Genomic DNA, 54,605 nt, shown 5'->3' with positions numbered 1-54,605 from the left:
CCACTGCAGGTCCCACACGGCGTCGGCCTGGCAGCCCTTGGCCGAGCAGATGTCGCGGTCCATCTCGGGCTGCACGGGGATCCTTCCGGGAGGGCGGCGGGCTGCCGGGAAAAGCAAGGTGCCGGACAGCCACGGGGGGAAGCTGTCCGGCACCTCAGAGTGCGAAATCGCAGACGGGGGATGCTGCGCTCGCGTCAGCGATCATGGCACGGCGATGTGGCAAAACCAAACTTCTGCTGGGCAGGTGTCAAGCAAAAATCAGTGCTCGTCGTCGTCGCGCGCCGTCAGTTCATGGGTGCCGGGGGAGTCCCGCAGCGTGAATCCGTCGTCGCGCTGGTCGCCGGCGTTGGCCATCACCACCGCGAACAGCGGCAGGAACACCGCGGCGGCCACCAGGACCCACCGCAGCGGGCCGGGTCCGACCGCCACGGCGGCGATGAAGCAGACGAGGCGGATCGACATCGACACGCCGTAGCGCACCTGCCGTGAGTGCATGTCCTCGGCGGCGCTGCTGCGTGCCGTGGTGATGCGGACGGCGTCCTGCTTGGCCATGCTCTCGACTCTACGCCTGCCCTCCGCATCGCTAGGGTCGTGGCACCACGACCAGGAGGCACCCCCATGACCAACCGCACCTACCGCGTCACCGAGATCGTCGGCACCTCGCCCGACGGCATCGACGCAGCCATCCGCAACGGCATCGAGCGCGCTGGCAAGACGCTGCGCCACATCGACTGGTTCGAGGTCACCCAGGTCCGCGGCCAGGCCAAGGACGGCCAGGTCGAGCACTTCCAGGTCGGCATGAAGGTCGGCTTCCGCCTCGAGGACGAGTGAGCCTGTTTCGGCGTACCCCGCGGTAATCACTAGCGTCGGGCTCGTGAGCGACAACCCGAGCACCCCCAAGTCCGTACTCGTCACCGGCGGCAACCGCGGCATCGGCCGTGCGATCGCCGAGGCGTTCATCGCCCAGGGCGACAAGGTGGCGGTCACGACCCGCAACGGCGGTGCTCCCGAGGGTGCGCTCGACGTGCGCTGCGACATCACCGATGCCGACGCCGTCGAGGCCGCGTTCAAGCAGGTCGAGGAGGCCCACGGCCCGGTCGAGGTGCTCGTGGCCAACGCCGGCATCACCAAGGACACGCTGCTCCTCCGGATGAGCGAGGACGACTGGTCCTCGGTCATCGACACCAACCTCACCGGCACCTTCCGGCTCGCCAAGCGCGCCGCGAAGGGCATGCTCCGCCTGCGCCGTGGCCGGATCATCCTGATCTCGTCGGTCGTCGGCCTCCTCGGCTCGGCCGGGCAGGTCAACTACGCCGCCTCCAAGGCCGGCCTCGTCGGCATGGCCCGTTCGCTCGCCCGCGAGCTCGGCAGCCGCTCGATCACCACCAACGTCGTCTCGCCCGGCTTCGTCGAGACCGACATGACCGACGTCCTCACCGACGACCAGAAGGACGCGATCAAGGGGCAGGTGCCCCTGGGCCGCTACGCCTCCCCGGCCGAGGTCGCCTCCGCGGTCACGTGGCTCGCCTCGGACGGCGCCGCCTACGTCACCGGGGCCGTGATCCCGGTCGACGGCGGCCTCGGCATGGGCCACTGACCCACCACCACCTGACTTCTCCGACAGCACCAGCGAAGGGACACACCCATGGGAATCCTCGACGGCAAGCGCATCCTCGTCGCCGGCGTCACGATGGACAGCTCGATCGGCTTCGCGACCGCCCGGGTCGCACAGGAGCAGGGCGCGACGGTGCTCATCTCCAACTTCGGCCGTGCGCTCGGCATCACCAAGCGGATCGCCAAGCGGCTCCCGCAGGAGCCTCCGGTGCTGGAGCTCGACGTCACCGACGAGGAGCACCTCGCCGGCCTCGCCGACCAGGTGCGTGAGCACGTCGACGGCCTCGACGGCGTGGTCCACTCCATCGCCTACGGCAACCCCGAGACGCTGCTCGGCGGGAAGTTCATGGACGGCCCGTGGGAGGACGTGGCGCAGGCGGTGCAGGTGTCGGCGTACTCCCTCAAGTCGCTCGCCGTCGCCACGAGGCCCCTGCTCTCGCGTGGCAGCTCGATCGTCGGGCTGACCTTCGACGCGACCACCGCGTGGCCGGCGTACGACTGGATGGGCGTGGCCAAGGCGGCCCTGGAGAACACCTCGCGCTACGTCGCGCGCGACCTCGGTCCCGAGGGCATCCGCTGCAACCTGGTCTCCGCCGGCCCGCTCAAGACGCTGGCCGCGAAGGCGATCCCGGGCTTCGAGGAGCTCGAGTCGTCGTGGAAGGACCGTGCGCCGCTGGGCTGGGACGAGTCCGACCACACGCCGACCGCGCAGGCCGTCTGCGCGCTGCTGAGCGACTTCTTCCCGGCCACGACCGGCGAGATCGTCCACGTCGACGGCGGCTTCCACGCGATGGGGCTCTGACCCGCCGGGCCCACTTCGGTAGTTTCGCCCGGTGACCTCACTCGTCGAGCTCCGGATCCTCGAAGGACCCAACCTCTACTTCCCGCGCGCCGCGGTGAAGCTGACCCTCGACGTCTCGACGATCACCGAGGCCGACGACGAGGCCGTGCTGCGCTTCGCGCGGCGGATCTCGCTGCGCTCGACCCGGCCGGGCGCGGCCGGCTCCGGGTTCCGCCAGCGGTTCGCGCTGCGTGCGGTCGAGCGACTGGTCCGGGCGATCGCGACCGAGGCCGGCACCAGGCGGCTCGCCGTGCGGGTGCGGCCCACGTCCGACCCCGACGTGCTCGTGGTCGCCTTCCCGTGGCGCAACCGCGGTCGGGCCAGGGCGCTGGGCGAGGCGGTCGCGCACGCGCTCGACGCGCTCCCCGCACCCGACGTCGAGTCGGCGGTGAGCCGGGCGGCCGCGGAGGTCGCGGCCGCACCGAGGGGGGAGCGGCCCACCACGATCGTCCCCACCATCCCGGTCGTCGCGGTGACCGGCACCAACGGCAAGACCACGACCAGTCGGATGATCGCCCATGTCGCGCGCACGAGCGGCCTGGTGGTCGGCTGGTCCAACACCGACGGCATCTACCGCGACGGCGTGCTGGTGGAGGCCGGCGACTACTCCGGTCCGTCCGGCGCCGCGCGGGCGATGGCCCTCGACGGCGTCGAGCTCGCCGTCACCGAGACCGCGCGTGGCGGCATCCTGCTGAAGGGCATCGGCATCACCCGCAACGACGTGTCCGTCGTGACCAACGTGACGGCCGACCACCTCGGCCTGCAGGGGATCGACACCGTCGACCAGCTCGCGGAGGTGAAGTCGGTCGTCCCGCGCATCACGAAGAAGGACGGCTGGGCGGTGCTCAACGGCGACGACCCGCGCGTGCTCGCGATGCGGTCGGTCATCTCCGCGCAGCCGTGGATCTTCAGCCGCGACCCCGACTCGCCCGCGGTGCGCGAGGTGCTCAGCCACGGCGGCGGTCGCGCCACGACGGTCATCGACGGCTGGATCACCGTCCTGCGCCCCGGCGCCGACCCCGACCCGCTGGTCGAGCTGGTCGACGTACCCATGACGCTGGCCGGCCTGTCGCGCTTCAACATCGAGAACGCGCTCGCGGCCGCCTCCGCGGCCCTCGCCATCGGGCTGGACCGCGCCGACGTCGTCGAGGGCCTCCGGTCGTTCCGGCCGGACGCCGAGCACAACCCGGGCCGGATGAACTTCTTCTCGATGCCGCACGACGTCTCCGTCGTGATGGACCTCGCCCACAACGAGGCCGGGCTCGAGGCGCTGCTCGAGATCATGGGAGGCGTACGACGTCCCGGTGCCCGGCTGCTGCTCGGCCTCGGTGCCGTGGGCGACCGGACCGACGAGCTCATCGACGCGCTGGGCGAGATCGGGGCGAAGGGCAGCGACGTCGTCGCGATCGGGCACAAGGCGCACTACCTGCGCGGCCGCACGACGACGGAGATCGACGACCTGCTCCGGGCCGGTGCGGCGCGCGTGGGCGTGACGGACATCGACACCTACGAGACCGAGGTCGAGTGCCTCGCGGCACTGGTGGCGCGCGCCGAGGCCGGCGACGTGGTCGGCCTGATGTGCCACGCCGAGCGGCAGCAGGCCTACGACTGGATCGCCGCGCACGGTGGCACGGCCGACAGCCCCGAGGTGCTCTCGGCGAAGGTCCGGGCGGCTGCCACGTGAGCGCTGCACGTGACGACGAGGCCCGCAGCGCCGCAGCCGGCTGGGCCGGGTTCTACGACTGGCTCGCGCCCGACTACGACGACTGGGCGGACCGCGTCGGGTGGAGCGCCAACGACGCAGCGCGCGCGCTCCTCGCGCCGCTCGGGCTCGCCCCGGACCGCGTCCTGGACCTCGGCGCGGGCACGGGCCTGACGGCCCGGATGCTGGCGTCGCTCTACCCGGGCGCCGAGCTGACGCTCGTCGACGTGTCGCCGGCCATGGTCGAGCAGGCGAGGCAGGCATTCCCGTCGGCCGAGCTCGTCGTCGCGGACGCCGCCGGCTTCCTGCGCGACACCCCGGGGCAGTGGGACCTGGTCGTCGTCGTCGGCGTCCTCGAGCTGGTCCCCGACATGTTCGAGGTGCTCGAGCGCGCCGCCACCCACCTCGTCCCGAGCGGCCACCTGCTGGCGAGCCACGAGCCGATCGTGCCCGGGCCGACGGTCCAGGCCACCGGGGTCAGCGTCGTCCGCGGTGGCTACCGCGTGCAGCGCTTCGAGCGCGCCGAGGTCGCGCGGCGGGCGGCGACCTACGGCCTGCGCCAGGTCGCGACGAGCGACGTCGTCGCCTTCCACCGCGAGGGTGACGGCAGCGAGGCGCTCGACGAGCTCGTCGTGTGGACGCGAGACGCCTGAGCGCGCTCAGCGGGTGACGAGCGGTTCCAGCAGCCGGTGGGGCACGCGCAGGGCACGGGAGACCGGGTCGTCGCGCAGGAACGGGTCGGCCCCCGGGCCGGGCCGTGTCTCGACGTCGGCCGGGCGCGGAGCCGCGTCGCAGGTGGTGCAGCGACCGTCGGCGCCGAGGACCCCGCACTCGGCGTCGTCCACGACGTGGTGGAACGTCCGTCGCGGGCGACCCGGGCTGGTCTGCCCGTCTCCCCACTGGGCGAGCCCGTGCAGGACCGGCCAGAGGTCGAGCGCGTCGGGCGTCAGCTCGTAGGACGCATGGCCCTCGCCGACCCGGGCGAGGAGGCCGGCGGCGACGAGGGCGTCGAGCCGCGCTGCGAGGACGGCGCGTGACACGTCGAGGTGGGCCTGGAGGTCGGAGAAGCGACGAACCCCGAGGAAGCAGTCGCGCAGGATCAGCAGGGTCCAGCGCTCGCCCACCAGCTCCAGCGAGCGGGCGATGCCGCAGTCCTGCCGCGGATAGTCGGTGCCGAGTGCCATGGAGCGATGCTATCGTGCTTTGGTCTGGTCAACGAACCAAAAGGAGTGACCGTGTCGCCTCGCCGCACCCTCGCGACCGCCTCCCTCGGCACGGTCGCCGTCCTCGTGGCCTTCACCGCACCGCTGGCCAACTTCAACGAGACCGTCGCCGGGCTCGGTGCCGGACACCGCGGTGGCACGTGGGTGCTGAGCTCGATGAGCATCGGGCTCGGTGCGTTCCTGCTCACCGCCGGCCGGCTGGCCGACGACTACGGACGCCGGCGCTGGTTCGTGCTGGGCTCCCTGCTCCTCGGGCTCGCGTCGCTGGCAGGTGCCGCCTCCACGGACGTGACCGCCTTCGTCGCGTCCCGCGTCGCTGCCGGTGCCGGCGGCGCAGCCGTGGTCGCGGCCGGGCTCGGGATGATCGCCCACGCGCATCCCGACCCCCTCGCCCGTGGCCGTGCCACCGGGGTGTGGGGTGCGAGTGTCGGCGCCGGCATCGCGATCGGCCCGCTGCTCGGCAACTACCTGAGCTCGCTCCACTCCTGGCGCGACGTCTACGTCGTCCTGGGCGTCGCCGGCCTCGCCCTCGCGGTCGCCGGTCGGGGATGCCCGGAGTCGCGCTCGGACCACCGGGCCAGGCTCGACCTCGCGGGTGTCGTGCTGATGGCGCTCGGCACCGCGTCGCTGCTCGCCGGGCTGACCGAGGGGCGCGCCGGGTGGGCGCGTCCGGTCACCGTGGTGCTGCTGGCAGCCGGCGCGGCGATGCTCGTGGCGTTCGTCGTCGTCGAGGGCCGCTCGACCCATCCGATGCTCGACCTCGGCCTGCTGCGCCGCCCGGCCTTCCGCGCGGTGAACATCGCCGGCCTGGCCACGGGTGCCGGGATCATCGCGCTGATGTCGTACGTCTCCGGGTTCGTGGGCTCCGCCCTCGGCATCTCGGCGACGACCGCGGCCTGGCTGATGCTGGCGTGGTCGCTGCCGAGCGTCGTCACGGCGTTCGCGGCCCGCCGGCTCCCGGAGGCGTGGAGCGGTCGTGCGCGGATGTCGGGTGCCCTCGCGGTCATCACCGTGGGGCAGCTGCTCGTGCTGGGCGTCGGCACCGGGAGCGGCCCGGCGAGGTTCGTGCCCGGCCTGCTGCTGGCCGGCGTGGCGACGGGCGTCCTCAACGCCGCGATGGGTCGCGAGAGCGTCGCGAGCGTGCCTCCCGGCCAGGCGGGCCTCGGCAGCGGGGCCAACAACACCGCCCGCTACCTCGGCTCGGCGCTCGGCGTCACCGTGGTCTCGGTCGTCGCTGCTCCCGCCGGCGCCGTCACCGCGCAGGGCCTGGTCGACGGCTGGCACCGCGCCGTCCTCGTCACGGCGCTGGTCTCGCTCGTCGGGGCCGTCGGCGTCGCGCTGCTCGGCGAGCGGGCACCGCGACCCCAGCCTGCGAGCGTGCTGTCCGAGCGGTGAGTGGGACAGGTTCCACGCCGCGTCCCCGCTCGCGGGCCCTTCAGGTCGATCGTCCCCTCGTACGTCCCCGGCCTCGGCCCCTTCGCGAGCACGAGGTGCCGCTGTGCCGCGGTAGCGTACGCCGTGGTCGGTGCGGACAGCGTCGCTGACGAGAGGGCGAGGCCGGTCATGACGGTGCGAAGCGAGCCTCGACACCACTCCGGTTCTTGACGATCCCTGAACCCCTCCCGCCAGCGCGGATGTCGGACTCAAGGGATAGAATACGAACATAGTTTCGAGCCGCCGAGCTCGGGTCCTTCCTCGCCGATGACGGCTGTACACACCTCAGAGACACAGACCCTCCACCTGTAGTCGACGCGCCACGAGGGCGCGGAGAGGTCTGTTTTCCGTGAGTGCCATCCCCGCCGAGGACGACGCCGGCCAGTGGCGTGCGCCTGGGGTCGACGCTCCGGCGTCAGCACCAGTGACGTCCTTGGCGGTCGCTTCGCTGCTGCGGCGCCTCGATGGTGTGCTGGACGACCTCCACGGGCTGTCACTGGCCGGACTGTCGGACGCCGACGTCACCGAGCTGCTGGACGCCACCACGACCGCATCCAGCCGTCTCGCTGCGATGCAGTGCGCCACAGCAGCCCAGGCCGACGACCGCCGCCTCGGTGAGCCGACTGGCGCACGGCACACCCATCACTGGTGGGCGCGGCGCAGCCGACTGACCCGGGCCGAGGCCGGCCGGCTGGTGCGCCTCGGGCGCGCCCTCGCGACCGAGACCCACGCACCCACCGCGGCTGCGTTCGCTGCCGGCGACCTCCGGGTCGACCAGGCACGCAAGATCGTGGATTCCGTGGACGCCCTCCCGGCAGCACGGGTCGACGACGAGATCCGCGCCAAGGCCGAGACCATGCTGCTCGGCCTCGCGCGCCAGCACGACGCCCGCGACCTGACCCAGCTCGGGAAGCGGATCCTCGACACGGTGGCCCCTGAAGTGGGGGAGTCCCACGAAGCGGCCGCCCTCGCCGCCGAGGAAGCCCGTGCTGCCGCGACCGCTGACCTCACCGTCTACGACGACGACCACGGCTCCTCCCACGGCACTTTCACCATGCCGACCACGGCGTGGAAGATGCTCCAGCGCCACCTCCTCGCCCTCGCCAACCCCGCCCGCCACACCGACCAGCAGCTCCGCGACGAGACCGGGGCCCTGAAGCCGCTCCGGCGCCGCCTGGGCGAGGCGTTCGTCGAGTACGTCGAGCGATACCCCGCCGACGCCACCCCACAGACCGCCGGGGTGAGTGCCACCGTCGTGGTCACGATGACCCTCGAGCAGCTCCTCGGCGAGCAGGCAACCGCGCTGCTCGACGACGGCACCCGCATCTCCGCCGGCCAAGCGCGCAGGCTCGCCTGCGAGGCCGGGATCATCCCTGCCGTTCTCGGGGCCGGATCAGTGCCCCTCGATCTCGGGCGCAGTACGCGGCTGTTCACCAAGTCCCAGCGCATCGCCCTCGGCCTGCGCGACGGCGGTTGCACCGCCCGCGGCTGCGAGACCACCGCCTCCGGGTGCCACGCACACCACGACGACCCTTGGGCCAAGGGCGGCCGCACCGAACTCGCCTCCGGCCGACTCCTCTGCCCCCACCACCATCGGCTCGTTCACGACTCTCGCTACTTCGTGACGACGCACGCCGACAACACCCTCACCTTCACCATGCGGACGTGAGGAGAGCGTGCTTCGACTTCAGCCGAACGTCTGGGACTAGACGTCAGTCACGCTTAAGAAATGCGCGGCACCCCGCCGCGTGTCGGGATTGCGTCGCTCACTCGGCGAGACTCGATGTTCTGCTTCAGACTGGTGATCCCGGATCGTCGCGTACATAGCTGTTTCGACGCAAGATCGTGAGCTCATGCCCGGCATGCCAGGTCACCGCACGGAACTGGAGGACTCGGTGAACCAACACTTCGCGAAGGCAATCGGCGGACTTCTCATCATGCTCGTCGCCACCGGCTGCGGAGGCGCGGGCAGCACAAGTCCTGAACCGAGCGAAGACGCGACCTCCAGTGGGACACCGTCACCGGCTCCGACCGAGACGCCAGAACCGGTCGCATCACTTCGCGATGTCTGTCCCGAGATCGAGGCGCCGCTACTCGCGGACGACGAACCACTGATCCCCACTTACGACACGCTAGAGGCGATGAGTAGTGCCGCGTTGGACGGGCTGATCAATGGGGACACCGAGACCAAGAACGCGGTAGAGCCCTTCATCGACAGCTTGGCACCGGTGAAGGATCACGTCCGGACGGGAGGCGTGACTGGCACGATGTCAGACAGCGAGGCTGCTCGAACGCTCATCGACGCTCTCGATCAGCTGGCGGTTCGCTGCAAAGCTGCGGGCTCATCTGCACTTCAATGAATCGGCGATCCCAGCCAGCGTCATAAGAGTGACTCCGAGTGGCTCGCCTGCCGTAGCGTCCCCGGCCGATCGGCTCCACAGCTCTCGGCGAAGGTTTGGCGACTGCCGGACATCGCTCGAGCGTTGGCCTGGCAAGCCCATTCCGCCGCTTGGCCTGTTCACCGTCACGCCGACGGCAGGGCGCTTGCTAGCTCGCGGTGCACTCGTTCTATGGCGTGAACGTCGAGGTCGCCGGGTGACGTGAGGGTGGATTGCAGGCGTTTGGGCCACAAGACTTGGACGTCGCGTGTGGTGAATGCGCCGCCGATCAGCGGCCAGTCGGCGTCGACGAAGCACAGGACGCCGTGCACGGGGATCTGATCACCGACGACTGTGCGGACGACGTCGACCTGCTTGAGGACTCCGTCGACCAGCTTGGTGCAGTCTCGTCGGCCGACGATGAGCCGTTCCACACGTGGGCGCAGGAGCCCGCCCTCGACCCGAAGGCGTGGGCGTCCGCTGTACCGCTTCGCGTCGATCACGTAGACGCCCGTGGTTGTGACTGCGAGGTGGTCGATGTTCGCTCGACTCTCGGGGATGCGCCGGTCGTGAAGGACCCGGCACGCCTCGGACTGCAGCGAGTTCAGGCGGCCACCGAGGCGCTCTTCTACGACGGCTCCGGTGTCCCACGCCGTCGTGGATGGTGGGTCGTCGCTGAGGGCCAGGATGAGACCGCCGAGTTTCGGATGCTTGTCACGGATGCGTTTCTCTCGCCCCGCCTTGCGGCGTTCGAACTCGCGCCGCGCGGAACTCCCCGCCTCACCGATATCAACGTCGAGGTCTGGCTCAGGCAGATCGTGGTCGTGGGTCACGCAGCGGATGGTCTTGGTCTCGCGCTCGTAGACGGCTTCAGTCTTCGCAGGCAGCGCGGCGTCGCAGATCCTGCACGTGCCGGCATACCGCAGGCGCATCTGCTTCTCGGCTGGCGCCGTCGTGTCGTCCACGCCTGGACCGTAGCCGTCGGTCGCGTAGCTGGTCCCGGCATTGCCGAAGGTGGCAGCGATCCCCTCCAAGCCCCTTTGCGGTCTTAGCGTCGGGCAAGTGCCTCGCCCTTCGATGGCGGACCAGGCGACGCTTGGCCGACTCCGCCAGGTGACACCGATGAACACGCTGCTTCCGTTCCAACCCGACGCCATGACACCTGCGCAGCTTGCTGCAGTGTCGTACCTCGATCGCTACTCCGGGCACACCCACACGCTGTACTCATCCCAGCTGCGGCGCTGGTTCGCCTGGTGCGAAACGAACAGGCTTGACCCGCTCATCAGGATCCAGCGGGCCCACATCGATCTCTACATCCGACACCTCGGGCAAGCCGGGCTGATGGCGTCCTCCGTCGTTACCTCGATGCATGCCGTCCGCGGGTACTTCAGGTACGCCCACATCGATGGACTCATCGTGGCCGACCCAGCCGTCGACGCACGCCTGCCGAAGTTGTACCGCGACGAGTCCCGCATTCAAGGCTTGGATCGTCTCGAGCTCATCCGCTTCCTCCAAGTCGCGCAGACGCTCACCGTCCACCACGGGGCGCTCGCGTTTCTCCTCGGCATCAACGCCCTCCGCGCGTCCGAAGCGGCCGCGGTCCGGATCGAGGACTACGTCGAAACGCTCCGCGGACATCGAGTGATCCACCTCGTCGGGAAGGGCGACAAGCCCGCCACCATGCCCATCACCTTTCCGGTGCTGCGTGTTCTCGAGGCATGCCGAGTCGACCGGACCGAGGGCCGGCTCATCCTGCGGCCTGTCTCCGGCAATCCCATCGATCGCCGAGATGTTTACCGTATGGTCGCCCGCATCGCGAAGGCAGCAGCTATCCCACGCCACACCAGCCCGCACTCGCTCCGTCATGCCGCGATCGGCAATGCTTTCGACGCAGGCGTTCCGCTACGTGACGCGCAGATCCTCGCGAGACACTCCGACCCACGCACCACCGAGCACTACGACCGCGCCCGCGGGAATCTTGACCGCCACGGCGTCCACTTCCTCACGGCCTACGTTGCCGGGGTCTAAGCGGGGGAACGCCAACAGCAAAGAACGGGCGTTCGCGCATGCCACGGCGGCCTGCCCCGTTTGAGGAGACTTGCTCGAAGGTCCGCAATGAGCGCAGGCCTCGTGCAGAATGACCCGGTGCTCCTTCGTCGCGGTCTTCCGCTCGCCCTGCTGTCAGCTCTTTTGATCTCGCCGCCTGCGTGGGCAGCGCCGCAAGCCATCACCATCTCGGACCCAGCGGACGCCTCGTCGGTCATCAGTGGTGGTCCGGAGCCAGACGTTGCTTCAGTGACCGTGACCCAGAATGGATCCACCATTTCGGCTTCGATGAGCTTCCATGGACCTGCGCTCGCGTCCAGCAGTCCGCGCATTTATGACACATTCTTTCCCCTGAGTTTAGGGAGAACGCAGCGTACAAATCCGTCTGATCCGAACTCTGCAAGTTGGTGCAGCGCCGGCGCCAACATGAACGTACGCTTCAGCACAGGGTCGCCGTACGGTGAATTCACGGTTTCCGGCGCGGCCGGTTCGTTGCCATTCACGACTCCTGCCTCGTTTAATGCCGATCGGACTCAACTGACGTGGGGCATGACGCACTCGTCATTCTCCTCGGATCAAGACTGCATGAAGGCTGGACCGTTCTACGCCAACATCTATTCCAGCGTTTCGCACCCCGACAGCTACTACAACTCCTCCTGCCGTTGCTGGCTTTTGTCTGTCAAGCTCGACAGGCTGAACGGCGCAGACGACTCAGACTCTGAAAGCACCTACTGGTTCCCCGGCAAAGTGCCCCCGCCGCGGGTCTCAGGACTCCTCTGGAGCAGTTCGCTCACTGAGGGCAAACCGGTGGACTACCACGCATACGCGTTAGGCACCAAGGGCTCATCGCGAGTATCGACGGTGAAGTGGTTCCAGGGCGCATCGCTTGTGCAGTCCACTAGCGCTCCTGTTGTAGTCGGCGCAGCTGACACCGTGTTTACCTTCATCCCGCCTGCGCCCGGATCGTATCGGGCTGAGCTCAGCCACGACGGCGGAGTGCTCAAGACGACATCTTTCGAGGTCAAGGCAGACCCGAACAAGCCCGTCCCCGTTCCACCTGCTCCCGTCGTGACACCCATCTCAATTGGCAAGAAGCCTCCGGTCATCAAGGGGAAGGCTGTTGTTGGCAAGCGTCTGAAAGTGAACCTCGGGACGCTCGCGCATTCCCAGGTACGGGTGAGGTATCAGTGGTATGTGAACGGTAGGAAGATCAAGAAAGCTACCCGCGCCGCCTACACCGTTCTCAGACAAGACGCGGGCAAGAAGCTGAAGGTCCGTCTTGTCGCATCGAAGTCTGGCGCCCAGCCCCTCACTTACATCACCAAGGCAGTCAATGTGAAGCGAGCGTCATAGCGTTTCACCAGTGCTCGAAAGCCAAAGGGCCACCGACCCATCGTCGGTGGTCCTTTGCATGGCTGGACGGTGGTTGGGAGTGTCTCTAGAGAAGCGTGGACCGGATCGGATCAGGCGGGCAGGAATCGGTGACGTCTGGCCTGGCCCATTCCGCCGCGATTGCCCTGACTCCCTCAACCCGAGCCGGGGTTGCGGCACGGCCCTCGTCGGAGGGTCAGGCTCGTGTCCACACGGGCAGCGGAGCCCATCAGATTCCCGGCGGCGGCATGAAGTCCGGGTCGGCGACGGGGCGTCTCGGCGGACGTGCCGGCGCCCGCGTGGGCCTGGGCCGACGAGTTCTCCAACGTGGCCATCCCCTCGGCGTGCTCGTCGACGCAGACCACGGCCAGGTCGCCACGGTTGGCGCGGCTCATGGCGCGCGGACGGGTGGCCGCACCCGCCGGCGCCGTCACGGCGCAAGGACTGGTCGACGGTTGGCACCGGGCTGTGCTCGTCAAGGCCGTCGTGTCCCTCGTCGGAGCCGTCGTCGTCGCGCTCCTCGGTGAGCGCAGGGAGCGGTCCGAGCAGCGGTTCGCGACCCTTGACCACCCCGTGCGCGGCGCCTGACGGCCCGCGTCAGACGTCGCCGGGGTCGACCTGCTCCCCGGGTGCCCCGATGTCGAGGTCACCCTCGACGATCATCGCCGAGAGGCCGCGCGCCGACCGGGTCTCGTGGTGCTCTCCCGGCTCCCAGACGGCCGCCTGGCCGGGCGCCAGCAGCTGCGGGGTGCCGTCGGACCCGCTGACCTCCGCATCGCCGGCGAGCACGACGAGGAGCTGGCGACCCACGGCCGGGTGGCGTCCGATGACGCCTCCCGGCGCCAGGCTGACGGCCACCAGGTGGGTGTCGGCGCCGAGGCCGAAGGCGCCCACGGAGAAGCCGCGGCTGCCGTGGGCCTCGATCGGGCGGTGGGGCAGGTCCGCGAGGTCGATGACCCGCACTCAGGCCCCCGGGGTGGGGATGAAGTCCGGGTCGGCGGCGGGTGCGTCGGACGACGCGCCGGCGCCGGCGTAGGCCTGGTCGGACCAGTTCTCCAGCTCCGTCATCACCTCGGCGTGCTTGTCGACGCAGACCACGACGAGGTCGCCGCGGTTGGCGCGGCTCATCGCGTGGCGCACGGCCTCGATCTCCTCCAGCACGAGCTCGGCCTGCTTGCAGCGGGCGCCGTCGGCCATCGCGGCCTGCACGCCCTCCATCACCAGTGCGGCGGTGGCACCCCGCTCACGGCCGCGCAGCGCCACGTCCTCGCGCACGATGCAGACGTCGAAGTGCTGGGCCGCGATCTGGCCGAGCTCGACCATGTCCTGGTCGCGTCGGTCGCCGGCCGTGGCGATGATCCCGATCCGTGACGGCCGGGCGAGGTCGTGCGACGACTCGAGCGACTCGCCGACGCGGTCCACGAAGTCGCCGAGCATCTTCATGCCGGGTGCGTTGTGGCAGTAGTCGACGATGACGTTGACGCCGTTGACCTCGACCTCGTTGAGGCGGCCGGGGGAGAGGTAGTAGTTCGTCGAGAACGTCCGCAGCCCCTGCCGGATGTCGTGCAGCGGAGCCCCGGCCGCGAAGGCGGCGGCAGCGGCGGCGAGGGAGTTCTGGACGTTCATGCGCGCCCGGCCGTTGAAGGTCGCCGGCAGGAGGTGGGTCCACGCCAGCTGCATCTCGCGCCGGCCGTGCTGGACGACCATCATCTCGCCGCGGTCGCTGGGGTTGAGCACGATCGCCTTGCCTCCGCGACGGCAGTGGGCGTCGATCATCTCGCGCACCTCGCTGCCCGGCTCCTCCATCGAGAACCACACGACCTGGCCCGAGCACTTGCGGCGCATCTCCCGCACCAGCGGGTCGTCGGCGTTGAGCACGGCATGGCCGTCGCGCGGCACCGCCTCGACGATCACGGCCTTCACGTCGGCAAGCTGCTCGACGGTGTCGATGCCGCGCATGCCGAGGTGGTCGGGCTGGACGTTGAGGACCACGGCGACGTCGTTGCGCTCGTAGCCGAGGCCCTCTCGCAGGATGCCGCCGCGGGCGACCTCGAAGACGGCGAAGTCGACGCGCGGGTTCTGCAGGACCATCCGCGCCGAGCGCGGACCGGAGGCATCGGCCCGGATCACGAGGCGCTCGTCGATGACGACGCCGTCGGTCGAGGTCATGCCGACCTTGCGGCCCATGCCCTTGAAGATGTGGCTGATCATCCGGCTCGTGGTCGTCTTGCCGTTGGTGCCGGTCACGGCCACGATCGGGATCCGCGAGGTGGCGCCCGGTGGGAAGAGCATGTCGACCACCGGCTTGGCGATGAACTGCGGCTCGCCGATCGTCGGGTGCGTGTGCATCCGGAACCCCGGAGCCGCGTTGACCTCGCAGATCGCACCCCCGGTCTCGCGCACCGGCTGGGTGATGTCGGGGCAGATGAAGTCGATGCCGGCGATGTCGAGGCCGACCATCCGGGCGGCCTCCTCCGCGATCTCGACGTTCTCCGGGTGCGCCTCGAAGGTGCGGTCGATCGAGATGCCGCCGGTCGACATGTTGCCGGTCAGCGCGAGCTTCACCATCTCGCCCTCGGCCGGGATCGAGTCGAGGGTGTGCCCCTGGTCGGCGAGCACCTCGACGGCGGCGTCGTCGACCTTGATCCGGGTCAGCACCTTCTCGTGGCCGACACCTCGGCGCGGGTCGGCGTTGGTCAGGTCGACGAGCTCCTGCACCGTCGACGTGCCGTCGCCGGTCACCGACGCGGGCACCCGCTCGGCGATCGCGACCATCCGGCCGTCGATGATCAGGCAGCGGTAGTCCTTGCCGGTGACGAAGGACTCGACGATGACGTTGCCACGGCGCGACTGCTCGGCCGCGATCGGGAACGCGGCGCGTACGTCGGCCTCGTCCTGCAGGTCGAGGCACACCCCGCGGCCGTGGTTGCCGTCGAGCGGCTTGAGCACCACCGGGAAGCCGATGCGGCGGGCCGCGGCCACCGCGCCGTCCTCGCTGCGCACGTTGTCCTGCTTGGGGACCGGCAGCCCTGCGGCGCCGAGGAGCTTGGTCGTGAGGTCCTTGTCGGAGGCGATGTCGACGGCGATCGACGACGTCTCGGAGGTCATCGTGGCGCGGATCCGCTTGGCGTGGACGCCCTGGCCCAGCTGGACGAGGGAGTACTGGTTGAGCCGGATCCACGGGATGTCGCGCGACACCGCCTCGTCGACGATCGCCTGCGTCGACGGACCGAAGGCCGTGCGCTCGGCGCGGCGGATGAAGTCGTCGCGCTCGGTCTCCCAGTCGAACTCCGGGTCGCCCTCGACGAGGTGGTTGACCAGCCTGACCGCGAGCCGGCCCGCGGAGAGGCCGACGTTCTCGTCGATGTAGCCGTAGATGATGTTGTAGCGGCCGACCTCGCCCTTGACCTGGCGCGTCTTGCCGCGGCGGATGTCGTGGCCGACGAGCTGCTGCAGCGCGAGCGCGACGTGCTCGGCGACGTGGCCGAGCCAGGTGCCCTCGTGGAGCCGCTCGAGGAAGCCGCCCCGGCGACCGCGGGAGCAGGAGTGCTCGCGCAGGCCGGGCAGCATCGCGACGAGGTCGTCGGTGAAGCCGGGGATCGTGTTGGTCGGGAACTGCTCGAGCGAGCCGAGGTCGACCACGAGGTGGATCGACTTGTCGTAGGACCAGACGTTGGCTCCGCGGTAGACGCGCGTCTCGACGATCTCGAGGTCCGGGGTGGGTCGCTCGCTCATGGGTGGATCTCCCTGCGTCTCGGGGTGGACTTACGAAGAGGTGGGGGGTGTACGCCGCTTCTTGAGGCGTCGTGCGATCGCTGCCGGGGTGGCGTCGGCCGCAGCGATGTCGCGGGCCAGCTGGCGCAGGTCGCGACCGGCCTCGGCCAGCTCGTCGGCCTCCTCGGGGTCGACCGCCGGCCGCTGCGGCACGAGCGCGCGGGCCGTGAGGTTGAAGACGCTGCCCTCGGGCAGCGTGTGGAAGACGACGCCGCTGGCCAGGAGGGGCGAGGACCGCTTGGCCTCGTAGGCGTTCGACACCATGCGTGACCCGTCGAAGATCGTCACGGCGCCCTTGCCCATCACCCGCATCACCAGGTCGCCGTCGACGTCCTCGACCAGGCCGCACGTGTCCTCGTCGACGCCGATGCCCAGCAGCTGCGGGCTCTGCGCCACGATCATCAGCAGCCGGCCGTAGCGGTTGCGCTGGTCGAAGTGCTGGTCGATGACCGTCGTGCCGACGAGCCCGAGCCCGGCCGCCACCTGCGTCATCCGCTGCTTCGGGGTCGCGCCGCCGACGCCGAAGGCGACCATGTGCGACGACTGGATGCTCGCCCCGGCGGACGTGCCGGCGACCACCGCGCCGCGCTCGTGCGCCCGCAGGATCGCGTCGCCCACCGGCGTGCCGCACACGATGGAGGAGAGCTTGAGCTGGTTGCCGCCGGTCATGAAGACGCCGGTCGCGTCGTCGAGCGCCTTGACGAGCGCCGGGTCGTGCGCCTGCTCGCGCGACTCGGGCCGCACCGCCTCGACCGCGGCCGCGCCGAACTTGGTGAACAGCGCCTCGTAGACCTCGACCACCTCGCGCCCGAGCGACGAGGCCGTCGGGATGACGGCGATGCGAGCCTCGCGGCCGCCGCTGAGGGCGACGAAGTGCTTGAGGATCGTCGGCTTGCGCACCTTGTCCTCGGCGCCACCGATGATCATGAGTGGTCCCCTGGGCATGACAGGCAGGCTAGGGCATGGCTGCCAATCCCATGGCCTGCTGCGCGCCGCCCGGCACGCACACTGGCTGCGTTGTCGTCAGTCGCCATGGCTCCGCCATGGCTCCCTCCTCCGCCTTGCCATCGCACGCGCCGAACGACGCTCGCGACGGCCGAGGATTGGCAGACATGCCCGCGGCTGGAAGGGTGGAGCCATGCAGGAGTCAGGCAGCCCCGACCCGACCGGGGGTCGGACGGACACCGTGCGGCGGTTGGTGATCATGCGTCACGCCAAGGCCGAGTCGGTCGCGCCCTCGGACCACGAGCGCGCGCTGGCCCCGCTGGGGCGTGCCGACGCCGCGGCCGCCGGCCGGTGGCTGGCCGACCAGGGCCTGGTGCCCGACGCGGCCCTCGTGTCCGACGCCCAGCGCACCCGCGACACCTGGGCGGAGCTGTCGGTCGCTGCCGGCTGGGACTGCGAGCCCGACTTCTCCGCCGCCCTCTACGCCGCCGGCGCCGACTCCGCCTTCGACCTCATCGACGAGACCGACCCCGCGGTCGGGACCCTCGTCGTCGTCGGGCACAACCCGACCATGGCCTACGTCGCCGAGCTGCTCGACGACGGCGAGGGTGACGACGAGGCATCGACCGCGATGATCACGCGCGGCTTCCCGACGGCCGCGCTCGCCGTGTTCGAGGTCGACGTGGCGTGGGCCGACCTCGGCCCGGGCACCGGGCGGCTGCACGCGTTCCACGTCGTCGACGGGTGACCGCTCCCGACACCGTGACGCGGCTCCGCGCCGCGGGGTGCGTGTGGGCCGAGGACGAGGCGGCCCTCCTCGAGTCCGCTGCGGGCACCCCCGAGGCGCTGGAGCGGATGGTCGCGCGCCGTGTCGCCGGGGAGCCCCTGGAGACGGTGCTCGGGTGGGTGGAGTTCCTCGGTCGGCGGCTCGTCGTCGCTCCCGGCGTCTTCGTCCCGCGGCGCCGCACCGAGCTGCTCGCCCGCACGGCGGTCGCGCACGCGGCGCGTCTCCGCGCGCCCGTCGTCGTGGAGATGTGCTGCGGCGTGGCGCCGGTCGCCGCCTGCGTCGACGGTGCGGGGGAGCTGCACGCGGCCGACCTGAGCCGCACGGCGCTCGACTGCGCGCGCGCCAACGCCCCGACCGCGACCCTGCACGAGGGTGACCTCTACGACGCGCTGCCGGAGGCGCTGCGGGGCCGGGTCGACGTACTGGTCGCGAACGCCCCCTACGTCCCCACCGGCCGGATCAGGGACATGCCGCCCGAGGCGCGCGACCACGAGCCACTCGTCGCCCTCGACGGCGGCCCCGACGGCGTCGACCTCCACCGACGCCTCGCCGCCGGGTCCCCCGAGTGGCTCGCGCCCGGGGGAGTGCTGCTCGTGGAGACCAGCCCGTCCCAGGCGCCCGCGACGACGGCCGCGATGGCGGCCGCGGGCCTCACCACCGAGGTCGCCGCGGAGCCGGAGGTCGGTGGTTGCGTGGCGATCGGCGCCCGGGTGGGCGTCAGCCCAGCAGGGGAGCCGGCGTGACGATGCCGACCTCGGCGTCAGCGTCCTCGATCTCCTCGCGGGAGATGCCGAGCAGGTAGAGCACCGAGTCGAGGTAGGGCACGTTGACCGAGGTGAGCGCCGCGTCGCGCACCATCGGCTTGGCGTTGTAGGCGATCCCGAGCCCGGCCGCCTCGATCATGTCGAGGTCGTTGGCGCCGTCGCCGATGGCGATCGTCGCGTCGAGGGGTACGCCGACCTCCGCGGCGAACTCGCGCAGCGCGGCTGCCTTGCCGGCCCGGTCGACGACGTCGCCGACGATCCGGCCGGTGAGGTGCCCGTCGACGATCTCGAGCTCGTTGGCGCGCGCGAAGTGGATGCCGAGGTCGGCCGCGAGCCGGTCGGTGATCTGGCTGAACCCGCCGGAGACGATGGCGAACCGGTAGCCGAGGCGCCGCAGCGTGCGGACCATCGTGCGTGCGCCGGGCGCCAGGACGATGGAGTCGTAGACCTCGTCGAGCGCCGAGGAGGGGACACCCTCGAGGAGCGCGACCCGCTCGCGCAGCGACTGCTCGAAGTCGAGCTCGCCGCGCATCGCGGCCTCGGTCACCCGCGCGACCTCAGCCTCCTGCCCGGCGTGGGCGGCGATCATCTCGATCACCTCGCCCTGGATGAGGGTGGAGTCGACGTCCATCACGATCAGCCGGACGCCGCGCCGGTGCAGCGACTCGCGCTGGACCGCCAGGTCGACGCCGAGGCGGACGGCCTCGGCCGCGAGCACCGGGCGCAGTGACTCGGCGGGCGCGCCGGAGACGTGCAGCTCGATGGCGGTGACCGGGTAGCGAGCCATCCGCTCGATGCGGTCGATGTTGGCGCCGGCGTCGGCGATCCGACCCGCCACGGCGGCCATCGCCGACGCCTTCAGCGGGCTGCCGATGATGGTGATGTGCGAGCGCTCGCCGGGGCGGCTGCGGTTGTCGCCGGCGCCGCGGTCGACCTCGACCGACATCTCGAGCTCGGCCGCCGCCCGCTCGATGGTGTCGCGCAGCTTCTTCCAGTCGCGCGGCGCGGTGACCAGGATGCCGAGCACCAGCCGGCGACGGAGCACGATCTGCTCGATGTCGAGGACCTCGACGCCGGCGGCGGAGAGTGCGGAGAAGATCGTGGAGGTGACGCCCGGTCGGTCCTTGCCCGTGAGGGTGACCAGGAGAGTCTTCGGCTCGTCGTCCATGGTGGTGGACAGGCTAGTCGGTGCTGGTCCCCTGCCCCGCCGATGCCCTAGGTTTCTCACGCCTGCAGGTCCGATCCGGGCCTGCCCACTCACAGGGGGTTTCCATGGACTTCCAGACAGCCATCCGGACCTGTCTGTCCAAGTACGTCGACTTCAGCGGCCGCGCGCGTCGTTCGGAGTACTGGTTCTTCGCGCTCTTCACGTTCCTCCTCGGCATCGTGACGGGGTTCGTCGACCGCATCCTCGGCACCGACTTCGGCAACGGCAACGGCCTGATCAGCACGATCGTCAGCCTGGCCCTCCTGCTGCCGGGCCTCGCGGTCGGTGCACGCCGCCTGCACGACACGGGGCGCAGCGGATGGTGGCTGCTGCTCGTGCTGATCCCGATCCTGGGCTGGATCGCCCTGCTGGTCTTCTTCGTCCTCGACTCGCAGCCCGGCGACAACGCGTACGGCCCGAACCCGAAGACCGGAGCCGCGGGCGGCTACCCGCCGCCCCCGCCGCCGAACTACGGCACCGGCCAGTACAACGGCTGACGCGCCAGCTCCACCCACCGCACCGCCCGGGCCCTGCACCGCAGGACCCGGGCGGTGCTGCGTCTCCGGCGCGCGGTCCACGGTGCGCTGTCGGACCCGCGTCGTAGCGTCGCCGAGCATGAGTCCCGTCCACCACACCATCGACTACGTCGAGATCAGCACCGACGACCTGGCTGCGGCCAAGGCTTTCTACGAGCTGGCCTTCGGCTGGCAGTTCAACGACTACGGCCCCGACTACGCCGGCATCCGCGCCGCGTCTGGCGACGGCGAGGTCGGGGGCCTCGCCGCGTCCGGCACGCCCACCCCGGGCGGACCGCTCGTCCTGCTCTACTCCGACGACCTGGACGCGAGCGTCGCGGCCGTGGAGGGTGCCGGCGGCACGGTCACCTCGGGCCCCTACGAGTTCCCCGGTGGTCGCCGGTTCGAGTTCAGCGACCCGGGCGGCACCGTGCTCGGGGTCTGGGCGAGCAGCTAGCCGGGCCAGACCTCGGGTGAGCACGCCGCGACGATCGCGCGGCGCGCGGCCCGGCCGAGCGGCTGCAGGAGTCCACGACGTTGCTCGACCTCGTACGCCGACAGCGCCCCGCCGTCGTCGACGAGGGCGAGGTCGACGATCGCCCAGGCCTGCAGGCCGCGTGCGGCCAGCTCCACGCACCGCGGCGGGGTGCCGAGCGGCGCCTCGACGCGCGGTCGGTGGTGCAGGTTCATCAGTGCGTCGGCAGCCTCGGGTCGCCAGCGTGCGACGTCGAGCTCGGCCAGCTCCCCGGCCGTCGTCAGCAGGGTCTCGCGCAGGCCGCGGTCGGCCTCGCCGACGTCGGGCAGCTGGCGGCGCGCCGCCTCGTGCGGGTGCCACTGGACGGTCTCGCCCTGCTCTGCCGGCACCAGACCGAGGTCCCCGACCACGACCGCCTGACCGGCGTCGAGGGCCGCGCGGTTGAACGCGGGCGGGCCACCCAGGCCGAGCAGGTCGCCCTCGACGGGGAGCGCGAGCCCGGCCCACGACGCCCGCGTCCCGCGGGCGCGCACGAGCAGGTCCATCGCCGAGCCGCCGGCCAGCAGGTGGGTGTCGTCGGCCAGCGCGTCAAGGACGTGGTCGGTCTGCTCGTGCCCCCGGAGCCAGGCGGTGAGCCACCACGCCAGCGTCGCGGAGTGCGGCAGTGCGAGGGCGGGTGCGGGGGAGGAGGGGCTCGAGGCGGACATCGCCCGCGAGGGTACTCGTCGGTCCGCGACCGCCGTGTCCGGACCGGAGCGGCGCGTGCCGCTGGATAGGGTGGCGGCCATGGTCGCCGTCATCGAGTTCGCAGGGGTCACGGTGCGCCGGGGCAGGTCGCTGCTGCTCGACGACGTCAGCTGGCAGGTCGAGGAGGACGAGCGCTGGGTCGTCCTCGGACCCAACGGCGCCGGCAAGACGACCCTCCTGCAGGTCGCGGGCGCCCAGATCCACCCGACCTCCGGGGTCGCCGGGATCCTCGACGTGGTGCTCGGCACGACCGACGTCTTCGAGCTCCGCCCGCGCATCGGCCTGACGAGCGCGGCGCTCGCCGACCGGATCCCGAAGTCCGAGCTCGTGCGCGACGTCGTCGTCTCCGCGTCCTACGGCGTCGTGGGTCGGTGGCGCGAGGAGTACGCCGAGCTCGACCACGACCGCGCCTCCTCGCTGCTGCAGGAGGTGGGCGCCGGTCACCTCCTCGAGCGCACCTTCGGCACGTTGAGCGAGGGCGAGCGCAAGCGCGTCCAGATCGCCCGCGCGCTGATGACCGACCCCGAGCTGCTGCTCCTCGACGAGCCCGCCGCCGGGCTCGACCTCGGCGGGCGCGAGGACCTCGTGGCGACGCTCTCCGAGCTCGCGATGGACCCCGACTCCCCGGCGACCGTGCTGGTCTCGCACCACGTGGAGGAGATCCCGCCCGGTTTCACCCACGCCCTGCTGCTCCGCGAGGGCCGCGTGGTCGACGCCGGTCCCGTCGAGGACGTGGTGACGGCGGAGACGCTCTCGGAGACGTTCGCGATGCCGCTGCTGCTCAGCAGGGCGGACGACCGGTTCGCGGCGCGTCGTCGTCCTGCCCGCTGATCCGAGGGGCCCTTGGATAGGGTCTGGTCATGGACTGGATCCGTGACCACCTCTGGGAGACGTGGCTGGCGCTGTCGATCGCGCTGGGTGTCGCCGAGATGTTCAGCCTGGACCTGATCCTGGCCATGCTGGCGGCCGGTGCGGTGATCGGCATGGTCGCCGCGATCCTGGGCCTGCCCGTCGTCCTCCAGATCGTGCTCGCGCTCGGCGCCTCGGTCGCCATGCTGGCCTTCGTGCGGCCGACGTTCGTCAAGCGCCTCCACAACGGACCCGAGCTCTCGCTCGGCCACGGCAAGCTCGTCGGCACGCGGGCCATGGTCACCGAGGAGATCACCGGCCTCGCAGCCGGCCGGATCAAGGCCGGCGGCGAGATCTGGAGCGCGCTGCCCTACGACGACACGCTGCGGATCGCACCCGGCGACACCGTCGAGATCCTCCAGATCAAGGGCGCGACCGCCTACGTCCACCCGGTGGCCACGCTCGAGCCCTGAGCGGCCGCGACCAGGACCTCACAGCCAGCACCACCCACTGCACCACACAAGAATCGGGGGAGAAGCCATGGGCACAGCACTGCTGGTCCTGTTCCTGCTCGTCGTCCTGTTCGTCGTCGTCATGCTCGCCAAGACGGTCCGGATCGTGCCCCAGGCGCGGGCGGCCATCGTCGAGCGGTTCGGCAAGTACAAGGGCACGCTGCCCGCAGGACTCAACATCGTCGTGCCGTTCATCGACAAGGTGCGCTATCTCATCGACCTGCGCGAGCAGGTCGTGAGCTTCCCGCCGCAGCCGGTGATCACGGAGGACAACCTCGTCGTCTCGATCGACACCGTCATCTACTTCCAGGTGACCGACCCGGTGACCGCGACCTACGAGATCGCCAACTACATCCAGGCCGTCGAGCAGCTCACCATGACCACGCTGCGCAACATCGTCGGTGGCATGGACCTCGAGCAGACGCTCACCAGCCGCGACGAGATCAACAGCGGCCTCCGCGGCGTCCTCGACGAGGCCACCGGCAAGTGGGGCATCCGGGTCAACCGTGTCGAGATCAAGGGCATCGACCCGCCGCCGTCCATCAAGGACGCGATGGAGAAGCAGATGCGAGCCGACCGCGACAAGCGTGCGCTCATCCTCACCGCGGAGGGCCAGCGCCAGTCCGCGATCCTCACCGCCGAGGGCAACAAGCAGTCCTCGATCCTCAACGCCGAGGGTGACCGCGAGTCGCTCATCCTCCGGGCGCAGGCCGACCGCGAGGCCGCGATCCTGCGTGCCCAGGGTGAGGGCCAGGCCATCCAGACCGTCTTCCAGGCGATCCACGACGGCCAGCCCGACCAGTCGCTGCTGGCCTACCAGTACCTCCAGATGATGCCGAAGATCGCCGAGGGCAGCGCCAACAAGGTGTGGGTCATCCCCTCGGAGATCACCAAGGCGATGGAGGGACTCGGGTCCTCGATCCACGAGATCGCCGGGATCCCGAAGGACGCCTCGCCGCGCAAGCGCGTCGACATGGGCCCGACCGAGCCGCAGCTCCCGCGTGGGTCCGAGGACCCCGAGATGACGGCCACCAACGCCGCCGTCCAGCAGGCGATCGCCGAGGCCCAGAGCGCGGCCAACCCGGGCAAGGCCGCACGAGCGGCCGCAGCCGGCGACCCGCTGAGCGACCCGCTGGACACGCCCGCGGACCTGTCCGGTCCCGCTGACCCGGAGGCACCCGCCGGCCAGTGAGTCCTCTCGAGATGCTGCTGATCACCCTCGCCGGGGTGGCGGCAGGCACCATCAACACCGTGGTGGGGTCGGGGACGTTGATCACGTTCCCGACCCTCCTCGCGTTCGGCGTACCTCCCGTGACGGCCAACGTCAGCAACAACGTCGGCCTCGTGCCGGGCAACGTCTCCGGCGCCATCGGCTACCGTCGCGAGCTCGTCGGCCAGCGCTCGCGCGTCATCCGGCTGGGCGTCGCCTCACTGCTCGGCGGCACGGTCGGGGCCCTGCTCCTCCTCGTGCTGCCGTCGTCGGCCTTCGACGCGATCGTCCCCGCGCTCATCGCGCTCGGCGTCGTGCTGGTGATCTTCGGCCCGCGGATCCAGCGATCGGTCGCGGCCCGCGCCGAGTCGCGCGGCGGCATCCCCGACCACGGCGTGTGGTGGGTGTGGCCGGCGGTCGCGGCCGCCGGCGTCTACGGCGGCTACTTCGGTGCCGCCCAGGGCGTGCTGCTGATGGCGGTCCTCGGCATCGGGGTCGCCGACACGATGCAGCGCCACACCGCGACGAAGAACGTCCTCGCGCTCATCGTGAACCTCGTCGCAGCGCTGGTGTTCATCGCCGTCGCCGACATCGACTGGGCCATCGCCGGGCTCATCGCGCTCGGCTCCGTCGTCGGCGGGCAGATCGGCGCCACCGTGGGCCGTCGCCTGTCGCCCACCCTGATGCGCGGCGTGATCGCCGTCGTCGGCATCACCGCGCTGGTCGTGCTCCTCGTCTGAGGGGGCACACCACGCGGGGGGTCAGCCGGCCGGGGTGACCCAGGCGTCGAGCCACCGGCCGAGGAGGTCGTACGCCGTCGCGCGCACCGCGGGCCGCGACAGCACGATGTCGTGCATCGCGCCCTCCACGGCGATCGAGGTGACGTGCCGGCCGACCGAGGACGCCCAACGCCGGATCTGCTCGACGTCGAGCACGATGTCGTGGGTGAAGGCCTCCTCGCCGTCGACGTCGCCGAAGAACGATCGGGCCGAGGAGAGCACGAGGACGGGGCAGGGGATCGACAGCCCGGCGTGGAGCCGCTGGTGGCCCTGCCGGATCGCGCGCAGCCACCCGACGTAGACCGGTCGCGACTCGAGCGGCTTCCAGTCCAGGTCGTAGTCCCACTCGCCGCCGTGGAGGCGGTGGAGCGAGCGGCCGTAGACCCCGCTGATCTTGCGGGGGATCTCCTGGAGCGGCCGGCTCGACCCGATCCGCTCGAGGGCGACGCGGGTGGCCGGGCTGCGGAGCCACGCCGCGCCCTGCATGTCGAACCAGGGGGAGTTGAGCACGACGGCGTCGATCTCGGGGTGGCGCCGCTCGTCGGCCCACAGCGACATGGTGAGCCCGCCAGTGGAGTGCCCCGACACGATCACCTCGCGGTGCCCGTCGCGCTCGGTGACCCGCCACCAGGAGAGGTCGATCTCGCCGAAGTACTCGTGGAGGTCGGCGACGTAGTTGGGCGTCTGGTGCGGGCGCAGCGACCTGCCGTACTTGCGGAGGTCGAGCGCGTAGAACGTGTAGCCGCGGTCGGCCCACCACTGGGCGTACTCGGTGTGGAAGAAGTAGTCCGCGAAGCCGTGCACGTGCAGCACGGCACGGCCGGTGGGGGCGGCGGCCTCGAGCTTGACCAGCGTGGCGACCACCGGGCCCTCGCTGTCGGGCGGGAGCGAGAACGTCTCCACCCGGTAGGCAGGTCCGAGGATGTCGGCCTGGAGCGGGACCAGGGGCATGTCGCGACCCTATCGACCCGGTCTCAGTTTCCCCGTTCGACCTCGGGCACGTGGACGGGGGACCTACCCTTCAGCGGTGTTGAAGGCGCTGGGATCCGTGCTGCGCGGCTGCCTGACCTACGTCCGGCAGCACGCGGACAACTGGCGCACGGGCTCACGCGGCAGCCAACTGTTCCTGCTGCTCGTCATGGTCGCGATGGTGGCGATCACGATCATGCTCAGCGCGTCGGTCGAGGTCGTCGTGCCCGTGTCGATGTGGTTCCTCTTCCTGATGGTCGGCACGCTCCTGCTGCGGTTCGGTCCGCTGCTCGTGCTCGTCGCCGTGCTGGTGGGCGTGGCCTGGCGCACCTCCCTCGACACCGGCTACGCCCCCGCCGACCGCAGCACGGCGCTCGTGATCTTCGGTTTTGCCATCGTGCTCGCGCTCTACCAGTCCAGCCGCCAGCGCTCCGGGCTGCCGATGGCGCTCAGCGAGGCCGTGCTGACCCAGCTGCGCGACCGGCTGCAGCGCCAGGGGCAGGTCCCCGAGCTGCCCGTCGGCTGGCGCTCGGAGTCGGCGACGCTCACGGCCAACGGGCCGAGCTACGCCGGTGACTTCCTCGTCGCCGACCTGCGGGAGGACCGCTGGCTGGAGATGGCCCTGGTCGACGTGGTCGGGAAGGGCACCTCGGTCGGGCCGCAGGCGCTCCAGTTCGCGGGGGCCCTCGGCGGGCTGATCGGCGCCCTGCCGCCCTCGCAGATGATGGAGGCGGCGAACCGGTTCCTGCTGCGACAGGAGTCCGACGAGTCCCTGGCGACGGCGGTGCACATCAAGCTCGACCTCGTGACCGGCGACTACACGATCACCAGCGCCGGGCACCCGCCAGCCCTGCACTGGGTCCTGGGCCGGCGCGGCTGGGCGATCGACAACGCCCGGGGCATGGCGCTCGGCGTCATCGAGGACGCCTTCTTCGAGCCCAGCAGGGGTCGCCTCCGGCCGGGCGAGGCCCTGATGTTCTACACCGACGGCGTCATCGAGGGCGCCGACAAGGACCTCGACCTGGGCATCGAGTGGCTGCGCGATGCCGCGCTCAAGGCCGTCGACGCCCGAGGCTTCGCCGGACTGCCCCGCCGGGTGCTCAAGCAGGTGCCCCGCGGCAACGACGATCGCGCGATGCTCGTGATCGAGCGGCAGCCGCTCACCTCGCCGGAGCGCGACTCCGAGCGGGCGCAGGCCCTCGGCGGCTGACCCCCGCTCGTCGTCGCGCTCAGGCCCCGCGGGAGTAGAGGTCGCGGATCACGTCCTCGATGTCCGGCTCCTGGATCGACAGGTCCGCGACGTCGTACGCCGCCGCCACGGCCGCCACGACCGGCGCCGCGCTGGCGTCGGCCGGGAACGACAGCCACTGGCGCGGTCCCTCGACCTTCCGCACGCGCGCGCCCGGTACGTCGATGGGCGCGGCCTCGTCGACGAGATCGACGACCAGGGTGCGGCTGGAGCCGCCCTGGGCGTGCAGCCCGGCGAGCGAGCCGTCGTAGACCGACGTGCCGTGGTCGATCACGATCACCCGGTCGCAGAGCGCCTCGATGTCCTGGAGGTCGTGCGTGGTGAGCAGGAGGGTGGTCCCGCGCTCGGCGTTGAGCGCGCGCAGGAACTCGCGGAGCCGGCCCTTGCTGACGACGTCGAGCCCGATCGTGGGCTCGTCGAGGTAGAGCACCTCCGGGTCGTGGAGCAGCGCCGCGATGATGTCGCCCCGCATCCGCTGGCCCAGGCTCAGCTGCCGCACCGGCGTGTCGAGCTGGTCGCCGAGGTCGAGCAGCTCCACGAAGCGGTCGAGGTTGTCGCGGTAGTGCGCCGGCTCGACGCGGTACATCTTCTGGAGCAGGTCGAAGGAGTCGCGCAGCGGCAGGTCCCACCACAGCGTCGAGCGCTGCCCGAAGACCACGCCGATCCGGCGGGCGAGCTCGACCCGGTCGCGGCTGGGGTCGAGGCCGGCGACGCGGACCTCACCCCCGGTCGGGACGAGGATGCCGGTGAGCATCTTGATCGTGGTGGACTTCCCGGCTCCGTTCGGGCCGATGTAGCCGACCATCTCGCCCGCGTCGACCGAGAAGCTCAGGTCGTGGACCGCGTGCACCTGCTCGCGGGCTCGGCGGCGGCGCCCCTCCACCCGACGTCGTACGTCGAAGGTGCGGGCGAGGTCGCTCACGCGGATCAGCGGTCCTGCGGCGTGGTTGGGCGTCATGTCAGCTCCCGGTCGAGGTGTAGTGGCGGACGCCGGAGCGCCACACGAGCAGGGCGGCGGCCATCGTGAGCAGGCCGGCGAGCGGTGAGGCGAACTGGAAGGCGTCGGGCATCCCCGACGGGTCGTCGCGACCGAGGAGGAACAGGCACGGGTACCAGTTCACGAAGGCGACGGGAATGACGAAGGTGAGGCCGACGAGCACCTCGCGCGGGAAGATCGCGAGCGGGTACTGCGTGACAGTCGCGCCGCCGTAGGTGAAGGCGTTGGCGAACTCGGTCGCGTCGGTCGTCCAGAACTGGACGCAGGAGAAGCCCACGAAGAGGCCGAAGAAGACCAGCCCGCCGCCCACGAGCATCGAGACCGCGACCAGCACGCGGAGGGGGGTCCAGTCGACGTAGGTGCACGCCCAGCCGAAGACCACGCCGGCCTGGGTGAGGCGGCCGAGCCGCCGCAGGGTGAACTGGTCGGCGCACACCTGCACGAGCAGCGGCACCGGCTTGGTCATCATCTGGTCGAGCCGCCCGGTGCGGATGTAGGTGCCGATCCGCTCGACGCTGCCGATGGCGGTGTCGGCGACGGCGAGGGCCAGCGAGGCGCTGCCGTAGAGGAGGGCGACCTCGTGCAGGGAGAACCCCGCCAGCCGGTCGAGGTGGGCGAACATGATCCAGAGCCCCACGAAGTCGAGGCCGGTGATCATCCCGTTGCCGACGGCGAGCAGCACGAACGACGTGGGGTACTGCCACGCGGCGCGGATCCAGAGCCACGCGATCTGGCCGTAGGAGCGCAGGTGGCCCGCGGGCGTGGGGCTAGCCACCCTGCACCACCACCTTGCGGGTGGCCAGGCGCAGCACGACCTGGCAGGCCCCGAGCAGGACGACCGCCCAGAACAGCTGGAAGCCGAGCGCGGCGAGGAGGTCCGCCCCGGTGTGCTTGCCGAGCCAGACGTCGGCGGGGACCTGGACGTAGGACGCCCACGGCAGCGCCCTGGCGAGGGTCCCGAGCCACCCGGGGAAGAGCACGAGCGGCAACATCATCCCGCTGAAGAAGATCGCGAACGCGCCGCTCATCACCTTCACGCCGGACTGGTCGAGCAGCCAGAAGGCGGTGCTGGCGACGAGGAAGCGGATCGTGAAGCTGACCACCACGGCGAGCACGAGCGAGACGGCGAACGCGAGCGCGGCCACCGGCGAGGTCGGCAGCGCGATGTCGAACACGACGAGGCCGATGACCGTCGGGCCCAGCCCGCGGGTGAGGAGGTGGTACGCCGCTCGCCCCAGGTCGCTGGCGAGGTACCACCCGACGAGGCCGACGGGTCGGTAGAGGTCGATCGCCACGTCGCCGGTGCGGATCCGCTCGGCGAGGTCGTCGGTCGTGCCACCACCCCACAGCGCGACGGTCATCAGCAGTGCCTGCCCGAGCCAGACGTAGGTGACGGCGTCCTGGGCGTCGTACCCGCCGGCCGTGGGGTTGGCCTCCCAGAGCGCGAGGTAGGCGAAGGAGTAGATGATCCCGAAGACCGAGTTCGTGAAGATCCCGGCGAGCGTCGCGGCGCGGTAGGTGGAGTAGCGACGGAAGGCACGAGTCGCGATCGCGACGTGCAGCGTCCCCCACCCCCTCGGCACCACAGCTCCTCACATGAGATCGATCCCCGGGCCCACCCACGAGGGGGCCGGGGATCGTCTCACATCAGTGGGGCCGCGTGCACGCGGCTGCTCCGTGCCGGTGCTGCGTCAGCTGTGGCGCACCAGGTTGACCACGCCGATGACGCGGCCGGAGGAGTCCTCGGTGATCGCGACGCCGGCGCGCTTGGCGCGCGGGCTGAGCAGGATCTCGCGGTGGCCGGGGGAGTCGAGCCACAGCGCGACCATCTGGTCGGGGGTCAGGCCCTCGCCGCGCACCAGGGTCTCGCCGGCCCAGGAGTTGTCGCAGCGCTTGATGACCTCGTTCTGGTCGCGGTGCTCGAAGAGGCCGGTGCGCGCGATGCGGGAGCCCCACAGCTCGGCCAGCCGGTCGGTGCAGGAGTCGAAGTTCCAGATCTTGCGCAGGCCGTTGGCCACGCGCGCCTGGTTGATCTCGACCATGAGGGTGTTCTCGAGGTCCTCGTTGGTCATGTCGCCGGCGTCCTTGACCACGACGCTGGCCGGAACGGACCAGGTCACCGCGTCCGCCGAGGCCGGCACGCCGCACAGCACGCCGGCGGCGACGAGGGCCGATGCCAGGAGTGCGAGGGGGCGGGGGTGGCGCACGGTGAGGTCCTCTGAGGGGGTGGGGGACGCTTCGAGTTGCTGCGACGCTGATGCAGTCTTGATGAAACCTTGTCGATATCTTAGAGAAGATACGTTCCGAGGGGGCGAAAAGTCGACTTCTCGCCCCTTGCTGCCTCGACACGCCGCGAAGACCATCAAGTTTCATGACGGGCTCTGCGTGAGTGTCGAGTTCAGATCAAAACGGCTTGACGGTTTCTGCGTGGGCGAAACGCAGAAAAAGAGGCCCGATGGTCTGGACCGCGAGGGTCCGACCACCGGGCCTCCTGACCGCCCCTCAGGGGCGGGGAGCACGCAGTGTTGGCGAGTCAGCGCGAGGCGTCAGCGCCGGATGTCAGTGGGCATAGGTGCCGTGCACGATGGCGCGGCCGAGCGTCTTGAACGCGAGGTTGAACGAGACGACCGCGTTGGAGACGGAGTCGTCGACCCCGAGGCTCTCCTCCTGCACCGCGTGCACCACGAAGAAGTAGCGGTGCACCTGGTCGCCCTCGGGCGGAGCGGCGCCCGTGAAGCCGGCCTCACCGCCGTCGTTGCGGACGTGGAAGGCCTTGCCGGGGAGCTCTCCTGCCGCCGCGCCGGTGTCGAGCGAGGTGACGTCGGCGGGGATGTCGACGAGGCACCAGTGCCAGAACCCGCTCGGCGTCGGGGCGTCGGGGTCGAAGCAGGTGACGACGTAGGACTTCGTCCCCTCCGGGGCGCCCGACCAGCTCAGCTGCGGCGACGTGTTGCCGAGGTCGGCCACCTGGTCGTCCTTCAGGGGCTGTCCGTCGGTGACGTCGTCGCTGGTGACCGTGAAGGAGGCGGTCGCCGGGAGGAGGTCGTAGGGATTCGGGGTCACGGGGCGTTCGAGGCTCATATCCCGAACCTAGCCACCGACCCCACGAGCCGGACAGGGAGAATGTCCGGATGCGCACCGCCAGCCCGCACGACGCGGCCGACGACCTCCCCCACGAGGCAGACCACCATCCCTACCTCGCCGGGCTGGTGCTGACCGGGAGGAAGGTCGTGGTGGTCGGCGGCGGGCACGTCGCCCAGCGCCGCGTGCCGGCCCTCATCGGCGCTGGAGCGGCGGTGACGCTGGTGAGCCCCGAGGTGACGCCCGCGCTCGAGGGCATGGGCGGCGAGCTCGACCTCGTGCTCCGCGACTTCGTCGAGACCGACCTCGACGGCGCCTGGTACGTCGTCGCGGCCACGGACGACGCCGAGGTGAACGCCCGCGTCGCCGTCGCCGCCGAGGCGCGGCACACCTTCTGCGTCCGTGCCGACGACGCGCTCGGGGGCACCGCGTGGACCCCCGCCGTGGGCCACCACGGGAGCGTCACGATCGGCGTGCTCGGCAACCGCGAGCCGCGCAAGTCCGCCGCGCTGCGCGACGACATCGTCACCGCGCTGCGTGATGGCCAGCTCACGGCCTCCGACGCCCTGGACCGCAGCCCCGGTGTGGTGCTGGTCGGCGGGGGACCGGGTGACCCCGAGCTGGTCACGGTCGCAGCGCGCCATGCCTTCGCCTCCGCCGACGTGGTCGTCGCCGATCGGCTCGCCCCGCGTGAGCTCCTCGACGAGCTCGGACCCGACGTCGAGCTGATCGACGTCGCCAAGCTGCCCCGCGGGCGGTCGGCCTCCCAGGACCACATCAACGAGGTGATCATCGATCGCGCCCGCGCGGGCAAGCGCGTGGTCCGGTTCAAGGGCGGCGACAACTTCGTCTTCGGCCGCGGCTTCGAGGAGCTGCTGGCCTGCGCGGCCGCCGACGTGCCCGTCACCGTCGTACCCGGCCTCACGTCCGCCATCTCGGTGCCCGCACTCGTCGGGATCCCCGTCACCCACCGCGGCGTGGCGCACGAGTTCACCGTCATCTCCGGGCACATCCCGCCGGGGCACCCCGACTCGCTCGTGCAGTGGGAGTCCCTCGCCGGCCTGCGCGGCACGCTGGTCTTCCTCATGGCCGTCGACAACGCCCCGGCGATCGCCGCGACCCTCGTCGAGCACGGTCGCGGCGCGGGCACCCCGGTCGCCGTGATCGTGGACGGCACGATGCCGACCGAGCGCGTCGTGCTGAGCACCCTGGGGACGCTCGCCGACGACCTGCGCACCCACGAGGTCGTCCCGCCGGCGATCATCGTGGTCGGCGACGTGGTGGCGGTAGCGCGCCCGGAGCGCTACCCGGCCCCGAGCCGCGAGCGGGCGCGTGGCTGAGGTCGTCGCGCTCACCGACCCGGCCGACCCGCGGCTGGCCGACTACCGCGACCTGCGCGACGTCGAGCTCCGCAAGAGCTTCGAGGCCGAGCACGGCCTGTTCCTCGCCGAGGGGGAGAAGGTCGTGCGCCGCGCGCTCGAGGGCGGGTTCGACGCCCGCTCCTTCCTGATGGCGCCGCGGTGGCTGGAGAGCCTCGACGACGTGCTCGCGGGGAGCGACGCCCCGGTCTACGTCCTGCCCGAGGCGCTCATCGAGCAGGTCACGGGATTCCACGTCCACCGTGGCGCCCTCGCCTCGCTGCGGCGCCACCCGCTCGCGAGCGTCGACGACGTCCTCGCAGGGTCACGCTCCGTCCTCGTGCTGGAGGACCTCGTCGACCACACCAACGTCGGGGCGATCTTCCGCTCCGGAGCCGCGCTCGGGTTCGACGCCGTGCTCCTCGCGCCGCGCTGCGCGGACCCGCTCTACCGCCGCTCGATCAAGGTCGGCATGGGGGCGGTGTTCTCCACGCCGTGGACCCGGCTGCCCGACTGGTACGACGCCCTGCCGGACCTGTCGCGCCGCGGCTTCACGACGGTCGCGCTGACCCTGGCCGAGGACTCGACGCCGATCGAGGAGGCCGTCGACGGCGTCGACCGGCTCGCGCTGGTGCTCGGCTCCGAGGGCCACGGGCTCTCGGCGCGCTGGGAGGGGTCGGCCGACCGGCGGGCGATCATCCCGATGCGGGCCGGCATCGACTCCCTCAACGTCGCCGCGGCTACTGCGGTGGCGTGCTACGCGGCGGCTCGCCGCTGAGCCGGTGCCGCAGCCTGCGGGCGGCGACCACCACGACCACCACCGCGACGAGCACGTAGACGACGTTGCTGGCGGGGCCGACGTACGCCTCGACGAGGTGCCACTGCTCGCCGAGCTCGTAGCCGGCGAGGACCAGCGCCGCGTTCCAGGCCAGGCTGCCCGCGGTGGTGTAGGCGCAGAAGGTCGCGAGCGGCATCCGGTCGACGCCGGCCGGGATCGACACCAGGCTCCGCACGCCCGGCACGAGCCGGCCGAAGAAGACCGCGGCGCGGCCGTGGCGGCGGAACCACTCCACCGCGCGGCGTACGTCGTCGGCGTGCATGAGCGGGATCCGGTCGGCCAGGCGGCACAGGCGCTCGAGGCCCCACGCGGCGCCGAGCCAGTAGAGCACCAGGGCGCCGATCAGCGAGCCCGCGGTCGCCCACGCGATCGCCGCCACGACGCTGTAGTGGCCCTGGCTGGCCGTGTAGCCGGACAGCGGGAGGACCAGCTCGCTCGGGATCGGCGGGAACACGGTCTCCAGCGCGGTCGCCAGGCCCACGCCCGGCGAGCCGATCGTGCGCATGACGAGGACGAGCCAGTCGAGCACGGCTTCCACGAGTCGTTCTCCCTGGGTGCTTCGGCGTTCGGTCTGCGGACGTCAGGAGAAGTAGTAGCAACCCCGCCCAAGCCCCGAGTGCTCAGCCGCGCTGGCGCAGGGCCTCGTGCAGGACGATCGAGCCGGCCACGGCGGCGTTGAGCGACGACGCGGTGCCCGTCATCGGGATGCTCGCGACGTCGTCGCAGGCTTGGCGCCAGCCGGCGGAGAGACCGGTGGTCTCGTTGCCGACGAGGAGCACGACGCGCCCGGTGAGGTCGACGTCGGAGAGTGCGCTGCCCTCCTCGTCGGTCCCGACGATGCGGTAGCCGTGGGCGTGGGCCCACTCGACAACGGGACCGTGGCCGGGCACGCGGAGGACGGTCAGGGCGAAGAGGGAGCCCGTGCTGGCGCGGACGGCCTGCGGGTCGTAGGGGTCGGCGGCGTGGCCGGTGATGACGAGGGCCGAGGCGCCGAAGGCGTCGGCGGAGCGGGCGAGGGTGCCGATGTTGCCGGGGCTGGTCGGCCGGTCGAAGACCACGACGGGCCCGTGCGGCCGGCGCGAGTCGCCGAGCCGCTCGACGCCGTCCTCGGGCATCTCGACCACGGCGGTAAGCTCGGCGCCGTCCTCCTTGCCGCTGAGCCGCGCGTGGAGCTCCGGGGAGAGGACGACCCGCTCGGCGTCGGTCCTCGCCCACAGGTCGTCGGCCCACGCCGAGGTCGCGCCGTCGGCACGGAGCAGCGCGCGCACGGTCCAGCCCTCCTCGACCGCCCGGGTGATCGGACGGACGCCTTGGACCAGGAGCTCGCGGTTGCGGTGGCGCTTGGAGCGGTTGGTCAGGAGCGCCTCCCACTGCTGGAAGCGGGCGTTCTCCCGGGTGATCCGGAGGTCGGTCACGAGGCGGGCCAGGTCAGCGGGTAGTTCTCCGCCTCGGCGTCGTGCTTCTTGCCGAGCTTCTTGCGCGACTTCGTCGAGAGCCGGTCGCCGAAGACCGTGCCGAGCGTGTGGTCGGTCTCGTGCTGGAGGCATCGCGCGAGCAGCCCGTCGCCCTCGAAGGTCACCGGCTCGCCGTCGAGGCCGAAGCCGTCGACCCGCGCCCAGTCGGGACGGGCGCAGGGCTCGAAGGAGCCGGGGAAGGACAGGCAGCCCTCGTCGTCGTCGTCGAGGTGCCGGTCGTTGCCCTCGGGGAGCGTGAGGACCGGGTTGCACACGACGCCGACCGTGCGCCGGCCCTCGTCGTCGGGGCAGTCGAAGACGAACATCGCAACGTCCTCGCCGACCTGGCAGGCGGCCAGGCCCACGCCGTCGGCGGCGTACATCGTCGCCACCATGTCGGCGGCCAGCGCCGCGAGCGCGTCGTCGTAGGACGTCACGAGCTCCTGCGGGCGGTGCATGACGGGCGTGCCCCACCGCGTGATCGCGCGCACCGTGCCACCCTCGGGGAGAGGGCCGTGCGGTGCGAGTGGGGCGGTCGTCTCGTCGTCGGGCATGCGCAGGATCCTAACGAGAGGGGCACGCGTGACACGCACCACGGGGAGGGCGCTGGCCAAAGGTGTAACTCAGAGTTACAGTTTCGGCATGTCCATCATGAACAGCCTCCGGCCGGGCGGTCGCCACGGGTTGTCGTCGCGGGAGACCCGCGACCCCATCGGCCTCGCCGTGGCCGCCGTGAACCGGCTGGCGCAGAGCGACCTCATCGACCGTGTCGGGCTGCGCAAGCAGACCGAGCAGGTCGTCTACTCGACCACGCGCAACGGCTTCCGCGTCGCCACCGCCGCCGGCCGCCAGTTCGCGAGGGCCGGCAGGCGCACCGCCGGCGCGCGACCGGCCAGCGCCGAGTCGCGCGGGGTCTTCGACCTCACCCCGACCGAGGACGAGGGCATGCTCGTCGACGTCGTGCGCGAGCTCGCCGCCGAGGTGCTGCGACCGGCCGCGTCCGAGGCCGACGAGGCCTGCGCGGCGCCGGCGGAGGTGCTCGCCGCAGCCCAGGAGGTCGGCCTGCCCGGCCTCGGCGTGCCCGAGGAGCTCGGCGGCATCATGGAGGAGCGGTCGGCGATGGCCGGCACCCTCGTCGCCGAGGCGCTCGCGCAGGGCGACATGGGCCTGGCGGTCGCCGCGCTCGCCCCGGGCGCCGTCGCCACCGCGATCGGGCTCTGGGGCACCGAGGCGCAGCAGCAGACCTACCTCCCCGCGTTCACGGGCAGCGACGTCCCGGCTGCCGCCCTGACGATCGCCGAGCCGACGGTGCTCTTCGACCCGTTCGTGCTCGCCACGACCGCACTGCGCGACGGCGACGGCTTCGTCCTCGACGGCGTGAAGTCCGCGGTCGTGCGCGGAGCCGACGCCGAGCTGTTCGTCGTCGCCGCGATGCTCGACGGCACGCCCGCCCTCTTCCTCGTCGAGTCCGGCACCGACGGACTCGCGGTCGAGGCCGACCCCTCGATGGGCGTCCGGGCCGCCGGCCTGGCGCGCCTGCACCTGACCGGCGTACGGCTCGGGGCCGACGCGCTGCTCGGCGACACCGACGGCACCGCCTACGCCGAGTGCGTCCGGCTCTCGCGGCTCGCGTGGTGCGCCCTGGCGGTCGGCACCGGCCAGGCGGTCCTCGACTACGTGAAGGACTACGTCAACGAGCGCGAGGCGTTCGGCGAACCCATCAGCCACCGCCAGTCGGTCGCCTTCATGGTCGCCGACATCGCGATCGAGGTGCAGGCCATGCGGCTGCTGACGTGGAAGGCCGCCTCGCGGGCCACCCGCGGCCAGGACTTCGCCCGCGAGGTCGCGCTGGCCCGCCAGCTGTGCACGGAGAAGGGCATGCGGATCGGCCTCGACGGCGTGCAGCTGCTCGGTGGCCACGGCTTCGTGAAGGAGCACCCGGTCGAACGGTGGTACCGCGACCTGCGGGCCGTCGGCGTGATGGAAGGCGTGGTGATCGTCTGATGATCAACCTCGAGGTCCCGAAGAAGCAGGCCGGCCTGATCGACCAGGCCCACCAGCTCGCGATGAACATGCTCCGCCCGATCTCGCGCAAGTACGACCGCGCCGAGCACGAGTACCCCAAGGAGCTCGACATGCTCGCCGCGCTGATCGACGGCGTGAGCGAGACCGGTGCCACGGGCGGCGCCGGCGCGGGCGGCGTACGCCGTGAGGAGAAGCCCGAGGACGGGTCCGCGAAGGTGCGCAACGGCGCCAACCTCGCGTCGGTGCTCTCCATCGCCGAGATGTGCTGGGGCGACACCGCCCTGCTGCTCTCGATGCCGCGCCAGGGCCTGGGCAACTCGGCGATCGCGTCGGTCGCCAACGAGGAGCAGCTCGAGCGCTACCGCGGCACGTGGGCGGCGATGGCGATCACGGAGCCGGGCACCGGCTCCGACTCGGCCAACATCACCACCACGGCCGTCAGGGACGGCGACGACTACGTCATCAACGGCGAGAAGATCTACGTCACCTCCGGGGACCGCGCCGACAGCTTGGTGGTCTGGGCGACGCTCGACAAGGAGCTCGGCCGCGCGGCGATCAAGTCGTTCCTCGTGCGCAAGGACAACCCCGGGCTCAAGGTCGAGCGGCTCGAGCACAAGCTCGGCATCCGCGCCTCCGACACCGCGGCGATCACCTTCACCGACTGCCGGGTGCCGGCCGAGGACCTGCTCGGCTCGCCCGAGATCGACACCAAGTCCGGCTTCGCGGGCGCGATGGCGACCTTCGACAACACCCGCCCGCTCGTCGCCGCGATGGCCGTCGGCTGCGCCCGCGCGTCGCTCGACCTCACCCGCGACCTGCTCGAGCAGGCCGGCGTGGTCGTCGACTACGACAGGCCGGCCCAGTCGCAGTCGGCCGCGGCGGCGAAGCTCCTCCAGCTCGAGGCCGACTGGGAGGGCGCCCAGCTGCTGATGATGCAGGCGGCCTGGATGGCCGACAACCGTCAGCCGAACTCGCTCGAGGCCTCGATGGCCAAGGCGAAGGCCGGTCGCGTCGGCTCCGACGTGACGCTGTCGTGCGTCCAGCTGTGCGGCACGCTCGGGTTCAGCGAGGCCGAGCTGCTCGAGAAGTGGGCGCGCGACTCCAAGATCCTCGACATCTTCGAGGGCACCCAGCAGATCCAGCAGCTGATCGTGGCCCGCCGGATCCTCGGACTGACGAGCTCCGAGCTCCGCTGACGCCGACCGGGCGCTTCCTCCCCGTCCCGCATGCCGACCGGGCGCTTCCTCGTGGGAGGAAGCGCCCGGTCGTCGTGTGTCAGGAGGCGGTCTTGAAGGGGTCGTGCTGGGCGAGGAGCTTCTCGAGCCGGGCGGCGTCGAGACGGCTGAGTGTCGTGTTGTCCTCCTGCATGTCCCGCACGACCTTGGCGAGGGTGAAGGTGGAGGTCGTGAGGTAGAGCGTGCCGAGTGCGAGGAAGCCCTTGACCCAGGGCTCGGAGTCCATGAAGTAGACGGCGCAGAGCATCGAGAAGAGCGAGGCGCCGAAGGAGATCGCGGCCTGGGCGGCGAAGGCAGTGGTGTTCTTGGCGGTGGAATCGGTCTTGGTGGGCATGCCTGAAGCCTGTCCTCGCGAGTCGCTCGCGGGACCTGTCGACGTACCCGATCGCCACTGAGTACGCCGGCTCAACCGTCACCGGTACGTTCGGGCCATGCCAGACCACGCACCAGACGACCTGTCCCGGGCCGGGCACATGTCCCCGGAGGAGTTCCGCCGCCAGGGCCACGCGGCGATCGACTGGATCGCGGACTACTGGGCCTCGCTCGACGAGCTGCCCGTGCGTTCGCAGCTCGCGCCCGGCGACGTACGACGACTCCTGCCCGCGTCGGCACCGGAGGACGCCGAGCCGTTCGACGCCGTGCTCGACGACCTCGACCGCGTGGTGGTCCCGGGCCTCACGCACTGGCAGCACCCGCGGTTCTTCGCGTACTTCCCGGCCAACTCCTCGCCGGCCGCGATCCTCGGCGACCTCCTCTCCAGCGGCATCGGCGCGCAGGGGATGATCTGGGCCACCAGCCCGGCCGTCACCGAGGTCGAGCAAGTCGTGCTCGACTGGTTCGCCGAGGCGTTGAGACTCCCGGAGGCCTTCCGCAGCGACGGGCCGGGTGGCGGCGTCATCCAGGACACCGCGTCGACGGCGACGTTCACCGCGCTCCTCTCGGCGCTGCACCGCGCCAGCGGGGGAGAGGCCCGGGTGTCGGGCGTGGGCGGCACGCAGTGGCGGGTCTACGGCTCGACGCAGGCCCACTCGTCGCTGGTGAAGGCGGCGATGATGGCCGGCCTCGGTGAGGACGCCGTGCGCACCATCGACGTCGACCCCGCCACGCAGGCGATGGACGTCGACGCGCTGCGCGACGCGATGGCCGAGGACGTCGAGGCCGGGCTCCGGCCGGTGATGGTGCAGGCGGCGTGCGGCAGCACGTCGACGGGCGCGATGGACGACGTCGCCGCGATCGCCGAGGTCGCGCGCGAGTGGGGCGCCTGGCTCCACGTCGACGCCGCGTGGGCCGGTGTCGCCGCCGTGTGTCCCGAGCACCGCGACCACCTGGCCGGGGTCGAGGCGGCCGACTCCTTCGTGACGAACCCGCACAAGTGGCTGCTGACGACCTTCGACTGCTCGACCTTCTGGGTGCGCGACCGGAAGGCCCTGACCGGCGCGCTGTCGATCCTCCCGGAGTACCTCCGCAACGCCGCGACCGAGTCCGGCGAGGTCGTCGACTACCGCGACTGGCACCCGCAGCTGGGACGCCGGTTCCGTGCGATCAAGCTCTGGGCCGTGCTCCGCACCTACGGTGTCTCGGGGCTGCGCGAGCACGTCCGGCACGGCATCGCGCTCGCCGGGCACGTCGCCGACCTCGTGGCCGGCGACGACCGCTTCGAGATGGTCACCGAGCCGGCCCTGTCGCTGGTCGTCTTCCGGCTGCGCGCGGGCGACGAGCAGACGCTGGCCGCGATGGAGGCGGTCAACGCCTCCGGCGAGGCCTACCTCAGCCACACGACCGTCAACGGCGTCGCGGCGATCCGGCTCGCCGTCGGGAGCTGGCGCACGACCCTCGCAGACGTCGACCGGACGTGGCGCGCGCTGCAGGAGGCGGCCGTCTCCCACGGCTGAGACAGTGGGGCGCATGAAGCTCTTCGCCGACACACCCCTGCGTCGCACGCTCCAGGTCGTGGCCGACCTGCTCTTCGTGGCCTGGCTGTGCTTGTGGGTCTGGGCGGGGATGGCCGTGCACGACGGCACCGAGCAGCTCGCCGGACCCGCCCGCCAGACCGACTCCGCTGCGTCCTCGATGGCCGAGCAGCTGCGCGACGCCGGCGGCAGGCTCAGCGGCACGCCGCTGGTCGGCGACGAGCTCGCGGTGCCGTTCGACAAGGCGGCCGAGGCATCGGACGGGCTGGCCTCGGCCGGACGCGACACCGTCGACGCGGTCGAGCGGCTGGCGCTGCTGCTCGGGCTCTCGGTCGCGACCATCCCGATCCTGATCGTCTCGGCGATCCACCTGCCGATCCGGTGGCGCTTCATCCGCGAGGCCACGGCAGGGGCGAGGTTCATCGACGCGCAGGAGGACCTCGACCTCTTCGCGCTGCGGGCGCTGGCCCACCAGCCGATGAGGGTGCTCGCGCAGGTCAGCGACGACCCGGCCGGCGCGTGGCGCGCGCGAGACCCCGACGTCGTACGACGCCTCGCGGCCCTCGAGCTCGCGGACGTCGGGCTGCGACCGAAGAAGCTGCCGGGCTCGCCGGGCACGGCCGCGTAGAGTCACCCCACGTGCAGTTCCTCGACGGCGCGACGCCGCCCCACGACCTGACCTACGACGACGTCTTCATGGTCCCGCGCTCCTCGAGCGTGGCCAGCCGCTACGACGTCGACCTCGCCACCTCTGACGGCACCGGCGCCACGCTGCCGCTGGTGGTCGCCAACATGACCGCCATCGCCGGCAAGCGGATGGCCGAGACCGTGGCCCGCCGCGGCGGCATCACGGTGATCCCGCAGGACATCCCGATCCCCGTCGTCGCCGACGTGGTGGCGTGGGTCAAGCAGCGGCACACGGTCTTCGACACCCCGATCGAGCTGCGGCCCGACCAGACCGTCGCCGAGGCGCTGTCGCTGATCCCCAAGCGCGCGCACAAGGCAGCGGTGGTCGTGCAGGACGGCCGCCCCGTCGGCGTCGTGTCCGAGGCCGACTGCGCCGAGGTCGACCGCTTCGCGCAGGTCGGCTCCGTGATGAACCAGGCCGTCGTGACCGTCTCGGCGTCCACCGACCCGCGCGAGGTCTACGACGCCATCGAGCGCGCCAAGGCGCCGCTCGCGGTCGCCGTGTCGGAGACCGGCGCGCTGGTCGGCGCGCTGACCCGGCTCGGCGCGCTCCGCGCCACCCTCTACGCGCCCGCGGTCGACGCCACCGGTGGTCTGCGCATCGCCGCGGCCGTCGGCGTCAACGGCGAGGTCAAGGAGCGCGCGTCCGAGCTGCTCGCGGCAGGTGTCGACTGCCTCGTCGTCGACACGGCCCACGGCCACCAGGACCGGATGGTCCAGGCCCTCCAGGCCGTGCGCTCGCTCGCGCCGGAGGTCCCGGTCGCGGCGGGCAACGTCGTGTCCGCCGAAGGCACCCGCGCCCTGGTCGAGGCCGGCGCCGACATCGTCAAGGTGGGCGTCGGGCCGGGCGCCATGTGCACCACGCGCATGATGACCGGCGTCGGCCGTCCGCAGTTCTCCGCGGTCCTCGAGTGCTCCGCGGCCGCTCGCGAGCTGGGCAAGCACGTCTGGGCCGACGGGGGAGTACGCCACCCGCGCGACGTCGCGCTCGCCCTCGCCGCCGGCGCCTCGTCGGTGATGATCGGCTCCTGGTTCGCCGGCACCCACGAGTCGCCCGGCGACCTCATGCACGACGCCGACGGCCGGCCCTTCAAGGTCTCCTTCGGCATGGCGTCGGCGCGCGCCGTGGCCAACCGGACCTCCGGCGAGTCGTCGTACGACCGCGCCCGCAAGGGCCTCTACGAGGAGGGCATCTCCTCCTCGCGGATGTACCTCGACCCGCAGCGCCCCGGCGTCGAGGACCTCATCGACCAGATCTGCTCCGGCGTGCGGTCGTCGTGCACCTACGCCGGCGCCCGCGACCTCACCGAGCTCCACGAGCGCGCGCTCGTCGGCGTCCAGTCGGCCGCCGGGTTCCACGAGGGCCGGCCGCTCGACCGGTCCTGGTGAGGAGGTGGGCGCCGTGAGGGAGCTCGACCACGTCTTCGTGATGACCTACGGCAGGTCAGGCTCGACGCTGCTGATGGGCATCCTCAACTCGATCCCCGGCTGGCTGCTGCGCGGGGAGAACCGCCACGCGATGCGCCACCTCTACGAGTTCCACCGGAGCGGCCTGACCGAGCGCGACCGCGTCGACCCCGCCCGGGCGAGCCAGCCGACCCACCCGTGGTTCGGCATCGAGGGCTTCCCCGAGGACGCCTCGCTCCTGCACATCCGGATGCTCGCCGAGGCGACCCTCCTGCGGCCCGAGCCGGACACCCGGGTCACCGGCTACAAGGAGATCCGCTGGTACGACGAGGACCTCGCCGACTACCTCGAGTTCCTCCGGCAGGTCTTCCCCGGCGCACGCTTCGTGCTCAACACCCGCAACCTCGAGGACGTCGCCTCCAGCAACTACTGGACCCACAAGGACGACCCGCTCGGCCAGGTCCGCGCCATCGAGGAGAAGATGCTCGGCGCTGCCGAGACGCTGGGCGACGCGGTCTTCCACGTGCGCTACGACGACTACGTCGCCGACCCCGGGGTGCTGCGCGGGCTGTTCGAGTGGCTCGGCGAGGTCTACGACCAGGACTCGGTCGAGGCCGTGCTCGCCACGCCGCACTCGCGCCGCGGCAAGCACCGCGACTGAGCCCCGGTCGACTGGCGCTGCGGCGGGTGAGTACGCAGGCTCACGTGCAGGCGCCACCCACGACGGAGACTCGCCCCATGGACACACCTCGCACCAGCCCCCGCCTCGCAGCGCTCGTCGTCGTGCTCGCCACCCCACCGCTCGCCTGGCTCCTGTGGATCTCGAGTGCCGACGGCACGCCCAGCGACGCGAGGCACGTCGCCTGGTTCGCCACCGTCGCGCTGGGATGCGTGGTCGCGGGGGCGCTGGCCGGCACGCGGTCCCGCCTCTGGTTGCCGGCGGTGTCGGGCGTCGCCTCCGCGGTCGTCACGCTCTACCTGTGGTGGTCGTCGGAGGACGAGACGGGGCTGTTCATGGTCGGCATCATCATCGCGACGCCCCTGATGCTCGTGGCCTCGTTGCCGCTCCTGCTGATCGGTCGTGCCGCCGCCTCGGTCGGACACGTGTCCGAGTAGCTGCCCCCGCGCAGCGTCCGGCGGGGCCGGAGGTCGGACACGTGTGGTCAAGGCGCCCCTGACGAGACTGTGGCAGGGTGAAGCATGATCATCAACCCCGGAAGCCACGAGAAGCAGGGTCCGTGGGACCCGGACGCCAAGAAGAAGTACTTCGACACGCGCTACTTCTGGACGCTGATGCCGACCCTGCTCTTCGTGCTCGGTCTCCTCGTGGTGCTGAGCGTCTTCGGCGACTGACGGAGCTCAGCGCGAGGAGCGAGGTGTGCGGCCCTTCGTCACCCCGACGAACGCCTGGGTGACCTCGTCGTCGCGCTCGATCCTCCACACGAGCGCGATGGTGGTCGGCCCGAGGTCGGAGACGACCCGGCTGACGACGTCCTTGCGCTGGTGGATGCGCGCGACCGACATCGGGAGGATGACGACGCCCGTGCCGGCGGCGACGGTCTCGATCGCCTCCTGCTCCGACATGGGTGGCCAGTCGAGCTGGTCGGCCGTCGGCGTCCAGCCGCTGGCGTGGGGGCGTACGAGCTGCTCGTCGGCCAGGTCGGCCAGGCTCACCTCGTCGTCGGCGGCCGCGAGCAGGTGCTCGCGCGAGGCGACCGCGACCTGGAGCTCGTCGTAGAGCCGCACGCAGTGCAGGTCGTCGCGGTCGACGGGGAGCCGGACGATCGCCATGTCGAGGCTTCCGTCCCGCACCCCGTCGACCTGGTCCGCCTCGGTGGTCGGCACGAGGTGGAGCGACTCGCGACGGCCGGCACGCCAGCTGCGCGCCCACTTGTCGGGGGTCGCGCCGGTGACGAAGCCGACGCGCAGCGGAGCGATCATGGGCACGACCCTAGAGGCGTCAGGCCTCCGGGTCCTTCTCCACGGCGATGACGAAGTCGTCGCCGTGCTCGGTGACTCCCGTGACGACCGCGGCCTCGACGGCCTCGATGGCGTACTGCCGGCGCACGACGAGCGGGTCCGCCGAGAGGTCCTTCACCAGTGCGACGGCGAGGGCCACCATCACCAGCACGAACGGCAGCGCCGCGATGATCGTGATCGACTGCAGGCCGTTGAGCGCGTCGGCGCCGCCGGCGAGGAGCATGACGATGGCGACGAGTCCGGTGGCGACGCCCCAGAAGACGACGGTCGGCTTGCGGGGCTCCTCCGCGCCGTGCTCGGACAGCGAGCCCATCACGATCGAGGCGGCGTCGGCACCGGAGACGAAGAAGATCGCGACCAGGACCATGACCAGGATGCTCGACACGGTCGCGAGCGGGAACTGGTCGAGCACCGTGAAGAGCTGCGACTCGATGCCGCCGGCACCCGCGATGTCGACGCCGTCCTGCTGCAGCTTGATCGCGGCGCCGCCGAAGATCGCGAACCAGGCCAGGCTCACCAGGCTGGGCACGAGCAGCACGCCGGTGACGAACTGGCGGATGGTGCGACCGCGCGAGATGCGGGCGATGAACATGCCGACGAACGGCGTCCACGAGAGCCACCAGGCCCAGTAGAAGACGGTCCAGCCGGAGAGCCACTCGCTGACCTCGGCGCCCTCGGCGCCGGTGCGGGCGGCCATCTCGGGCAGCTGGTCGACGTAGCTGCCGAGGGCGGTCGGCAGCAGGTTGAGCATGAAGACGGTCGGGCCGACGACGAACACGAAGACCGCGAGGGCCACGGCGAGGACCATGTTGATGTTGGAGAGCCACTGGATGCCCTTGGCGACGCCCGAGACCGCGGAGAGCACGAACGCGACGGTGAGGACGGCGATGATGCCGACGAGCAGCGCGTTGCCACCGGTGCCGATGCCGCCGACGATCTCCAGGCCGGAGCGGATCTGCAGCGCACCGAGACCGAGCGAGGCGGCCGAGCCGAAGAGGGTCGCGAAGATCGCGAGCATGTCGATGACCTTGCCCGCCGGACCGTGCGCCCGCTCGCCGAGGAGCGGCTCGAAGGCGGCGCTGATCAGCTGGACGCGGCCCTTGCGGAAGGAGCCGTAGGCGATCGCGAGCCCCACGACGGCGTAGATCGCCCACGGGTGGAGCGTCCAGTGGAACAGCGTGGTGGCCATCGCCGTCTGGGCGCTGCCGGTGTCACCGGTGCCCGGGGGCGGGGTGGCGAAGTGGCTGACGGGCTCGCTGACGCCGTAGAACATCAGGCCGATGCCCATGCCGGCGCTGAACATCATCGCGATCCACGACACCGTGCGGAACTCCGGCTGCTCGTCGTCGCGCCCGAGCGGGATGTTGCCGAAGCGGCCCATCGCCAGCCAGATCACGAAGACCACGAAGGCCGACGCGGTGAGCACGAAGAGCCAGCCGGTGTTGGTCATCGTCCAGGCGAGGCCCTCTCCGGAGGCGGTGCTCAGCGAGGACGTGCTCACCAGGCCCCATGCGAGGAAGGCGAGGGCGATCGCGGCGGTGACGCCGAAGACGACCGTGTCGAGGCCGGAGCCGCGCGGCTCGACGGGCTCGATCGCGGCGTCGAGGGCGGGGTGCGGGTCGTCGCCGGGAGCTGCGGAGGGCTCGGTCGAGACGTCGGCCGGCGGTTCGGTCAGGGGTTCAGTTGTAGGCGTAGCCATTCGCCGACCCCATCAAGATTCTCGCCGTCGAGGCAAACCGGGTGTCCGGCTCTCCGCCCACGACGAGAGATGACTCACACGGGCTTGCCCGCCTCGGCGTAGGACCGGACGACCGAGACGTTGAGCGGGAAGTCGACCGGCAGCTCGCGGAAGAGCAGCCGCCCGGCGGTCGACGCGGCGGAGGCGATCTCGGCCGCCACGACGTCCGCGAGCCCGGCGGGCGCGTGGACCACCACCTCGTCGTGGAGGAAGAAGACCAGGTGGGGGCGCGCCTCCAGCGGCCCGTCGGCGCCGAGCGTCCAGAGCCGGTTGCGCAGGTCGGCCAGCCAGCACGACGCCCACTCGGCGGCGGTGCCCTGGACGACGAAGTTGCGGGTGAACCGGCCGTAGGACCGGCGCCGCCGGTCCTGGTCGTCGAGGTCGGCCGGCGGCGCGTCGGGCGACTCGGCCCATGAGCCCGCGCCGAGGGCCGGGCACCCCCGGCCGAGCAGGGTCCGGACGACCTGGCCGCGCTCGCCCGCCCGGGCCGCCTCCTCGACTAGGCCGAACGCGGTCGGGTAGCGCCGGTTGAGGTCGGCCAGCATCCGGCCGCTCTCGCCGCTGGTCGCGCCGTACATCGCGCCGAGCAGCCCGAGCTTGGCGTGCTGGCGGGTCGCGACCGCGCCGTCGTCGACCATTCCCTGGTAGAGGTCGGCGCCCCGCGCGGCCCTGGCCAGCGCGCGGTCGCCGCTCATCCCCGCCAGCACCCGCGGCTCGAGCTGCGCGACGTCGGCGACCACGAGCACCCAGCCCTCGTCGGCGACGGCCGCCGAGCGGACCTGCACGGGGAAGGACAGCGCCCCACCGCCGTTGGACGACCAGCGGCCCGTCGCCGAGCCTGCCGGCTGGTAGGACGGACGGAACCGGCCGTCGCGCACCCACTCGTCGATCCAGGACCAACCGTTGGTCGTGAAGAGGTGGGCCAGCTTCTTGTAGCGCAGCAGCGGCTCGACCACCGGGTGCTCGACCGACCGGAGCGAGTGGGCCCGGGTGTCGGTCAGCTCGATGCCGTTGCGCCTCAGCGCCGCGAGCAGCTCGGGCCGGGAGTCCGGGTTGAGGCCGGGCGCGGACAGGAGGCGTCGTACGTCCCCGGCGGCTTCCTCGAGCAGCTGCGGGCGCGCACCTCGCGGCGGGCGTCGGCCGAGCAGCCCGGTCAGCAGCTCCTCGTGGACGTCGACGCGCCACGGGACGCCGGCGTGGGTCATCTCGGCGGCGGCCAGCGCACCCGAGGACTCGGCCGCCACGAGCAGCCCGAGCCGGGAGGCGTCCGGGGAGGTTGCGATCGCCGCGAGCTGGCGCGCGTCCTCGAGGTCGGCCTCCAGGTGCTCGGCCTCGTCGGAGCTGAAGAGGACCGGGTCGCTCGGCACCGTCGGCCCGAGCCGGTCCCAGAGTGACGACTCCGGCCCAGCGAGGAGCGACGCGTCGACCGCCGGGGCCCGGCGCAGCAGGTGGTGGCACAGCCGGAGGTCGTGGCACCGCCCGACCCGCACGCCCGCAGCGAGGAGGAGCGGGTACCACCGCGCGGTGTCGTCCCAGACCCAGCGCGGCCCGTCCACCTCACGTCCGGCGACGTAGGACGCCAGGTCGCCGAGGTCGATCTCCGACGACTCCCCACCCTCGGCCACCCGCACTCGCTCGCCGGGCAGGCGGGAGAGGTGCACGCGGGTCATGGGGAGAGCATCCCCGAGGCCACCGACGTCCGCGCGGTCAGCCCAGGGCGGGCGCGTCGACGGCGGCGAGCAACCGCAGGCCCTCGTGGCTCGGGGTGCCGGGCGTGGCGGTGTAGACGAGCAGGTGGTGGGACTGGAACGGGTCCTGGACGACCTGGCAGCTCAGCTCGAGCGCCCCGACCGACGGGTGGAGGTAGCGCTTGACCTCCTCCGGCCGGACCCCGACCTCGTGCAGCGCCCAGTAGTGCCGGAACTCCTCGCTCCGCTCCAGCAGGAGCTCGGCGAGGTGGGCCGCGCGCGAGTCCGGGCCGCGCAGGGTGAGCACGCCGCGCAGCCCCGAGGCGTACATCCGGGAGTAGCGCTCGTGGTCCTCCGGAGGGTGCAGCAGCCGGGCGGACGGCTCGGTGAACCAGCGGAAGCCGATGCTCCGAGCCGGACCGGTCCAGCGCCGGGAGTCGCCGACGAGCGCGACGCTGAGCGGCGTCTGCCGCAGCGTCTCGCCGAGCTCGGTGACGATCTCGGCGGGGGTGTCGCCGAGGCGGTCGAAGATCCGCAGCATCCCCGGCGAGACGTGGTCGCCGGCCGCCTCGCGCGTCGGCGGCTGGTGCCCGGCGAGGCGGAAGAGGTGGTCGCGCTCGTCGAGCGAGAGGTGCAGCCCCTGCGCGATCGAGGCGACCATCTGCTCCGACGGCTGCGGGCCGCGCTCGCGCTCGAGGCGGGAGTAGAAGTCGGTCGACATGTGGCTCAGCGCCGCGACCTCCTCGCGCCGGAGCCCGGGAGTACGCCGGCGCGCCCCGCGCGGGAGCCCGACGTCCTCCGGCTGCAGCGCCTCGCGGCGGCGGCGCAGGAAGTCGGCCAGCCCGGTGCGATCGATCATGCGCCCATCCTGTCCGCTCGATGGATCCGTATCCACGGATCACCGGGCCGTGGATCCGGATCGCTGGATCGCGCACGCTGGTGACACACCGACCACGCCACCCGGAGGAGACCCCACGTGCCCAGGACCTACGACCTCGCCCTTCCCGACCTGACCGGCAGGCGCGCCCTCGTCACCGGCGCCAGCGACGGGATGGGCCTCGGCATGGCCGCCTCGCTGGCGGGAGCCGGCACGGAGGTGCTGATGCCGGTGCGCAACCGGGCCAAGGGCGAGGCGGCCGCCGCGAAGGTCCGGGCGCAGGTGCCCGGCGCCCGGCTGGTGCTGCACGACCTTGACCTGTCGTCGCTCGACTCGGTCGCCGCGCTCGGCGAGACGCTGCTCGCCGAGGGCGAGCCGATCCACCTGATGATCAACAACGCGGGCGTGATGACGCCGCCGGAGCGGCAGACGACGGCCGACGGCCACGAGCTCCAGCTCGGCACCAACCACCTCGGCCACTTCGCGCTCACCGGACGCCTGCTGCCGCTCCTCCGGGCGGGGAGCGCCCGCGTGACGTCCCAGACGAGCGTCGCCGCCCGCAGCGGCACGATGAACTGGGACGACCTCGACTGGGAGCGGTCGTACGACGGCATGAGGGCCTATCGGCAGTCGAAGATCGCCTGCGGACTGTTCGGTCTCGAGCTGAGCCGCCGCAGCGCCGCCGCGGGGTGGGGGATCACGAGCAACATCTCGCACCCCGGAGTCGCCCCGACCAGCCTCCTCGCCGCGCGCCCCGAGCTCGGCCGCTCCGACGACACCACCAGCGTGAAGGTGATCCGCTGGCTCTCCGCGCACGGCCTCCTGGTCGGCACGCCCGAGACCGCGAAGCTGCCCGCACTGATGGCGGTCACCACGGGGGACGACGGCGGCTACTACGGCCCGCAGTGGCCCGGCAACGCCGGCGGTCCGCCCGGCCCGCAGAAGCTCTGGGCGCCGCTGCGCCGCGACGACGACGCGGCGCGCCTGTGGGAGGTCTCGGAGGAGCTGACGGGCGTCCGGTTCGGCTGATCCGTGGTGCCGACCGCCATGATGGGCGCGTGCTGCACCGCCATCCCTTCCTCGCCCTGCTCAGCCTCGCCTACCTCGCCTTCATCGGCCTGGTGACGCTGACGCCCGGCTCGGACCAGCCCGACTACCAGGGGCTGGCGGCGCGCGTCCTGGCGCGGCTCGAGCGCTACCCCTCGCTCGACCCGGTCTCGAGCCGGCTCAGCATCGAGCGGATCGAGTTCCTCGCCAACATCGGCCTGTTCGTCCCGCTCGGGGTCTTCCTGCTGATCCTCGTCGGGTCGCGGCTGTGGTTCGTCGCCATGATGGCGGGCGTCGTGCTCACCTCGATGATCGAGAGCGTCCAGAAGTCCATCCCCGGTCGCGTGTCCGACCCGCGCGACGTCGCGGCCAACTCCATCGGGATGTTCGTCGGCGTCGGGGTCGCGCTCGTCCTGACCCTCCCGGCCACGATGCGACGCCAGCGGGAGAGAGCCGCACGACGAGAAGGCCGGTGACGAGTCAGCCGCGCGAGTCCGAGTGGTCCCGTGCAGCCGCCACGAGCCCGGCCATGAGCCCGATCTCGACGCGGGTCTCCGGGTGCCACTGAACGGCGAGGCAGTAGCGCTCGCCCGCCGCCTCCATCGCCTCCAGCGTCCCGTCGGCCGCTCGGGCGACGGCCGTGAAGCCGGGGTGGGTCGCGACGGACTGGTGGTGGTGGCAGCTCACCTCGACCTCGGCGCCGACGAGCGCCGCGAGCCGTGAGCCCGGCTCCGTCGCCACCTCCACCGTGCCGTAGGCGTCGCCGCCGGGGGAGTGCGTCTCGTGCCCGACGAGGTCGGGCGTGTGCTGGTCGAGCGTCCCGCCGGCGTGGACCGCCATGAGCTGCATGCCCCGGCAGATCCCCAGCACGGGCAGCCCGGCCGCCTCCGCGGCCGTCAGCAACGCGAGCTCCCAGGCGTCCCGCTCGGGGTGCCAGCCGGCGGTGCGCTCGTGGGGCGCGGCGCCGTACTGCCCGGGGTCGACGTCGGCGCCGCCGGACACGACGAGCGCGTCGATCGTCGCGACGACGCGCGCGGCCGCGCCGGGGGAGCCGACCGGCGGCAGCAGCACGGGTACGCCGCCCGCGACCTCGACCGCGGCGGCGTACTCCGTCGGGAGCAGGTCCGCGCGGGTGTTCCAGACCCCCCACGCGGCCTGCTGGCGGTACGTCGTCAGCCCGACGACGGGTGCGTCCATGCCAGGCACCTCCGGACCCGGCTCAGAGCGGGGTGACGTAGGCGCCGGAGATCCCGCCGTCCACGAGGAAGGTGTTGGCCGTCATGAAGCTCGACTCGTCGGAGGCGAGGAACAGCACGGCGTTGGCCATCTCCTCGGGTTCGCCGAATCGGCCCATCGGCACGTGCACCAGGCGTCGAGCGGCGCGCTCCTCGTCGCTGGCGAAGAGCTCCTTGAGCAGCGGCGTGTTGACCGGTCCCGGGCACAGCGCGTTGACCCGCACGCCCTCGCGGGCGAACTGCACGCCGAGCTCGCGCGACATCGACAGCACGCCGCCCTTCGAGGCGGAGTAGGAGATCTGCGAGGTCGCGGCGCCCATCACCGCGACGAAGGAGGCGGTGTTGATGATCGAGCCGCGCTTCTGCTCGAGCATGTAGGGCAGGGCCGCCTTGCAGCAGAGGTAGACGCTGGTGAGGTTGACCTCCTGCACCTTGCGCCACGCGTCGAGGTCGGTGTCGAGGATCGAGTCGTCCTCCGGCGGGCTGATCCCCGCGTTGTTGAAGGCGATGTCGACCGAGCCGTAGGTGTCCTTCGCCGTCCGGAAGAGGGCGTCGACCTCGTCCTTGGAGGTGACGTCGACGTGGACGTAGGTGACCACCTCGGGACCGCCGAGCTCGGCCGCGAGCGCTTCGCCCGCGGCGTCGTCGATGTCGCCGATGACGACCCGTGCGCCCTCCTCGACGAAGCGGCGTACGGTCGCGAGCCCGATGCCGCTGCACCCGCCGGTCACGACGGCCGTGCGGCCCTCGATGCGTCCTGCCATGTCTGTGTGCCTTCTTTCCGGTGTGTCGGGGTGCGGGGGTCTCAGTGGGCGATGAAGACGTTCTTCTCCTCGGTGAACGCGTTCGGCGCGTCGGGGCCGAGCTCGCGGCCGAGGCCGGACTGCTTGTAGCCGCCGAACGGCGTCCAGTAGCGCACCGAGGAGTGGCTGTTGACCGAGAGGTTGCCGGCCTCGACGCGTCGCGAGACGCGCAGCGCCCGTCCGACGTCGGCGGTGTAGATCGAGCCGGACAGGCCGTAGTCGGAGTCGTTGGCCAGGGCGACCGCCTCGTCCTCGTCGTCGAACGGCATGACGGCGACGACGGGTCCGAAGACCTCCTCGCGCCAGACCGCCTCGCTGGTGTCGGTCGACTCGATGACGGTCGGGGGCAGCCACCAGCCGGGCCCGTCCGGTGCGCTGCCGGTGAAGGCCACGCTCGCGCCGTCGATGTAGGCCTGCACGGCGTCGCGCTGGGCCGCCGAGACCATCGGCCCCATCTCGCTCTGCTCGTCGGAGGGATCGATGACCCGCAGCGCCTTGACCGACGTCTCGAGCCGCCCCACGAACTCGTCGTACGCCGTGCGCTGGACGAGGATCCGCGAGCGCGCGCAGCAGTCCTGGCCGGCGTTGTCGAAGACGGCGTAGGGCGCGCTCGCGGCGGCCGCCGCGACGTCGGTGTCGGCGAAGACGATGTTGGAGCTCTTGCCGCCGAGCTCCAGCGTCACGCGCTTCACCTGGTCGGCGCAGCCGGCCATGATCGTCTTGCCGACGGTGGTCGACCCGGTGAAGCAGACCTTGCGCACGAGCGGGTGGGTCACGAAGCGCTCGCCGACGACCGAGCCCTTGCCGGGGACGACGGTCAGCACGCCCTCGGGCAGGCCCGCCTCCAGCGCGAGCTGGCCGATCCTGATCGCGGTGAGCGGCGTGAGCTCCGCCGGCTTGAGGACGACGGTGTTGCCGGCCGCGAGCGCGGGCGCGAAGCCCCAGGCCGCGATCGGCATCGGGAAGTTCCAGGGGACGATGATCCCGACGACGCCGAGCGGCTCGTGGAACGTCACGTCGGTGCCGCCGGCCACCGGGATCTGGCGACCGAACAGGCGCTCCGGCGCGGCGGAGTAGTAGTTGAGGCAGTCGCGGACGTTGCCCGCCTCCCACCGGGCGTTGCCGATCGTGTGCCCGGAGTTGAGCACCTCGAGCTGCGCGAGCTCCTCGACGTGTGCGTCGACCACTGCGGCGAAGGCACGCAGGAGTCGGGCCCTCTCGCCGGGGGCGACGTCACGCCAGGCGGGGAACGCGTCGTGCGCGCGCTCGATGGCGGCGTCGGCCTCCTCCAGCGATGCGGAGGTGGGGGAGGAGTCCAGCTCGGCGCCGGTGCTCGGGTTGATCAGGGTGGTCATGTCTTTCCTCAGAGCCTCTCGAATCCGCGGACGAGCTCCCAGTCGGTGACGGCAGCGTTGTAGGCCGCGAGCTCGACGTCGGCCATGTTGGCGTAGTGGTCCACGACCTCGTCGCCCAGGGCGGCACGGGCGATCGCCGAGCCGTGGAACCGCTCGCGCGCGTCACCCATGGTGCTCGGCACGCGCGGCTTGTCGGAGGCGTAGGCGTTGCCGGTGAGCTCGGGCTCGAGCTCGAGGTCGTTCTCGATCCCGTGCAGCCCGCCGGCGATCATGGCGGCGAGCGCGAGGTAGGGGTTGGCGTCGGCGCCGGGGATCCGGTTCTCCATCCGCGCACCCGCACCGCGACCCACCAGGCGGACGGCGCAGGTGCGGTTGTCGAGCCCCCAGCCGAGCGTGGTCGGGGCGAAGGAGCCGTCGGCGAACCGCTTGTAGGAGTTGATGTTGGGCGCGAAGAACAGCGTGAAGTCGGCCGCCGTCGCCAGCACGCCGGCGATGAAGCTGTCGTAGAGCGGCGTACGCCCTCCCGCTTCGTCGTCCCAGAAGACGAGCTCGCCGTCGGCGCCCCGCAGCGACAGGTGGATGTGGCACGAGCTGCCCTCGCGCTGGTTGGGCTTCGCCATGAAGGTCACCGACCGGCCGTGCTGGGCGGCGATCTCCTTGGCGGCGTTCTTGTAGACCACGTGGTTGTCGGCCGTGGTGAGCGCGTCGGCGTAGAGGAAGCCGATCTCGTGCTGGCCGAAGTTGCACTCGCCCTTGGCGCCCTCGACGTCGAGACCGGCGGCGTACATGTGGTTGCGGACGTCGCGCAGGAAGGGCTCGACGCGGGTGGTGCCGAGGATGGAGTAGTCGACGTTGTACTGGTTGGCCGGGGTGAGGTCGCGATAGCTCTTGCGGAAGGCCTCCTCGTAGGTGTCGTCGTAGACGACGAGCTCGAGCTCGGTCCCGGCGAGGGCGACCAGCCCGCGCTCGGCCAGCCGGTCCAGCTGGGCCTTCAGGACGGCGCGCGGTGACGCGACCACCGGGCGGTGGTCGGCCCACTCGAGGTCGCACTGGACCATCGCGGTCGCGGGCAGCCAGGTGAGCAGTCGGATGGTCTGCTCGTCCAGGACGAACTCCATGTCGCCGTAGCCCTGCTCCCACGACGTCATCGCGTAGCCGTCGACGGTGTTCATGTCGACGTCGACGGCGAGCAGGTAGTTGCAGCCCTCGGTGCCGTGACCGACGACGTGGTCGAGGAAGTACTGCCCGTGCAGCCGCTTGCCCTGGAGCCGGCCCTGCATGTCGGTGAAGGCCAGGACGACCGTGTCGACCTCTCCGGACTCGATGCGCAGGCGCAGGTCCCCCATGGTCAGGTGGCGGTCGTTGCGTGTGCTCACGTGGTCTCCCTCTCGCTGGCGGTGTCGTACGACGTGGGGTGCAGGGCGTCAGACGAGCAGGCCGCGCAGCAGCGCGGCCGTGTCGTCGCAGTGGTCCTCCATCACCGCGCGGGCGCGATCGGG

60 protein-coding genes (2 of these 60 running past the window's edge) are annotated in these 54,605 nt (G+C 71.6%); 32 read left to right on the top strand and 28 right to left on the bottom strand.

Features of this window, described 5'->3' with window-relative positions:
• Both BLV76_RS19455 and BLV76_RS19450 read right to left on the bottom strand, forming a co-directional pair.
• Window positions 1–75: the 5' portion of an acetone carboxylase gene (locus BLV76_RS19455; protein WP_425433737.1), read on the bottom strand. Its footprint begins 132 nt before the window's first position; only the first 75 of its 207 coding nucleotides appear in the window; it begins with the start codon at window positions 73–75; the stop codon falls past the left edge of the window.
• Between the two features lie 183 nt (window positions 76–258).
• Window positions 259–552 carry a DUF3099 domain-containing protein gene (locus BLV76_RS19450; RefSeq protein WP_090971310.1) on the bottom strand — a complete coding sequence of 98 codons (294 nt, stop codon included), beginning with the start codon at window positions 550–552 and terminating at the stop codon, window positions 259–261.
• A 66-nt stretch (window positions 553–618) separates the two neighbouring features.
• On the opposite strand from BLV76_RS19450, the gene BLV76_RS19445 reads away from it, so the two are divergent.
• Genes BLV76_RS19445 through BLV76_RS19425 form a run of 5 tightly spaced genes read left to right on the top strand, consistent with a single transcriptional unit; the run spans window position 619 to window position 4,810 of the window.
• Entirely contained in the window at window positions 619–831 is a 213-nt protein-coding gene (locus BLV76_RS19445) for a dodecin (RefSeq protein WP_090971308.1), read from the top strand.
• Window positions 832–874: 43 nt separating this feature from the next.
• Window positions 875–1,597: a 3-oxoacyl-[acyl-carrier-protein] reductase gene (gene fabG / locus BLV76_RS19440; protein ID WP_090971306.1), complete on the top strand. Its 723-nt coding sequence runs from the start codon at window positions 875–877 to the stop codon at window positions 1,595–1,597.
• Window positions 1,598–1,645: 48 nt separating this feature from the next.
• Window positions 1,646–2,416, top strand: a complete 771-nt coding sequence (gene fabI, locus BLV76_RS19435; protein ID WP_090971304.1) for an enoyl-ACP reductase FabI — start codon at window positions 1,646–1,648, stop codon at window positions 2,414–2,416.
• Between the two features lie 31 nt (window positions 2,417–2,447).
• Complete coding sequence (locus BLV76_RS19430; RefSeq protein ID WP_245734775.1) at window positions 2,448–4,139, top strand: Mur ligase family protein; 1,692 nt, start codon at window positions 2,448–2,450, stop codon at window positions 4,137–4,139.
• Window positions 4,136–4,810: a class I SAM-dependent methyltransferase gene (locus BLV76_RS19425; protein ID WP_175539760.1), complete on the top strand. Its 675-nt coding sequence runs from the start codon at window positions 4,136–4,138 to the stop codon at window positions 4,808–4,810. Before BLV76_RS19430 ends, BLV76_RS19425 begins: the two co-directional genes overlap by 4 nt.
• Before the next feature lie 6 nt (window positions 4,811–4,816).
• Here BLV76_RS19425 and BLV76_RS19420 read toward each other — a convergent pair whose 3' ends face one another.
• Window positions 4,817–5,341: a winged helix-turn-helix transcriptional regulator gene (locus tag BLV76_RS19420; protein WP_090971300.1), complete on the bottom strand. Its 525-nt coding sequence runs from the start codon at window positions 5,339–5,341 to the stop codon at window positions 4,817–4,819.
• Window positions 5,342–5,392: 51 nt separating this feature from the next.
• Between BLV76_RS19420 and BLV76_RS19415 the strand changes: the two genes are divergently transcribed.
• From BLV76_RS19415 to BLV76_RS22260, 3 genes are all read left to right on the top strand, one after another.
• On the top strand, window positions 5,393–6,775 hold the full coding sequence (locus BLV76_RS19415) for an MFS transporter (protein ID WP_245734773.1): 1,383 nt from the start codon (window positions 5,393–5,395) through the stop codon (window positions 6,773–6,775).
• A gap of 388 nt (window positions 6,776–7,163) precedes the next feature.
• A complete protein-coding gene (locus tag BLV76_RS19410; RefSeq protein WP_139306638.1) occupies window positions 7,164–8,483 on the top strand; it encodes an HNH endonuclease signature motif containing protein in 1,320 nt (439 codons plus the stop codon).
• A 184-nt stretch (window positions 8,484–8,667) separates the two neighbouring features.
• On the top strand, window positions 8,668–9,174 hold the full coding sequence (locus BLV76_RS22260) for a hypothetical protein (protein ID WP_139306637.1): 507 nt from the start codon (window positions 8,668–8,670) through the stop codon (window positions 9,172–9,174).
• Between the two features lie 164 nt (window positions 9,175–9,338).
• On the opposite strand, the gene BLV76_RS19405 is transcribed toward BLV76_RS22260, so the two are convergent.
• A complete protein-coding gene (locus tag BLV76_RS19405; RefSeq protein ID WP_245734772.1) occupies window positions 9,339–10,157 on the bottom strand; it encodes a nuclease-related domain-containing protein in 819 nt (272 codons plus the stop codon).
• Window positions 10,158–10,314: 157 nt separating this feature from the next.
• Here BLV76_RS19405 and BLV76_RS19400 point away from each other — a divergent pair, with 157 nt between their 5' ends.
• From BLV76_RS19400 to BLV76_RS19395, 3 genes are all read left to right on the top strand, one after another.
• Window positions 10,315–11,220 carry a tyrosine-type recombinase/integrase gene (locus BLV76_RS19400; protein WP_175539759.1) on the top strand — a complete coding sequence of 302 codons (906 nt, stop codon included), beginning with the start codon at window positions 10,315–10,317 and terminating at the stop codon, window positions 11,218–11,220.
• Between the two features lie 603 nt (window positions 11,221–11,823).
• The gene (locus BLV76_RS22255; RefSeq protein WP_139306635.1) at window positions 11,824–12,591 is read left to right on the top strand and encodes a hypothetical protein; all 768 of its coding nucleotides are present in this window, start codon (window positions 11,824–11,826) and stop codon (window positions 12,589–12,591) included.
• Window positions 12,592–12,894: 303 nt separating this feature from the next.
• The gene (locus BLV76_RS19395; RefSeq protein WP_090971293.1) at window positions 12,895–13,197 is read left to right on the top strand and encodes a hypothetical protein; all 303 of its coding nucleotides are present in this window, start codon (window positions 12,895–12,897) and stop codon (window positions 13,195–13,197) included.
• Between the two features lie 9 nt (window positions 13,198–13,206).
• Here BLV76_RS19395 and BLV76_RS19390 read toward each other — a convergent pair whose 3' ends face one another.
• Genes BLV76_RS19390 through BLV76_RS19380 form a run of 3 tightly spaced genes read right to left on the bottom strand, consistent with a single transcriptional unit; the run spans window position 13,207 to window position 17,328 of the window.
• Window positions 13,207–13,572 carry a cupin domain-containing protein gene (locus BLV76_RS19390; RefSeq protein WP_090971292.1) on the bottom strand — a complete coding sequence of 122 codons (366 nt, stop codon included), beginning with the start codon at window positions 13,570–13,572 and terminating at the stop codon, window positions 13,207–13,209.
• Window positions 13,573–16,344 carry a cyanophycin synthetase gene (gene cphA / locus BLV76_RS19385; RefSeq protein ID WP_090971290.1) on the bottom strand — a complete coding sequence of 924 codons (2,772 nt, stop codon included), beginning with the start codon at window positions 16,342–16,344 and terminating at the stop codon, window positions 13,573–13,575.
• A gap of 30 nt (window positions 16,345–16,374) precedes the next feature.
• Window positions 16,375–17,328, bottom strand: a complete 954-nt coding sequence (locus tag BLV76_RS19380) for a cyanophycinase (protein ID WP_090971288.1) — start codon at window positions 17,326–17,328, stop codon at window positions 16,375–16,377.
• Between the two features lie 193 nt (window positions 17,329–17,521).
• On the opposite strand from BLV76_RS19380, the gene BLV76_RS19375 reads away from it, so the two are divergent.
• Window positions 17,522–18,076 carry a SixA phosphatase family protein gene (locus tag BLV76_RS19375; RefSeq protein ID WP_090971286.1) on the top strand — a complete coding sequence of 185 codons (555 nt, stop codon included), beginning with the start codon at window positions 17,522–17,524 and terminating at the stop codon, window positions 18,074–18,076.
• On the top strand, window positions 18,073–18,858 hold the full coding sequence (locus tag BLV76_RS19370; protein WP_090971283.1) for a putative protein N(5)-glutamine methyltransferase: 786 nt from the start codon (window positions 18,073–18,075) through the stop codon (window positions 18,856–18,858). The genes BLV76_RS19375 and BLV76_RS19370 overlap by 4 nt, the downstream gene beginning before the upstream one ends.
• On the opposite strand, the gene serB is transcribed toward BLV76_RS19370, so the two are convergent.
• The gene (gene serB / locus BLV76_RS19365; RefSeq protein ID WP_090971281.1) at window positions 18,833–20,047 is read right to left on the bottom strand and encodes a phosphoserine phosphatase SerB; all 1,215 of its coding nucleotides are present in this window, start codon (window positions 20,045–20,047) and stop codon (window positions 18,833–18,835) included. The two genes, BLV76_RS19370 and serB, sit on opposite strands and share 26 nt — an antisense overlap.
• A 104-nt stretch (window positions 20,048–20,151) precedes the next feature.
• Here serB and BLV76_RS19360 point away from each other — a divergent pair, with 104 nt between their 5' ends.
• Together BLV76_RS19360 and BLV76_RS19355 are read left to right on the top strand one after the other, a co-directional pair.
• Complete coding sequence (locus BLV76_RS19360; RefSeq protein WP_090971279.1) at window positions 20,152–20,583, top strand: DUF805 domain-containing protein; 432 nt, start codon at window positions 20,152–20,154, stop codon at window positions 20,581–20,583.
• 118 nt (window positions 20,584–20,701) lie between these two features.
• Window positions 20,702–21,058, top strand: coding sequence for a VOC family protein (locus tag BLV76_RS19355; protein WP_090971277.1), 357 nt, complete (start codon window positions 20,702–20,704; stop codon window positions 21,056–21,058).
• On the opposite strand, the gene BLV76_RS19350 is transcribed toward BLV76_RS19355, so the two are convergent.
• Entirely contained in the window at window positions 21,055–21,783 is a 729-nt protein-coding gene (locus tag BLV76_RS19350; RefSeq protein WP_090971276.1) for a hypothetical protein, read from the bottom strand. The two genes, BLV76_RS19355 and BLV76_RS19350, sit on opposite strands and share 4 nt — an antisense overlap.
• Before the next feature lie 79 nt (window positions 21,784–21,862).
• Between BLV76_RS19350 and BLV76_RS19345 the strand changes: the two genes are divergently transcribed.
• The 4 genes from BLV76_RS19345 (at window position 21,863) to BLV76_RS19330 (ending at window position 25,134) form a co-directional block, all read left to right on the top strand.
• Window positions 21,863–22,654, top strand: a complete 792-nt coding sequence (locus BLV76_RS19345) for an ABC transporter ATP-binding protein (RefSeq protein ID WP_090971274.1) — start codon at window positions 21,863–21,865, stop codon at window positions 22,652–22,654.
• Window positions 22,655–22,683: 29 nt separating this feature from the next.
• Window positions 22,684–23,145, top strand: coding sequence for an NfeD family protein (locus BLV76_RS19340; protein WP_090971272.1), 462 nt, complete (start codon window positions 22,684–22,686; stop codon window positions 23,143–23,145).
• A gap of 67 nt (window positions 23,146–23,212) precedes the next feature.
• A complete protein-coding gene (locus tag BLV76_RS19335) occupies window positions 23,213–24,376 on the top strand; it encodes an SPFH domain-containing protein (RefSeq protein WP_090971270.1) in 1,164 nt (387 codons plus the stop codon).
• A complete protein-coding gene (locus tag BLV76_RS19330; RefSeq protein ID WP_090971268.1) occupies window positions 24,373–25,134 on the top strand; it encodes a sulfite exporter TauE/SafE family protein in 762 nt (253 codons plus the stop codon). The genes BLV76_RS19335 and BLV76_RS19330 overlap by 4 nt, the downstream gene beginning before the upstream one ends.
• A 21-nt stretch (window positions 25,135–25,155) precedes the next feature.
• Here the strand turns inward: BLV76_RS19330 and BLV76_RS19325 are convergent, their stop codons facing one another.
• Window positions 25,156–26,124 (bottom strand): alpha/beta hydrolase, encoded by a 969-nt coding sequence (locus BLV76_RS19325; protein ID WP_090971266.1) that lies wholly within the window; start codon window positions 26,122–26,124, stop codon window positions 25,156–25,158.
• Between the two features lie 76 nt (window positions 26,125–26,200).
• Here BLV76_RS19325 and BLV76_RS19320 point away from each other — a divergent pair, with 76 nt between their 5' ends.
• The gene (locus tag BLV76_RS19320; protein ID WP_175539758.1) at window positions 26,201–27,352 is read left to right on the top strand and encodes a PP2C family protein-serine/threonine phosphatase; all 1,152 of its coding nucleotides are present in this window, start codon (window positions 26,201–26,203) and stop codon (window positions 27,350–27,352) included.
• Between the two features lie 19 nt (window positions 27,353–27,371).
• Here BLV76_RS19320 and BLV76_RS19315 read toward each other — a convergent pair whose 3' ends face one another.
• The 5 genes from BLV76_RS19315 to BLV76_RS19295 form a co-directional block, all read right to left on the bottom strand.
• Window positions 27,372–28,349: an ABC transporter ATP-binding protein gene (locus BLV76_RS19315; RefSeq protein WP_090971263.1), complete on the bottom strand. Its 978-nt coding sequence runs from the start codon at window positions 28,347–28,349 to the stop codon at window positions 27,372–27,374.
• 1 nt (window position 28,350) lies between these two features.
• Window positions 28,351–29,163: an ABC transporter permease gene (locus BLV76_RS19310; protein ID WP_245734770.1), complete on the bottom strand. Its 813-nt coding sequence runs from the start codon at window positions 29,161–29,163 to the stop codon at window positions 28,351–28,353.
• Window positions 29,156–29,971 (bottom strand): ABC transporter permease, encoded by an 816-nt coding sequence (locus BLV76_RS19305; protein WP_217630396.1) that lies wholly within the window; start codon window positions 29,969–29,971, stop codon window positions 29,156–29,158. Before BLV76_RS19305 ends, BLV76_RS19310 begins: the two co-directional genes overlap by 8 nt.
• 108 nt (window positions 29,972–30,079) lie before the next feature.
• Complete coding sequence (locus BLV76_RS19300; protein ID WP_175539757.1) at window positions 30,080–30,595, bottom strand: CAP domain-containing protein; 516 nt, start codon at window positions 30,593–30,595, stop codon at window positions 30,080–30,082.
• 352 nt (window positions 30,596–30,947) lie between these two features.
• Window positions 30,948–31,469: a YbhB/YbcL family Raf kinase inhibitor-like protein gene (locus BLV76_RS19295; RefSeq protein ID WP_090971259.1), complete on the bottom strand. Its 522-nt coding sequence runs from the start codon at window positions 31,467–31,469 to the stop codon at window positions 30,948–30,950.
• A 50-nt stretch (window positions 31,470–31,519) separates the two neighbouring features.
• Between BLV76_RS19295 and cobA the strand changes: the two genes are divergently transcribed.
• Together cobA and BLV76_RS19285 are read left to right on the top strand one after the other, a co-directional pair.
• On the top strand, window positions 31,520–32,809 hold the full coding sequence (cobA, locus tag BLV76_RS19290; protein ID WP_090971257.1) for a uroporphyrinogen-III C-methyltransferase: 1,290 nt from the start codon (window positions 31,520–31,522) through the stop codon (window positions 32,807–32,809).
• Complete coding sequence (locus BLV76_RS19285; protein ID WP_090971256.1) at window positions 32,802–33,605, top strand: TrmH family RNA methyltransferase; 804 nt, start codon at window positions 32,802–32,804, stop codon at window positions 33,603–33,605. Before cobA ends, BLV76_RS19285 begins: the two co-directional genes overlap by 8 nt.
• On the opposite strand, the gene BLV76_RS19280 is transcribed toward BLV76_RS19285, so the two are convergent.
• From BLV76_RS19280 to def, 3 genes are all read right to left on the bottom strand, one after another.
• On the bottom strand, window positions 33,568–34,203 hold the full coding sequence (locus tag BLV76_RS19280) for a DedA family protein (protein ID WP_245734768.1): 636 nt from the start codon (window positions 34,201–34,203) through the stop codon (window positions 33,568–33,570). The genes BLV76_RS19285 and BLV76_RS19280 overlap by 38 nt on opposite strands.
• A gap of 82 nt (window positions 34,204–34,285) precedes the next feature.
• Entirely contained in the window at window positions 34,286–35,080 is a 795-nt protein-coding gene (locus BLV76_RS19275) for a TrmH family RNA methyltransferase (RefSeq protein ID WP_090971254.1), read from the bottom strand.
• Window positions 35,077–35,673, bottom strand: a complete 597-nt coding sequence (def, locus tag BLV76_RS19270; protein ID WP_090971253.1) for a peptide deformylase — start codon at window positions 35,671–35,673, stop codon at window positions 35,077–35,079. Before def ends, BLV76_RS19275 begins: the two co-directional genes overlap by 4 nt.
• An 88-nt stretch (window positions 35,674–35,761) precedes the next feature.
• On the opposite strand from def, the gene BLV76_RS19265 reads away from it, so the two are divergent.
• Window positions 35,762–37,123 carry an acyl-CoA dehydrogenase family protein gene (locus tag BLV76_RS19265; protein ID WP_090971251.1) on the top strand — a complete coding sequence of 454 codons (1,362 nt, stop codon included), beginning with the start codon at window positions 35,762–35,764 and terminating at the stop codon, window positions 37,121–37,123.
• Window positions 37,123–38,340 (top strand): acyl-CoA dehydrogenase family protein, encoded by a 1,218-nt coding sequence (locus BLV76_RS19260; protein ID WP_090971249.1) that lies wholly within the window; start codon window positions 37,123–37,125, stop codon window positions 38,338–38,340. Before BLV76_RS19265 ends, BLV76_RS19260 begins: the two co-directional genes overlap by 1 nt.
• Before the next feature lie 79 nt (window positions 38,341–38,419).
• Here the strand turns inward: BLV76_RS19260 and BLV76_RS19255 are convergent, their stop codons facing one another.
• Entirely contained in the window at window positions 38,420–38,713 is a 294-nt protein-coding gene (locus BLV76_RS19255; protein WP_090971247.1) for a YiaA/YiaB family inner membrane protein, read from the bottom strand.
• Window positions 38,714–38,810: 97 nt separating this feature from the next.
• Here BLV76_RS19255 and BLV76_RS19250 point away from each other — a divergent pair, with 97 nt between their 5' ends.
• From BLV76_RS19250 to BLV76_RS22700, 6 genes are all read left to right on the top strand, one after another.
• On the top strand, window positions 38,811–40,271 hold the full coding sequence (locus tag BLV76_RS19250; RefSeq protein WP_217630395.1) for a pyridoxal phosphate-dependent decarboxylase family protein: 1,461 nt from the start codon (window positions 38,811–38,813) through the stop codon (window positions 40,269–40,271).
• Window positions 40,272–40,284: 13 nt separating this feature from the next.
• A complete protein-coding gene (locus BLV76_RS19245; protein ID WP_090971243.1) occupies window positions 40,285–40,917 on the top strand; it encodes a hypothetical protein in 633 nt (210 codons plus the stop codon).
• 11 nt (window positions 40,918–40,928) lie between these two features.
• A complete protein-coding gene (locus BLV76_RS19240) occupies window positions 40,929–42,365 on the top strand; it encodes a GuaB1 family IMP dehydrogenase-related protein (RefSeq protein WP_090971241.1) in 1,437 nt (478 codons plus the stop codon).
• 13 nt (window positions 42,366–42,378) lie between these two features.
• On the top strand, window positions 42,379–43,044 hold the full coding sequence (locus BLV76_RS19235; RefSeq protein ID WP_139306634.1) for a sulfotransferase: 666 nt from the start codon (window positions 42,379–42,381) through the stop codon (window positions 43,042–43,044).
• Window positions 43,045–43,121: 77 nt separating this feature from the next.
• Window positions 43,122–43,499, top strand: coding sequence for a hypothetical protein (locus BLV76_RS19230; RefSeq protein WP_090971237.1), 378 nt, complete (start codon window positions 43,122–43,124; stop codon window positions 43,497–43,499).
• An 84-nt stretch (window positions 43,500–43,583) separates the two neighbouring features.
• Window positions 43,584–43,736, top strand: coding sequence for a hypothetical protein (locus BLV76_RS22700; RefSeq protein WP_175539756.1), 153 nt, complete (start codon window positions 43,584–43,586; stop codon window positions 43,734–43,736).
• A gap of 6 nt (window positions 43,737–43,742) precedes the next feature.
• Here BLV76_RS22700 and BLV76_RS19225 read toward each other — a convergent pair whose 3' ends face one another.
• From BLV76_RS19225 to BLV76_RS19210, 4 genes are all read right to left on the bottom strand, one after another.
• Window positions 43,743–44,324: a LysR family substrate-binding domain-containing protein gene (locus BLV76_RS19225; protein WP_090971235.1), complete on the bottom strand. Its 582-nt coding sequence runs from the start codon at window positions 44,322–44,324 to the stop codon at window positions 43,743–43,745.
• Between the two features lie 19 nt (window positions 44,325–44,343).
• Window positions 44,344–46,062: a BCCT family transporter gene (locus BLV76_RS19220; protein ID WP_090971233.1), complete on the bottom strand. Its 1,719-nt coding sequence runs from the start codon at window positions 46,060–46,062 to the stop codon at window positions 44,344–44,346.
• 74 nt (window positions 46,063–46,136) lie between these two features.
• Window positions 46,137–47,771 (bottom strand): bifunctional 3'-5' exonuclease/DNA polymerase, encoded by a 1,635-nt coding sequence (locus BLV76_RS19215; RefSeq protein WP_090971231.1) that lies wholly within the window; start codon window positions 47,769–47,771, stop codon window positions 46,137–46,139.
• Between the two features lie 37 nt (window positions 47,772–47,808).
• Entirely contained in the window at window positions 47,809–48,648 is an 840-nt protein-coding gene (locus BLV76_RS19210) for a helix-turn-helix transcriptional regulator (protein ID WP_090971229.1), read from the bottom strand.
• Window positions 48,649–48,765: 117 nt separating this feature from the next.
• Between BLV76_RS19210 and BLV76_RS19205 the strand changes: the two genes are divergently transcribed.
• Window positions 48,766–49,695: an SDR family oxidoreductase gene (locus BLV76_RS19205; protein ID WP_090971228.1), complete on the top strand. Its 930-nt coding sequence runs from the start codon at window positions 48,766–48,768 to the stop codon at window positions 49,693–49,695.
• 29 nt (window positions 49,696–49,724) lie between these two features.
• Entirely contained in the window at window positions 49,725–50,189 is a 465-nt protein-coding gene (locus BLV76_RS19200) for a VanZ family protein (RefSeq protein ID WP_175539755.1), read from the top strand.
• Between the two features lie 4 nt (window positions 50,190–50,193).
• Here BLV76_RS19200 and BLV76_RS19195 read toward each other — a convergent pair whose 3' ends face one another.
• The 5 genes in view from BLV76_RS19195 to BLV76_RS19175 are tightly spaced (at most 48 nt apart) and all read right to left on the bottom strand, a layout consistent with a single transcriptional unit that may run on beyond the window.
• Window positions 50,194–50,910 carry a gamma-glutamyl-gamma-aminobutyrate hydrolase family protein gene (locus BLV76_RS19195; protein ID WP_090971224.1) on the bottom strand — a complete coding sequence of 239 codons (717 nt, stop codon included), beginning with the start codon at window positions 50,908–50,910 and terminating at the stop codon, window positions 50,194–50,196.
• 22 nt (window positions 50,911–50,932) lie between these two features.
• Window positions 50,933–51,712: a 3-oxoacyl-ACP reductase gene (locus BLV76_RS19190; RefSeq protein ID WP_090971222.1), complete on the bottom strand. Its 780-nt coding sequence runs from the start codon at window positions 51,710–51,712 to the stop codon at window positions 50,933–50,935.
• A 41-nt stretch (window positions 51,713–51,753) separates the two neighbouring features.
• On the bottom strand, window positions 51,754–53,106 hold the full coding sequence (locus tag BLV76_RS19185; protein ID WP_090971221.1) for an aldehyde dehydrogenase family protein: 1,353 nt from the start codon (window positions 53,104–53,106) through the stop codon (window positions 51,754–51,756).
• A gap of 8 nt (window positions 53,107–53,114) precedes the next feature.
• Window positions 53,115–54,482, bottom strand: coding sequence for a glutamine synthetase family protein (locus BLV76_RS19180; RefSeq protein ID WP_281246173.1), 1,368 nt, complete (start codon window positions 54,480–54,482; stop codon window positions 53,115–53,117).
• A 48-nt stretch (window positions 54,483–54,530) separates the two neighbouring features.
• A protein-coding gene (locus BLV76_RS19175) for a FadR/GntR family transcriptional regulator (protein ID WP_090971219.1) crosses the window boundary here: on the bottom strand, window positions 54,531–54,605 show its end. It continues 657 nt past the right edge of the window; the window shows 75 of its 732 coding nt (coding positions 658–732); the start codon falls outside the window, past its right edge — the gene reads right to left on this strand; its stop codon occupies window positions 54,531–54,533.

It is taken from the genome of Nocardioides exalbidus (genome assembly GCF_900105585.1).
Lineage (GTDB): Bacteria > Actinomycetota > Actinomycetes > Propionibacteriales > Nocardioidaceae > Nocardioides > Nocardioides exalbidus.
This window is presented reverse-complemented; position numbering and strand designations above follow the sequence as displayed.

Excerpts from the sequence above, each read along its gene's own strand:
- BLV76_RS19255 (WP_090971247.1), bottom strand. The coding sequence starts at position 38,713 with ATGCCCACCAAGACCGATTCCACCGCCAAGAACACCACTGCCTTCGCC.
- BLV76_RS19360 (WP_090971279.1), top strand. The coding sequence starts at position 20,152 with ATGGACTTCCAGACAGCCATCCGGACCTGTCTGTCCAAGTACGTCGAC.
- BLV76_RS19215 (WP_090971231.1), bottom strand. The coding sequence starts at position 47,771 with ATGACCCGCGTGCACCTCTCCCGCCTGCCCGGCGAGCGAGTGCGGGTG.
- BLV76_RS22255 (WP_139306635.1), top strand. The coding sequence starts at position 11,824 with ATGAAGGCTGGACCGTTCTACGCCAACATCTATTCCAGCGTTTCGCAC.
- BLV76_RS19195 (WP_090971224.1), bottom strand. The coding sequence starts at position 50,910 with ATGGACGCACCCGTCGTCGGGCTGACGACGTACCGCCAGCAGGCCGCG.
- BLV76_RS22700 (WP_175539756.1), top strand. The coding sequence starts at position 43,584 with ATGATCATCAACCCCGGAAGCCACGAGAAGCAGGGTCCGTGGGACCCG.
- BLV76_RS19250 (WP_217630395.1), top strand. The coding sequence starts at position 38,811 with ATGCCAGACCACGCACCAGACGACCTGTCCCGGGCCGGGCACATGTCC.
- BLV76_RS19355 (WP_090971277.1), top strand. The coding sequence starts at position 20,702 with ATGAGTCCCGTCCACCACACCATCGACTACGTCGAGATCAGCACCGAC.
- BLV76_RS19230 (WP_090971237.1), top strand. The coding sequence starts at position 43,122 with ATGGACACACCTCGCACCAGCCCCCGCCTCGCAGCGCTCGTCGTCGTG.
- cphA (WP_090971290.1), bottom strand. The coding sequence starts at position 16,344 with ATGAGCGAGCGACCCACCCCGGACCTCGAGATCGTCGAGACGCGCGTC.
- BLV76_RS19220 (WP_090971233.1), bottom strand. The coding sequence starts at position 46,062 with ATGGCTACGCCTACAACTGAACCCCTGACCGAACCGCCGGCCGACGTC.
- BLV76_RS19315 (WP_090971263.1), bottom strand. The coding sequence starts at position 28,349 with ATGACGCCCAACCACGCCGCAGGACCGCTGATCCGCGTGAGCGACCTC.
- BLV76_RS19325 (WP_090971266.1), bottom strand. The coding sequence starts at position 26,124 with ATGCCCCTGGTCCCGCTCCAGGCCGACATCCTCGGACCTGCCTACCGG.
- BLV76_RS19350 (WP_090971276.1), bottom strand. The coding sequence starts at position 21,783 with ATGTCCGCCTCGAGCCCCTCCTCCCCCGCACCCGCCCTCGCACTGCCG.
- cobA (WP_090971257.1), top strand. The coding sequence starts at position 31,520 with ATGCGCACCGCCAGCCCGCACGACGCGGCCGACGACCTCCCCCACGAG.
- BLV76_RS19400 (WP_175539759.1), top strand. The coding sequence starts at position 10,315 with ATGAACACGCTGCTTCCGTTCCAACCCGACGCCATGACACCTGCGCAG.
- BLV76_RS19185 (WP_090971221.1), bottom strand. The coding sequence starts at position 53,106 with ATGACCACCCTGATCAACCCGAGCACCGGCGCCGAGCTGGACTCCTCC.
- BLV76_RS19345 (WP_090971274.1), top strand. The coding sequence starts at position 21,863 with ATGGTCGCCGTCATCGAGTTCGCAGGGGTCACGGTGCGCCGGGGCAGG.
- BLV76_RS19225 (WP_090971235.1), bottom strand. The coding sequence starts at position 44,324 with ATGATCGCTCCGCTGCGCGTCGGCTTCGTCACCGGCGCGACCCCCGAC.
- BLV76_RS19335 (WP_090971270.1), top strand. The coding sequence starts at position 23,213 with ATGGGCACAGCACTGCTGGTCCTGTTCCTGCTCGTCGTCCTGTTCGTC.
- BLV76_RS22260 (WP_139306637.1), top strand. The coding sequence starts at position 8,668 with ATGCCCGGCATGCCAGGTCACCGCACGGAACTGGAGGACTCGGTGAAC.
- BLV76_RS19260 (WP_090971249.1), top strand. The coding sequence starts at position 37,123 with ATGATCAACCTCGAGGTCCCGAAGAAGCAGGCCGGCCTGATCGACCAG.
- BLV76_RS19245 (WP_090971243.1), top strand. The coding sequence starts at position 40,285 with ATGAAGCTCTTCGCCGACACACCCCTGCGTCGCACGCTCCAGGTCGTG.
- BLV76_RS19450 (WP_090971310.1), bottom strand. The coding sequence starts at position 552 with ATGGCCAAGCAGGACGCCGTCCGCATCACCACGGCACGCAGCAGCGCC.
- BLV76_RS19190 (WP_090971222.1), bottom strand. The coding sequence starts at position 51,712 with ATGGCAGGACGCATCGAGGGCCGCACGGCCGTCGTGACCGGCGGGTGC.
- BLV76_RS19420 (WP_090971300.1), bottom strand. The coding sequence starts at position 5,341 with ATGGCACTCGGCACCGACTATCCGCGGCAGGACTGCGGCATCGCCCGC.
- BLV76_RS19340 (WP_090971272.1), top strand. The coding sequence starts at position 22,684 with ATGGACTGGATCCGTGACCACCTCTGGGAGACGTGGCTGGCGCTGTCG.
- def (WP_090971253.1), bottom strand. The coding sequence starts at position 35,673 with ATGCCCGACGACGAGACGACCGCCCCACTCGCACCGCACGGCCCTCTC.
- BLV76_RS19295 (WP_090971259.1), bottom strand. The coding sequence starts at position 31,469 with ATGAGCCTCGAACGCCCCGTGACCCCGAATCCCTACGACCTCCTCCCG.
- fabI (WP_090971304.1), top strand. The coding sequence starts at position 1,646 with ATGGGAATCCTCGACGGCAAGCGCATCCTCGTCGCCGGCGTCACGATG.
- BLV76_RS19265 (WP_090971251.1), top strand. The coding sequence starts at position 35,762 with ATGTCCATCATGAACAGCCTCCGGCCGGGCGGTCGCCACGGGTTGTCG.
- serB (WP_090971281.1), bottom strand. The coding sequence starts at position 20,047 with ATGGACGACGAGCCGAAGACTCTCCTGGTCACCCTCACGGGCAAGGAC.
- BLV76_RS19375 (WP_090971286.1), top strand. The coding sequence starts at position 17,522 with ATGCAGGAGTCAGGCAGCCCCGACCCGACCGGGGGTCGGACGGACACC.
- BLV76_RS19210 (WP_090971229.1), bottom strand. The coding sequence starts at position 48,648 with ATGATCGATCGCACCGGGCTGGCCGACTTCCTGCGCCGCCGCCGCGAG.
- BLV76_RS19445 (WP_090971308.1), top strand. The coding sequence starts at position 619 with ATGACCAACCGCACCTACCGCGTCACCGAGATCGTCGGCACCTCGCCC.
- BLV76_RS19380 (WP_090971288.1), bottom strand. The coding sequence starts at position 17,328 with ATGCCCAGGGGACCACTCATGATCATCGGTGGCGCCGAGGACAAGGTG.